This is a genomic window from Rubritalea sp., assembly GCF_051252225.1.
In the GTDB taxonomy this organism is placed as follows: domain Bacteria; phylum Verrucomicrobiota; class Verrucomicrobiia; order Verrucomicrobiales; family Akkermansiaceae; genus Rubritalea.
Genome location: NZ_JBPOGE010000007.1, coordinates 171,525 through 229,195, shown reverse-complemented (window position 1 = coordinate 229,195; position 57,671 = coordinate 171,525). Strand labels below are relative to the sequence as shown.

Genomic DNA, 57,671 nt, shown 5'->3' with positions numbered 1-57,671 from the left:
GAGCAGGAGATACCCCAATATTCTGGCTCCCCTATTTAAAGCAGTCCCTAGACACGGGATTAGGCTACCAGTTCAAACCAGGGGTGAAATCCAACTGGGGGCCCTTTCTATTAAACCAATATAACATCATGTTGGGCGGCACTGAAAATCCAGTCACTGGCCGCAAAGAAGATCAGTGGTTACTCTCCGAGTGGAAATTCGACATCCGAAGCAAACGAGGTCTCGCAGCAGGTTTAGACCTCAGCGACACTCGCTTAGGCGACAACAGCAACTTAGGCTGGTTGAGAACGTACTACGCCAACGACCTGGACCCCACCATTTCACGCAATGGAATTCCGAGAGAGTCAATCAGCGACAATCGCTATAAAATTGAATTTAAAAATAGGTATGACTGGTCGAACTCACCTGATAGCGAAAATATCATTGATGCTAATTTCACCTATCTTAGCGACCAGTATTACTTACAGGATTTTGACCCAAACCAATACACCCTAAACCCAAGACCAGACAACATCCTCGGCTATCAGCACAGAAGGGATTATCTACAAGCTGGGGTTTTTGCACGTGTTCAACTCAATGATTTTTACCAAGCAGACTCTCGCCTACCAGAGATTTACTTAGACCAAGTAAAAAGGCCCATCTTCGGGACAAATATACTGCATGAAGGCTCTAGCTCTATCGGGATCTATCGTGAAGACCTAGGAGATGTAGTGGAAGATGATTTAAAAAGTGAACTGGCTAGTACAAACATTAGCTCCACAGACGGCAGCGAAATTTACGATAACTTAGCAGATAAAAAATTTAGCAGACTCCACACCTATCAGGAACTATCACGCCCTATCGAAATAGCCGATGGATTCACCGTGACCCCACGCGCAGGTGCAGGATACACCTATTACTGGGATGAAGGAGATCAAGACCAATCATACAGCGCCCCCCTGGGACACATAGGCCTAGATGCAGCCCTAAAAATAAGCCGTAAATACTCATCAATCAAAAGCAACCGCTGGGGATTAGATGAATTACTCCACGTCATCCAGCCCTACACCAACATCTCCATTCTCGCCACCGATGAACTAGACGACGATCAGCCGAAAATAGATCGACTCACGGCCACTGAGCGCCCTCGCCCACTAGATGTCTCCAGGTACACTGCTATTGATGACTATAAGAACTGGTCAATTGCTAGACTAGGCACGAGAAACACTCTACTCACGAAGCGTAATGGAGGCACACACAGATGGCTCACTCTTGATTCCTACATCGATGCATTTCTAAACGACCCTGAGTTTGATCGTCAATTTTCCAATTTTTACAATGACCTTAGATGGAGCCCTGTCCCTTGGACTTATTTAAGTTTAAACACACAATTCCCTGTATCAGGTCAAGGGTTCACTGAGCTCTCCACTTTTCTAAGTATCCTCCCTACAGAAAATCTAGAACTTGGACTTGGTCATAGTTATTTGAGCAACCATCCAGAAATCGCTGATAGCAATCAGGTCAACAGCAGAATATTTTTCAGGCTAAATCATAAGTGGAGCTTCGCGACTTATCACCAGTACCAACTCGACGACAATGTACTCGAGCGCCAAGAGTACTCCATCTACCGAAATTTTCAAAGTTGGACAATGGGCTTAGGGATGTTCCAGCGAGACAATCGTCTCAAGAAAGAATATGGCGCCCTAATAAACATCTCACTTAACGCCCTTCCTACCGTCAACCTCCCATTCTCACTGGATGCCGGCACAAGCCAATAAACTACTCATGAAACCATCCGAACTACTCGACACCCTACAATGGCGCTATGCCACGAAAGCCTTCGACCCTGAAAAAAAGATTTCGGCTGAGACTTGGGCAGCTATCGAGGCCAGCCTCGTACTCACCCCTTCCTCATTTGGACTCCAGCCATGGAAATTCCTTGTCATCACTGACCCCGATATCAAAGCGCAGCTTCTACCTCATTCATGGAATCAACAACAAGTGGTAGACTGCTCTCACTTGATAGTTCTCACCGCTCAAGCTCCAGTCACGGGCTCAGAACTCGATGCATTCATAGACCGCACGCATGAAGTACGTGGCGGCGAAAAAAGTGACCTCCAATTCTATCGCGACATGATGGGCGGGTTCGTAGCAAAAATGAGTGATGAACAACTTCTTACATGGGCAAAAAACCAAGTCTACATCGCTCTGGGGCAGCTTATGGCTAGCGCAGCCGTGCTCGGTATCGACGCCTGCCCAATGGAAGGAATCAGCCCTGCCGAGTATGACAAAATCCTTGGGCTAGAAGGCACTGGCTATTTCACCACAGTGGCATGCCCGCTTGGCTATCGCTCGGTGGACGACAAATACGCCAGCCTACCAAAAGTTCGTTACAACAAAGAGCAAGTCATCCAGCACATCTAGTAGCTCACTCTGATCTATTCACCTAAAAAAGCTCCGTGGGAAACCTCGGAGCTTTTTGCTTTTCATCTTAATAGGTGGAAAAGAACCTTCTCTATTTCTGCACTTGGTCAGCCCGACTAATACCTTCCACCAAATCAGCAAATTCTTGCAGTTGCTCGTCACGCAAAATATTTCTCGTAAGCAACCCTACGAGTATCGGGCCTCGCGCAGTCTCCACGCCAATAAACTGAAGATAATTCGCAGCGCTCACCTTCATGCGAACACTCATCGACCTGCCAGATTCGAGTCGTTGACCAGTAGTGGCTGCCGAAACAGAAAGCTGGGTCCATTCTTCATTTGGCATCGCCGAATGAAGGATATCCCCATCACGGTCAATCACACAGAGACCCTCGCATCGAGCATTTTCGTTCAACCATTTTGCTAGTTCCGGTAACTCTGCCTGACGTGGCCCAGCGCTTTCCACTACCCCTGCTTTTTGAGCCAGCACACTCGCTTTAGCTAGAGCCAGGCTAGCCTTACTACGGACTACATTTTTTTCAGCTGTAGCTACTGGTTTCATCAGCGCGTGCGCCAAGCGATTTAACTCCTCTGTATCGAGCCATGGTTTAATAGAATCCATTTTAATCAATTATGTTAGGCGTTATCGCGTTTCAATCCAAGCTTAGATTCAATCTCTAATCGAAGCCCATTGAAGTTAGCTAAAAACTCATCAGCCCCCTGGAGTACACCTACCGGGACCCCCTTACCACTAGCTTTCAAGAATAAATCATTCCGGGCGATCTCCTCCTTCATCACTAAAGCCTCAGGCAAGAGTTCCTTCAATGCATCTGCGGCTTCCGCAGACTCGGCTAAATTCCGCTGAACCATTGTGAGCAAGACTCCTAGAATCTTAAGCTTAGGATTCAATTTACGTAAATCGGTGAGCCCCTGAAGCATTTTAGGTACTGAGCGAATCCCCAGCGGCTCAGCCTGCTGAGGCACGAGAGCGGCATCTGCACAGACCAAAACATCTCGAGTGATACCGAAAAGACCTGCTGCACTATCAAAAATAACCAAGTCAAACCCAGCCTGTTCTGCATCATCGATAAAACTCTGCACCTTTGCCGCTACGCTCTCGCTATAGCCGCCACCGAGCTCATATCCCTCGCCCTGTCCGGATGGGATCATCGAAAATGTCTCCATTCGCGTCGGCACGACTAAGGATTTCAGACTACATTCGTCGTCACTCAAGTAATCAAAAAAGCCTAATAGCTTTCGCGACTGACGAGTGAGCGATAGCCCTACAGATCCCTGAGGATCAGCGTCTACCAATAAAACTTTCCAACCTGCTCTGGCAAAAGCAAAGGCTAAATTGATCGAGACAGTCGTCTTTCCTACGCCGCCTTTTTGACTAGATATTACAATACTTGTCATTTGAGAGTTCCCTAAAATTTCAACAGCTAGCGGTAACTACCCCTAACGCTTTGTTAACAAGATACCTAAACTGCCACCGCTAGCAGAGAAAGGATTTTCTTCCGCTCATAAGTATTAACTGTCCTCATCCACAATCCACTTGACCAACTGCCTACTTGGTCAAATATTCACCTGCAGCATCGGGGGCTTCTGCCCTACCTCCCCGATGAAGCGAACAGAACACTCTGCAAGCTCTCTCGACTTAACGTCGTACACTTTCTAATCGACAACTTTCACAACATTCATGTTTTCTAAACTTTTTAGCTGGGGCTCCAAAGATATTGGTATCGACCTCGGCACCGCCAACACCCTTGTTATCGTTAAGGACCAAGGTATTGTACTCCGCGAGCCATCGGTAGTTGCAGTCAAAGCGGGCACTAATATCGTACTCGCTGTAGGAGATGACGCTAAGCGCATGCTTGGTCGTACACCTGGTGACATCGTCGCTATCCGCCCACTCCGTGATGGAGTGATTGCTGACTTTGAAGTCACTGAAGCCATGCTTCGTCACTTTATCAACAAGGCTAACAACAAACGCCGCTCGAATCCACGCGTGGTAATTGCCATTCCTTCTGGAATCACAGAAGTGGAACGTCGTGCCGTAAGAGAATCTGCCGAACAAGCTGGAGCTCGCGAAGTTTTCCTCATCGAAGAGCCAATGGCTGCAGCGATCGGTGTGGGACTTCCTGTCCAAGACGCCTCTGGTAACATGATCGTCGACATTGGTGGCGGAACTACTGAAGTCGCACTCATCTCACTAGGCGGCATCGTCTACAGTCGCTCCGAACGTACGGCTGGTGATAAGCTTGATGCTGAAATCATTTCCTACATGAAGCGCGCCTACAATCTCATGATCGGTGAGCGCACAGCAGAAGAGATCAAGATTCGTCTCGGCTCAGCAGTCCCACTCCCAAAAGAAATCACCATGGAAGTAAAAGGCCGCGACCTTGTAGCAGGCCTTCCGAAAACCATCAAAATTTCTTCAGAAGAGATTCGCGGCGCTATGGAAGACCCACTCGCCCGCATCGTAGAAGCAGTACGCACCACTCTCGAGCGATGCCCGCCAGAACTCGCCGCTGACCTTGTGGACAGAGGTCTTGTACTCGCAGGCGGAGGAGCTCTTCTTAAGGGGCTCGATAAACGTCTCAAGCAAGAAACGGGCCTCCCCGTGCACATTGCTGACGACCCACTTTCCGCTGTTGCCGAAGGCACTGGTAAAGCACTCCAGGAAATCAACTTCCTGCGCCGAGTTACAAATATGGAGTAAGCTTTTTTGACAAAGCCTCTATACTTTGCCAACTTGTCGCTCGGTCTCCTGACCACCGATACTTCGAGAACCATCAACATCTCATTGTAACCAGTGTATAAAGACTGTGTCTGCTTTCTATAAATCAGCATGAAGCCTCTGAATCTCATCACCCTTCTTTTATTCCTTGCGGGAGTCGCCTGGGCGCTCACTCGCAGTGAAGAAGGCGTGCGCCAGATTCAGAACACCTACTACGCCGCTATCGGCCCATTTTTAAAAAGTGGCTCCTCATTGGAAACGAAAGCCCGTGCTTTCACTGATGAGGTAGAACACTCTAAAACCATCGCTGCTAAACTTGATATGGCAGAGGCGGAACTCGTAAAACTTCGTACCGAGGCCTCGCATTTGCGTAAACTCGAAGAAGAAAATATTCAACTGCGTGCTGCACTCAAGTTCCAGCAACGCTCCCCTTTCAGCGTTATCGCTGCAAAACTCATACGCCGCAAGCCTGCGACATGGTGGGAAACCATCACTATTGATCGTGGGCAAGAGCATCAAGTGAGCGTCCAGCTCCCGGTGCTCGCTGCAGAAGGACTCGTCGGAAAGGTAGACCGACCTGACGACGAGACCTCCACCGTGATTTTGCTGACTGATGAGAAATGCCAAGTATCTGCGAAGATAAAAGGCACTCAAGAAGTCGGCATCCTCAGCGGCCAGCGTGCGCAACACGGAGAAGAACCCATGCTCCGCCTGCGCTACCTGTCCAAAGAGGCGAAGATCAAACCCGGCTCAAAAGTGATTACCACTGGCCGTGGCGGACTCTTCCCAGCTAACATCAACCTTGGTACCGTCGTCTCTTCTGAAGTCGGTGCTGTTGATGCAGAAGCACTGGTGAAACCTGCGGTAGACTTTGCGGCCCTCGACACCGTATTCGTCCTGTTAGGGCATCAGTAACTAGTGATCAGATACCACATTAGCCTCTTCATCCTCATGCTCGCTGCCTGCATTTTGCAGCAGTTCATGCCTGCGGTGACTGGTCTCTTCGATGCACGCATACTCCTGCTTCACTTAGTCTTTCTCTGCGCATCAGTCACGGTAGGGTTCTCGCCCATGCTGATGCTCGCTTTTGTTGGCGGATTCCTGTGGGACGCCAACAACACCCTCGGACCGCAAGGCGGTGACCCTAGTATCTACATTTACCAGACAGACTCGTTACGCTTCGGCTACTCGATCCTGCTGTTTGGTCTTATGGGAGTCATCATGCAAGGGGTTCAACCACTCTTCCGCAAGGGCATCTGGCAGATTTCTGCCATCATCTCAGGCATCGCTATTTTTCTCTATTTACTCATCGAGTACCTACTCATCAATTTCGTCCGCGGTGAATGGAGCTTTCCGAGCAAGGTATTCTACCAAATTTGGATCACTGCCACACTCACCATGTTTTGCTCACCAGTCATCTTCTGGATACTTTTCAAGCTAGCCAAATGCTTCGACTACACAATCCGCTACGATGGGCTCAATCGCCGTTACTTCACCCCTGAAGCCTACAAACTAGAAAATTAATGGCAGGCACACGCTACAGATTCCGAATTTACATCCTCACCGGCATTGTGCTGGCTGGGGCTGGAGTGCTATTGACAGCTCTCTATGATTTTCAGATCGAGCGGCAGGATGAATTCAGAAAACTCGTCCCCACCAACTATGAGGTGAAAATCCGCGAACCAGGCGTGCGTGGCGAGATCACTGACCGCAATGGGCTAGTCCTGGCGAAAAACAACAGGAACTACCAGTTAGTTTTCAACATTAAGGAAATCCACAAAGACTTCCTTAGTCGGTGGTATGAACAGCACAAAGGAGAAAAAGACGCTGAACCACCCGGCATCGTTGACATTATCAATGACTGGGTTCGTCCGAGCCTCGCCAAGCAGCGCCTTGATACGACATACAGCGCGCGCGCACTTGAATCGCACTACAGGACCCACGGTGGACTAGTCCCCTTCGTCTTTCGAGACGACCTTAGCTATGATCAGTTTGCCCATTTTGCTGAGCATTCCTTAGAACTTCCCGGAGTCTACGTCACCGTCTCACCACGCCGTGAATACCCATACGGCTCACTCGCTTCCCACGTGATGGGATACCTCAAGCAATGGGCAAAAGGTGACGTCCCTCCTGACTTCAAGCACTACACTGGAGACCCAAAAGGCATTTCTGGCATTGAAGCCACGATGGATCAGTACCTCGTAGGAACCGAAGGCATTCGCACCGTCCTTAAAAACGAAAAGGGCAAGAACCTTCGCGTGGTCGACTACGTGAAACCAGCCCAAGGCTCCCAAGTGGAACTCACCCTCGACTCTAAAATCCAATACCTCACCGAGACCGTACTTCGCCGAGCTGGCCGCGCCGCAGCGGTAGTCATGGATCCCAGAACTGGAGAAGTCTTAGCCATGGCGTCTGTGCCGGACTTTAATCCAAACGACTTCATCCCTAACATTACTTCTAGCAAATACGCGGAGTACCGTGAGAACCAGTCAGCCCCCTTCCTTAACCGAGCCATTAGCAACTTCCCTCCTGGCTCGACCTTTAAAATCCCCGCCGCCATTGCTGGCTCTAAGCATGGGCTAAACGGCATGCACTGTGATTGCATTGGCCATACTCCCTACGGCAACGCGAAAATCCGTTGTTGGAAAACATGGGGCCACGGCGTGTTAGGTCTAGAAGAAGCTATTCAGCGATCCTGCAACCCCTATTTCATGAAGATAGCCAACAACCTCGGCACCGAAAAAATGGTCGAAGCATACGCAGACTTAGGTATCGGCCAGCCGACAGGGGTTCGCCTGCCGAATGAAGCCCCTGGAATTCTCCCCGGGTCTGTCGACTGGCAACGCCGCTACAGAAGTAAAGTCATGACACCAGCCCTCACTGGGATGCTCTCCATCGGCCAAGGTGATTCAGAAGCCACCCCGCTGCAGATGGCTTGCATAGTGAGTGCCGTGGCAAATGGCGGTAAACTCTACCAACCGCGAGTTGTTAAGGAAGTCAGCCATCCAGACCTCGGCATTCAAATCTCGAACCGCCCTAAACTCAGATCAGACCTTATTCTAGAAGGCCTGAACCCAGTGCATCTCCAATCTATCCGTGAAGGCATGCGCCGCGCCGCGCACAAATCTGGAGGCACTGCCAGCCGCGCCGTACCTGAGGGTATAATAATTGGTGCAAAAACCGGCACAGCCCAGACGTATGACCTAGGTATCAAGACTCACGTAGCATGGACCGTAGCCTTCGCACCCTATGACAACCCACGCTACGTCGTAGTCGTGGCGGTTAAACGTGGTGGCAGCGGCGGAAAAGTCGCAGGCCCCTTAGTCAAACTCATCTTAACTGGGCTCTTTTCACAAGAAGAAGGCACCCCGCTTCCGTTCAAAAAACAAACACCTTACAAGGGGAACACCGACTTAATTTCCGAAATATCTCTACCAGAAGATAACCCTCTCGAGGCTGCATTTACAGCAAATGGAGAAACCGGTGACGAGGCTTCTTCCATTGTCATCATTCATCCTGAACCCGAAGAAACAGAACAATTACCAGCCCCTACCATACGAGCGGAAGCAGATCTACGAGGCTCCGCTCCGCCTAGGGCTATTTTAATTCCAGAATAATTTCATCTCGAACTATGAAGAAACATAAACTTTGGGCTACTCAGTCCCTAAAAAACAACTAGAACCATCTCAATCCAAATCCCTACACCATTTTCCAAACACCCCAATTTCCAGAATTTCTAACTATTTATTATGATTAAAAAAATCAAACAAGCTCTTGGGCTCGGTGAGCCCAACCCCCGTGAAGGTATTTCACTCGTCATCAATGCTGAAAAGCTTGAGCGCCGTGTCGCCCTGATCGAAAACGGCAGCCTCGAAGAATACGAGGTCGAACGTACTGAAGACGCCAACATCGTTGGTGGCATTTTCAAAGGTACTGTCAAAAATATCGAACCAGGCCTCAAGGCTATGTTTGTCGATATTGGCATGGAAAAGAACGCATTCCTCCACTTTTGGGATGCTATTCCTGCTGCTCTCGACGGCGGCCTAGAAGAAATCGAACGCGAAGGCCGTCCGAAAAAGAAGCAGAAGAAAATCACTTCTAAGGACATCCCGAGCATCTACCCGATCGGATCTGAAATCATGATCCAGGTCTCTAAAGGACCTATCGGAAACAAAGGCCCACGTGTCACAACAAACGTCTCACTCGCTGGCCGCTACCTCGTCCTCATGCCATTTTCTGAGCAATTCGGAATCTCGCGTAAAGTCGACGATCCCAAGGAACGCCAACGCCTGCGCCGTATCATGCAGAAGCTCAAAGTACCAGAAGGCATGGGCATCATCATGCGTACTGTCGCTCAGGGCCAACGTGCTCGCCACTTTGTACGTGACCTCGCCATGCTGCTCGAGCAATGGGATGAAGTAGAGCGCAAACGCGACTCTAAGAAAGCTCCAGTCTGTACATTCCAAGAGCCCGGCCTCATCGAACGTACAGCACGTGACTTCCTCACGGATGAAGTAGACCAAGTGATCTGTGATGATCTAGAGACTACTGAGTTCATGCGCGAAGTCGCAGGAAAGATCTCACGCCGCGCGAAGCGCCGTATCCACCACTATCCATCACGCCGCTCTATCTTCAACAAAATCGGTGTTCAGAAGCAGATCGATGAAGCCTTCCACCGCCAAGTCTGGCTCCCATGTGGCGGCTACCTTGTGATCGATGAGACAGAAGCTCTCATCGCGGTCGACGTCAACACTGGCCGAAATAAAGGCTCTAAGGATGTCGAAAAAATGATCCTTCAGACCAATACCGAAGCGGCTGAAGAAGTGGCTCGCCAGCTACGTCTCCGTAACATCGGAGGACTCGTGGTAGTTGACTTTATTGACATGCGTCACCGCCGTGACCAGATGGCTGTGTACCGCGCCATGAAAGAGCGTCTCAAGCGTGATAAGGCGAAAACACAAGTCATGCAGATCTCGCCGATCGGCCTGATGGAAATGACACGTCAGCGTCTCAATGAGTCACTCCGTGACACCATGTATGAGCCATGCCCATACTGCCAAGGCCGTGGCCGCGTAAAAACTACGCTCACCATGTCTGTAGAGATTCAGCGCCGCCTCAACACCGTGGTCCAGCGCAATGAGTCTGAGCAGCTAGGCGACCTCATCGTCATGGTTAACCCAGACGTGCTAAACCGCTTCAAGAAGGAAGACTCTAAGCTTCTCATGGAACTCGAGCGCAGCCACAGCGGCCGCCTTATTTTCCGTACAGACGCTACTATGCACCGTGAGCGCTTCACAGTGGTCGATGCCGTAACTGAAAAAACTGTATTCCAGTCGTAAAGCATGGCCGTTGATAGAAAAGTCGTAGAGGCCAAAATCGACGAAGTCCTCAACGCAAACAGTAAGAAGTCTAGAGAAACCGCTGCCGCTAAAAAGGAACAAACTCCTTTCGCCGGTGGCGGCATGCCAAACATGGGCGCAGATAATCCCTTTGCTGCATTTGGAGCAATGGGAGGAGGCATGCCAGATATGGCCGGCATGCAGGGTGGTAAGCTACCACTCAAAATGCGCCTCATGACAAAAGTGGCTCAGCTAGCCATGAACCCTAAGTTTTCCCGTTTCCTTCAAAAGAAATGGTGGCCGCTCTGGGTTGTTGTCGGCATCCTACTCTCAGGCTTCATCGTCATTGGCGCCGTACTCTTCCTCATCTATAAAATGGTGATGGGAATAGTTGGCGCCTACACCGAGCTCTTTAAAAAAAAGTGAGAATATAGGTAGGGACGTCGCTCCGCGGCGTCCAGCTTCTCGCAAAACTTCTAATCCATAACAGACCTCACATTAAGCAACTTCACCTGACTCATTAGCTAATTAGGATTCAAGACACCGCCACCGCTGGACACCGGCGGAGCGGCGTCCCTACCATAGAATCATATGCTGAGCGTCCACCTCGTAAGGTCTGTATTAGAAAACACCCCATCATTCATGCGATCTACCCTTCTCATCTTTAGCTTCTGGCTCATCGCTTGCGCACTTTCCCAAGCGCAAGCATTGCTCTCCCCTCCCTTCGGTTTGAAGTGGGGGGATTCTCCTCAAAAGCTTTTTGATTGGGCTGAAAACCAGAAGCTCGATGTGACTCTCAGTCTCCCTGGACACCAGCGAGACGAGCGCCACGTCATCATCAAGAACTCAACAGGGAACTTACCTAGCCACGAAGCCAGCTCACTCGAAGCACGCTTTAACAAAGGGAAACTCTACGAAGTCACCCTGAATTTCGCCGATCCCAAGTGGAGCCTCTCCACCGCGAAAATGAAGTGGAACGAAGCGCGTAGCACCCTCACCTCTCAGCACGGTCCATTCAAACTCAGCGGAAAGAAGCGTGACACCAGTAAAGACAAGTTCGTCACAGATGCAGTGAGCTACCACATCGAACCCGTTTCAGGACTGTTTCTCATGATGTCCTACACCGAGACCCGAGACAGCCTCCGCAATACCAGCAAAGCACGCTTCTCTCTCATCTACCACAATGACAATGTGGTGGAACGCTAGCCTCCACACAGATGGCCCTACCCTAATCCCTCGGTCACCACTCATGAGTACTACTATGTTAATAGGTCGTGTTTCTGAATTAACAGGAGCAACTCGTAAAGCGATTCGGCACTATGAATCAATCGGCCTCATCACGCAACCTGACAGAAAAGGTAGCTACCGTATCTATACTGAACATGACGTCATTGTTATAAGTATGATTTGTCGTGCTAAAGCACTGGGATTTAGCCTCTCTGAAATCAAAGAAATAGTAGCTAAAAAAGCGGAGGAAAAGAAACTACCCCTAGATTTAGTGTATCTACTGATAGATAAAAAAATATCAGCCCTAGAAAAAGAAGCAGCAGATATTTTATTAAAAAAGGAAAGTTTGCGTCAATTCAAACTCGATTTAGCTAAAAATTTCCCTTGACCTTGCCCTTTAGGGGAAGGGTTACAGTTCACTAGAAATTAAGTAATAATTTATAGTGAACAAACTAAACTTTAAAAACACAACGGTATTAATAACTGGCGCATCTTCTGGGATTGGAAAAGAATTCGCGACACAGCTCGCTAACAAAGGTGCTAATTTAATCCTAATTGCAAGAACTCAAAGTGACCTAACAAAGTTAGAAGAAGAGCTAGAGTGTCAATGTACTGACATTTGGATTAAAACTATTGCTACTGACCTAACCCGACCAAATAGCTCTAGAAATTTAGTTGCTCAAATAAACGGTTTAGGCCTTTCGGTTGATTACTTGATAAATAATGCAGGCTTTGGAAGATTTTGTGAATTTTCTGAAGAATGTTTTGAAATTTATCATAACATGTTAATGTTAAATATTAACGCCTTAGTGGAACTCACTCATCTATGTTTACCTAGAATGAGAGCTAAAAACACTGGCGGGATTATTAACGTAGCTTCTATTGGCTCTTTCCAGCCGCTTCCCTATCAGGCTGTTTATGGCGCATCTAAAGCTTTTGTACTAAGCTTTTCAGAAGCTCTCACTGGGGAGCTAATGGATACGAATGTCCATGTCATGGCCTTGTGTCCTGGAACTACAGAGTCTCGCTTTATGGAAAAGGCAAATGCCGACACGTCCAAAATGAGATTAGCTCCAGCGTGCGATGTCGTTAATTCTGCACTAGTGGCTTACGAAGCAAATAGAATGTATACAGTATCAGGTACAATGAATTACTTAATGTCATTAATACCTAGATTCGTATCACGAAAGAGAACAGTCAAAATAGTCGCCAACATGTTTAAGCCTAAAACATAGGGGCTCTCACATAATTTATTAATGGCCCATTCACCGAAAAATCGAGCTGCAACTCGACTAGCTAATGTTGAAAGCGAAATGAACCGTACTGAGCAAAGTCGTCAATACGATCAACACCTCGACAAGGTTGCGCGAGATGCAACTGGAGGGCGACCTCCATCGGTGGGCATCTGAAAACACCTCAAATGAAGCCATTTCAGAGATCTTCGATGATAATCGCAGACTGCTTCTGGGCGGTGAACATCCAACTTGGTCATTTCGGGAGATGATCGAGAACATAGCGACAGGCGCAATCCCTCCAAGCTGGCCGGGATACGTCGGTCTGCTCACGGGTGTGATTGGACTGTTCACATGGCGAAAACCGCAGAACGAAAATCAGTAAAAAGATAGATCTCTGGCTATCTCACAACGTCACTCAATATTTTCCGACTTATTAGGCTCTAATTCTTAAGAGAATTATCTACTCTCTAAAAAACTCGTATATATGCTTGAGGCAGATCCATCTAAAATAAAAGCGTTCCAGTCGCCCACGGATCTCCACGCTTGGTTAGAAGTACACCATGCGTCCGAGACTGAACTGTGGGTCCAGATCTTCAAAAAAGGGTCGAAGATTACCAGTGTGACCTGGAACGAAGTCGTCATCGAATGTCTTTGTTGGGGCTGGATAGATGGCATTAAGAAATCGCTTGATGAGCAAGCCTACCTCCAGCGCATCACTCCTAGAAAGCGCGCAAGCAATTGGTCAAAACGCAATACCGAACATGTCGAGCGCCTGATCCGCGAAGGTAGAATGCATGAAGCTGGTCTCGTGCATGTCCGTGCAGCAAAGGAAGACAGTCGCTGGAAGAACGCCTACAAAGTAAGTGAAATAAAAGTCCCTACTGACTTTCTAGCAGCTCTAGAAAAGCATCCAGCCGCAAAAGAGTTCTACGACTCCCTCACGAAATCGAATCATTACGTCATTGCCAATGGCCTAGAGAGTGCCAAGAAACCAGAAACGAGACTGCGCAGGTTCCAAAAATTCATGGACATGCTCAGCCGTGGAGAGAAACCGTCCTAATACAAAGATCGCAAATGGAAAAGTACTCACTCATACTGGATCTAACACGATATTTTACTCCGTGATCTGGATTGCTCCAGAGCGTGGTTTCGCTGCTTTTGCCATGTGTAACTATGGAGGAGAAGAAGGTTTCAATAAGTGCGATGAAGCAATCGGCTACCTTGTAAAAAAGCACCTCAAATGAAACGCCAACAAGTGAGAAGAGGGAAAAGCCAACATCGCGCCTAACTATAAAATCCTGTAAAACAATGAAACTCGTCCCAGATAAATTAGAAGCGTTCCTGCAGTTTGATGAAATAGTTTCTGTGAATCATGCAATTCGGGAGAAGACTGAAGAAATAGTTCAAGGTATCGAAAGTGATGCTAGTAAAGCTAGAGCTATCTTTAAATGGGTTCGCGACACCATTCCACACACCAAGGATATCGAAGGAGATATTGTGACTTGTTCCGCAATTGATGTGTTTGAACAAGGCACTGGAATTTGTTTCGCTAAATCCCATTTGGTCGCAGTGATGATGCGATTAGAAGGAATACCTTGTGGCTTTTGCTACCAACTTTTTGAGAATGATCTCTCTTCCACACCTAACTCCATGGCGTTGCACGGCTTGAATGCTGTCTTTCTTGAAAGCACCTCGCAATGGCACAAGATCGACCCGCGGGGGAATCGTGATGACATTCGAGGAGAATTTTCCACTGGTGATGAGATATTAGCTTTTCCTGCCATGCTATTTATGGACGACTGTGTTTACGCGAAACCACTGCAAAGTGTAGTTGATGGCCTCCGTGAGGCTTCAGATATAGCATCGTTGTGGCCTCATTTACCTTCCATACCTAATGCATAGTACATCCAGCGATTCAAAAATACTTTTAGCACTCAATAAGCCTAAAGGCTATGTGGTCACACGCTCTGACGAACTTGGGCGAAAAACAGTCTACAATCTACTGCCAGATTGGGTTTTCAAAGACGGATGGATGCCCGTCGGGCGTCTTGATCTAGATTCAAGGGGGCTTCTCTTATTCACTACCGACGGAAAAACTGGCGACGCTCTAACCAATCCAGGGAATTGCATTAAAGCATACGAGATCTGGGTCAGAGGTCACGTCACGGACGAACACATTGCCATGGCTCTGAAGGGAGTGAATAGCTCGGAAGGTCTACTGAAATTGCTAAGCGTCGAAAAGAAAGGCTTCGGAGGTGCGAAAACAAAACTCCTAGTCAAAATTGACGAAGGAAAGAACCGTCATATCCGCCGGCTTTTCGGAGCGCTGAAAGACCCCAAATTTGGGACCCCCTTAAAGGTCTTGAAACTGAATCGAGTCAGCATTGGAAGTTTCAAGCTCGACCTCGAACTCGGAGAGTGGCGCTTCCTTTCATTGGAAGAAGAGCACGCGCTACTCATGCGCTCCTGAGAGGACAATGGAGCGTGATGCCAACAAGGCGCTGTCTTCCACCGTTGACCGTTCCGCAACCAGCCTTTGAGAGCTAATGCAGTCTCTAACATCTCGACCTTGTCACCTCCGAGATTGAGCGATACGCTAGCTTAAATGACCACAGAACGCCCGACCTCCAAACCTCCTGTTACCTTCCTCATCGTATGTGGTGTCGCACTCCTCTACGGGCTCTTCGCCCGCCTTCTCTTTGCTTCAAACGCATTCGCAAACTACGGTACCATCGTATCATGGTCCTTCATCTGTATCCTCCCTTTCGCATTCGGAGCTCTCGTCACTTTCCTCGGCTTCAAATTCGTCGGACCATCCACTTTCTGGAAAATTTGGGCGCCGCTCATCGTCATCACGCTCGCCTTTTTCGTCTCAATCATCACTGACCTCGAAGCCGTCCTCTGCGTCATCGTCGCTGTACCCATCATGGCGCCCTCAGCTATGATCGGAGGGATCATCATGGCTTTCTTGCTAAAAAAGTCATCAGGGAACCTCCAGATCAGCTTCATCGCCCTGCTACCCTTCTTCTCCGCCCCACTCGAAAATTTTTGGCATAAACCCCACCAACAAGTTGCCATCACAGATACCATCGAAATTAATTCTCCCCCCGAACAAGTCTGGGCAGAAATTGTCTCCGTCCCCGCCATCCGATCCGATGAACTCCCCTCACAATGGATCTACCTCCTCGACTTCCCCAAACCTATCGCCGCTGAAATCGACCACCACCGCGTCGGCGGCAAACGCCTCGCCACCTTCGAACGTGACGTCTCATTCTTCGAAGTCGTCACCGAGTTCAGCCCCAACAAAAAACTCTCATTCACTATCGAAGCTGACCCCGAATTTATCCCACACACTGCATTCGACCAACACATCATCGTCGGCGGAAGATTCTATGATGTCCTCGACGGCTCCTACACCATCGAGCCCACCAAAAACGGCTGTAAACTCATCCTCACCAGCAACCACCGACTCTCTACCCCCTTCAACGGGTACGCTGGCATCTGGTCAAAATGGACCATGAACCAAATTCAAAACTCCATCCTCACCGTCATCAAAAACAGAGCCGAGTCTTCGACCTCCACCACCTTTCGAAGCTCTAATAGGTGACTTGAAGGGAGCTTACTCCATAAGGATCGATATTCAGCAGAAACTAGTTTATGAAGTTCTTGAAGAAGAACATACAGTGAAGGTGCTTCGACTCTGGACACATTACGCTTAAAATTAACATTGCCTCACAAGACGAGGCTCCAAATCACCAAGGCAGGCGCGTGCCATCGTAGTACCAGAAGCCACCTGATTGCTTTTTGTTGAGCGTTTCTATGACGTTCTTGAGCTTCTCCATGGAGAGCGCCGGATCTAACTTCCCGCGCTCAGTGCCCATATCGGTCTTGTTGTGACCTGGTGCTAGGGAAACAACGATGAAGCCCTGCTTTTTTAGACCCGAGTGCATGATGTTTGTCACCATATTGAGCGCTTGTTTACTCACTTGATAGCCCACAGCTCTGGCTCCTCCTCCATTAGTGATGATACTTGCTCTGGTGGACATATTGATGATTTTTTTCTGTGTTGAAGCTTTAAGGTTGGGCAACAGCGCCTGAGTCACAAAGACCGGCCCCGTGGTATTCACTTCATAGCAAAGACTCATTTCATCCCGCGTGACAGTCTCTATGGTATCCGGCTTCTCGGTCATCAACTTCGGTCCAAAATAGCCAGCGTTGTTAATCAAAATATCGATCGGAGCTCCGTCGAGCGAAGCTGCCATCGCATCAATGCTTTCCTGCGAAGTGACATCAAGCTGCAGAACATTCGCACCCGTTTCCTTGAGTTCCACCGCCTTCTCTGGCGAGCGAGCAGTCCCATAGACGGTATAGCCGTCTTTGAGGAATTGCTTAACCAGCTCGAGACCCAATCCGCGGTTCGCACCCGTAATCAGAACTGTGGAGCTCTTTTCTTCCTCTGTTACCGTCTGCGCTCCTGCCATAAAACTGCTAGTAAATAAAAGCAGAAGGACTTTTGAGAGTTGTATCATTCGCATCATATACGACCAATTCTCCGCATTGGCATCACCTTAACAAGAACAGGTTTCACGAATACCCCACATGCAGATGGCCGAAATCCACATTATAAGGAAATCGGCCATTGTTGAAGTTTTGTGAGAGTGACTCTCTAATCGACAATCATTTTGCCCTGCATCACTTGCCAGTGGCCTGGGAAAGTACAGATGAATGGGTATTCGCCCTTCTGCTCGGGAGCATTGAAGTAAGTCGTGTGTGAGCCTTTCGGGTCAACCACGAAGGTGAAGGTCACTACGTCTGACTTATCATCTGGCACATAGCTCTTCTTCAGAGCTTCTGGGTCACTGAGCATTTTGAAGGCGGCTTCACCCACGGCCTGCTTCTTACCCGGTTTCACAATCACCAAGTTGTGCGGCATGACGTCTCCATTTTTGAGAACCAGCGCGACGGACTCGCCGGCTTTCACCTTGAAGCTCGTCTTGTCGAACTTGAGGCCCGGAGTCGTGGTTATCACCACTTTCTTCGCGTGATCGTCTGATTCTCCAGACTGGGTGTCTAATTCTTCCACTTCACCTGCCACCCGGTCACTGCGCAGAACGAACTCTCGGTTTTTATCCTGCTTCGGTGCGGCTCCAGCAAATTTCTTGAACTCGCCTAGGTTGGCAAGTGTTGGGAAAAGGTCGGTCTTAAACTCAGTGCCATCGGCATACTTGAGGTGCATGCGAAGATGCATCTGCATTGCCGGCTGAAGATCTGGGATCTCTACGAATAGAGACTTTTTATCTGCCAACAAGTGTACGCTCTTCACTGTGAGTGGATCGTGTCCGAGCGACTTTGGCTTCTTGAGAGAGAACTCAGGAGAACCGTATTGCTTGGAGTGGTTATAATCCCACATTTGCGCAAAGTAGTGCTTCGAGTCTTTCACGAATGAAGCATCGAGCTCATTATCAAATTGCACTGTAATTCCATTGTCCGAGGTCGCAAAGCCTACTGGCTCATACATCGGCTTTCCAGTGTAGCGAATACGGTGCAAGCAACCATCAGCAAGCGAATAGTCGCCCCAGCCGTCGAGACCCACAGTGTAGACCTGCCCATCAATAGGATTCACTGCAGCACGCAAGACTCCACTCGCGAACTCTCCCTGCATAGGAACAGTCGCAATCTGGCGGGTTTGCCCCTTACTAAAACTCTTATCGAAGAGAATCTGGTACCAAGACCCGTAGCCATAACAGACACTGATGAGCCCCTGCTTACCGAGTGGACCCCAGCGCTTATCTTCTACTTCTAGGAATCCACCTGTGGAGTTATCAATACCACGCGGCACATAGCCTAGAGGAGTAGTGAGTGAGTCCCTATTTTTAAAGCCGTGGTTATCTCCTTCTTTGAGTTCCAGTATAGCTGAGGCAGGTGTCGAAGTTCCCTCCTGAGGGCCAGCCAGCATCGTGCCGTCTGACATTGAGCCGAAGCCCATACCATTACGAATGCCAGTACTGAGCGTAGTGTATTCCTTACCATCAGGTGAGAGGCGGTAGCCTGTGATTCCGGAGACAAAGTAAACGTTCCCATCAGCATCGCGCTCAAGCCCATAGGTATGGGTGTGACTTCCCATTTGAGTAGGGAAGGTGTTTGAGAAATTACGGTAAAAGTCAGTCTCTCCGTCCCCATCAAGATCTTGGAGCTCAGTGATCTGCTCGCGCTCTAACACATAGACTTTTTCATCCCACACTTGGAGACCTAGTGGCTGATTCAAGCCCGTGGCAATCTTTTGCCATTTAGTCTGAGAACCAGTCAGGCCAGTGACCTTGTAGACTTCCCCCATCAAGGTGGAAACGAAAGCTGCCCCCTCTTTATTGAAGTCGATTCCAGAAAGGAACAGCATCGAATTGTTCTTATTCTTAAGCGGAATTTCAAAATCATCGACCACATAGGCGGCATCATCTTTTGCTTTGGTGACAGCTAAGGAGTGCATGTCATCTGTCCAACGAGACGCTGGTTTCTTGATGGTATCTGAAAGCCTTTCCCTTATCGCGCCCTTTTCCGCTGTAGCGAGATCATCACTCAGAGCCTTCTGATCGACACTCATGAAGATGTTCATTCCACTGCCCGCAGACTGTTTTGCAACACTGAGAACGAGAGAACTCCCCTTAGCCTTAAAGGTATTGTTACCGGCAGCTTGCACGCGCACGACGAACTTGGTCTTGCCGTCAGCAAGCTGACCACTCGCTACTCCATCAGAAACCTTGAGAGATTTTGCTTTGATATCGAAAAGCGCCACATCAGCTCCTTTGAAGCCAGAGACGAATTCCAAAGTACGTTGATAGACTCCATCCGGCAGTCCTTGCATAGCATCGAGTATTTCAGAACCATCGATTTTATAGGCGAACACGGAGATTCCCTGGGTGTCGTACATTCCGAGGTATTCTTGCTTGGCTCTATCGACAAGCCAACCAACACTCGCAGTACTCGGCTTACTTCTGTCGTATGCAGATTTAACATTCTTGGCATTCGTATTGAAGGCCACCTTCCCTTTCACTGTCACACCACGCCCGATCCCCCAACGAGATGGATTCAACTGCGGCTGGTTACCACTCCATAAGCGGTAGAAACTCAGGTTTGTTTTTGGTGAAAATGCGGCGTAGAGCTTCTGCTTAGGATCAATCTGAACACTGACGGAATCCGTGACTACATTATCCATTTCCTGACCCCAAAACTGGGACTGCCCCATTTTATTCCAACGCGGATCCTTGTAGTTGTTTTGGTTATTCTTCCCCCAATGACCGTGCTTTCCACCATCTAGACCTGGATAGGCGGGAATGATTTCCGGCACCTCATTGGCTGGATCCATGTAGAAATCTGCCTGCCTCTGATAGAAGTCATAGAGCCGGACCTCATTGGTTTTTTCACCAGCGAAACGGTATCCCTCGCGCCCTTGCTTCACATCAGCATAAGGGTGGTCAGGGGACTTGGCTACATTGAGCTCCGCTGCATGAAGCAACGGGACAGCAGCGAGAAAGAGTAGGGTCGATTTATACATCGTCTTTAGCTAATAATCGGTATTCTAAAAAGTATCGCTTACTCGCCTTTTTCTAAGGTGATCAAATCACTTGGTGTGCGTCCCTTAACATAAGGAACACGTGGATCGTTCGGAATCGCCGGGAATGTCTTCGTGCCGAACATTGTAGGATTATAGGCAGTTACAAAGGAGACATCTGCCTTTTCTGGCACAGGAAGCTCAAGCCCCCAGAAGACACCATTGACAACTAGACGTCTTAGGTTGTCATCTAGAAGATCATCAGCGGAGCCCATAGTAGTAGTGACGATCTTACTCTCATTACCATTTTCATGCTTATAGTTCCTAGTCCAAGCGACTGGCTGCAGGGTGGCTCCTTTACCTTCGGTCACAATTGCTGAGTCTGACTCTAAGCTCTCAGTGATCTGACCACGCAGAAGAATAGTCGATGGATCTAAAGGCTTTGCCTCATAGATGTCTGACTTACAAAAGATAGACTCTACACCATTTAGCACAGGATGCTGTTTATTCGCTTCCTCCGCAATCGTGCGGGTTCCCTGAAAAGCATGCTTCCCCCAATGAGAAACCCAAGTTTCTCCAAGTACTTGCTTACCAAAGCCTCCACGCATTTTTTTCGACTTACTGTTAAAGTTTAAAAATGCATAGTCCGAGCCGCCTTTGATTTTAAAACCATGCGTAGTTGTACGTAAGCCTAAAACGGGCACTCCGCGCTCGAAGGTTGCCATGAATTTTTCATTTGTCGCATCTGGCCAGTTTCGGAACCGGATCCCCAAGACCAAAGCATCAGCAGAATCTAATGCCTCTGGATAGGACAAGCTCTTGTGATTTAATGGATCCACAAACTTGTTCTCCTTATCCATGGAAAACAACACAGTGCATTGGAAACCTTGCTTAGCGAGAATCTGAGCCAGCATCGGCATTGCTTCTTCCGAACGATACTCTTCGTCGCCAGCAATCAAGACGACATGCTTATTTTGACCAGGCAGTGATGGGTCGCCTTTAAATACGAGATGGTCTGCTGGTTGTTCCGCAGAAAGCGACGATGCCGCTACCGCGAGAGTGAGTGTGGTGAGTGAAAAGCTTTTCATAATAGATGTTAGGAAGGTTCGTATTTCTTATTCCTCATATCAAACACAAACAGGATTTGAGATAAAATAGAGTCAAGACATGTACCCATACGGAACCAACCAAATTACTCTCTCAGACTAAATGAGAAAAAATAACTTTCGGCACTCTATGGTGAAAACCCTTACAGCAGATCACCCTTGGGGCATGATCCATGGCTCCCAAGGGCCAGTGGGCACTTCCTCAGCCTCGACAAACCTCCAAGAGACACGCTGCCCACTTTTCACACCAAGAAAATCCCGTACTGCAGGACTGATATCTATACCAGCATTACCGTTGCGATTCGGCTTTGGTTGTCGCCCCTGAAACACATAGGCGTAGTCATCTGTGTAAAATGGACCGCAATCCTCCCACTGCGCATAACAGACTTTATGTCCTACATGGATCGCTAACCAACGACCCTTACACACTGACCTTCCTGGTGCATTTGCCGCTCGCCAAAACCATTTTATGATTTTTGACGCCTCTGGCTTAAATCTTCCACCGCCACGCGCCACATCATTATAGGGCAAAGCGATGTAAAATGGATTCATCTTAGGACGAAACTTCGCGGGAAAAAAACCGTTCCGATCGTTCGGATCATCCACTCCGCCATAACTATCGCGCCACTTAGGGTCCCAAGAGCTCGCGTGATTGTGTGTTGGATTATTCTGACTTGAATCCTCACCCACCCAGAAAATAGTTACGGGAATATCACGCTGCCATGAATATTGGTGCCGCTCACTGGAGCCATCATATTGTTCCACTATCACCTTCACTTTCTGAGGAATCCGATACGGATCGCGAAGTGACTTAAAGCGAGAGCGCATCTGCTCTAACTGCTTAGTATGCTCAATCTCAAGCCGTTCATCCAAACTGTTTGCGCTCACAGATCCTACCAGCATCATTGCTAGCAATATCTGAAAAATGCGTTGAGTGCGTGGATGAGACATCGCGCATTGCTAGCATTTCTTGATCACCCCAGCAACCCAACAATTAAGGCCGCCAAACATCTACAAAAAAACCTGCACAGCGAAGGCGCCATGCAGGTTTAAAATGTTACTTAGAAAGAAATGCTTATTCTTCAGATACTTCTGGCTCTGTGCCGGAATCTTCTGAAACCTCAGCACCTTCATTTTCTTCAAGTGCCTCTTCTCCTTCTTCGAGTTCATCGTCCTCATCATCTGGGACAACACGCGCAATATCGAGCAGCTTCACACTATCCTTCATGCTAACAAGTTTCACACCAGAGGTGTTACGACCTGCTTCACGGATATCTGCGCAGCGGATGCGGATTGATTGACCATCAGAAGTCATGAGCATCAACTCGTCTTCAGGAAGCACCATGGTTGCGCCGACTACTTTACCGGTCTTCTCATTGCATTTCATAGTGATAATCCCCTTACCAGCACGAGTCTGAGCGCGGTAGTCAGCAAACGGAGAACGCTTACCAATACCATTTTCAGAAGCCACAAGGAGAGTTCCCTCTTCATTCACAATCGCCATACCGATCACATAGTCATCGCCAACTGGCTTGATACCACCAACACCGGCAGTTGCACGGCCTTGAGCACGTGCCTGGTCTTCAGTGAAGCGAAGTGAGAGACCGTTGCGAGTCACTAGGATTACTTCGTCATCACCAGAAGTGAGTCGGACATCGATTAGGGTATTCCCTTCATCGAGCTTGATCGCGATGATACCGTCCTTACGGTAGTTCTTGAAGTCAGCCAGTGCTGTCTTCTTCACCTTACCTGAACGTGTCGCGAACATGAGGAACTTATCTTGCGCTGTGAGCGTGATATCATTTCCTTCTTCATCCAGCTGACGTTCGAGTCGTTGAGTTGCCGCGATCGCTTCATCAGGGCCTAGATTGAGCACGCTCTTAATACTGCGTCCTTTGGAAGAACGAGAGCCTTCAGGAAGACCGTAGACTCGCTCGACAAAGACGCGTCCTGTATTGGTAAAGAACATCAAGTAATCATGCGCTTGAGCAGAGAAGAGTAGTTCAACGAAGTCTTTCTCATCACTCTTATTGCGAGTCTCCATCCCTTTCACACCTTTACCGCCACGCGCTTGCACGCGGTATTCGGCACTCGGTGTGCGCTTGATGTAGCCTTTATTTGAAAGGGTCACAATCATGCCATCATTGGCAATAAGGTCTTCGATCGCGATCTCACCTTCGTCAGGAAGGATTGGGCAACGACGTGGAGTCGCATGCTTGTCTTTGATCACGATAAGCTCTTCTTTAATGATAGTAAGTACACGTTGCTCGGAACCAATGATGTCCATGAAATCAGTGATTTCTTCGAGAAGCTTGTCGTACTCGCCCTTCACTTTATCACGCTCCATACCAGTGAGCTGGTAGAGGCGGAGTTCAAGAATGGCATTCACCTGACGGTCCGTAAAGACGTAGCGACCATCGATAACACTGGCTTGATCACGGAGTAAAATACCGAGGCTCTCAGCAGTCTTCTCAGGGAAGTCGTAGCCTTTGAGGCGCACACGCGCTTCGTCGCGATTTCTAGAGTCACGGATGATCTTGATGAAATCATCAAGGTGTCCGAGCGCTAACAAGAATGCTTCGAGGTTTTCAGCGCGCGCTTCAGCCTTCTTAAGAAGGTAACGTGTACGGCGAATCACCACCTCGCGGCGATGCTCAATAAAGGCGTCGAGACAGTCGATGACTGACATCTGCTTTGGACGACGCTCGTGAATAGCGAGCATGTTCACACCGAAGGATGTTTCCATCGAAGTGAGCTTGAAGATCTGATTCATCACCACCTGTGGGCGGGCATCGCGCTTGAGGGTGATCTCAATGCGGGTCTGGTCATCAGAAAGATCACGCATGCCTGAGATATCCAGAAGGATTTTCTCACGCACAAGTTCAGCAATACGCTGCTGTAGCACAGCACGGTTCACACCATGCGGAACCTCAGTGATAGTAATGACAGAAACACCTGAAGCTTTTTCATCAATCTCCATCGTGCCACGCATTTTCACGCTGCCACGGCCTGTACGAAAGTAACTGTCGATCCCTTTGAATCCACGAATCTCACAAGCACCAGCAAAGTCAGGTCCCTTGATGATCTTCTGCATGTCTTCCACGCAGATTTGTGGATCATCGATACGCGCACAGACACCATCAATTACCTCACCCATGTTGTGGGCTGGGATATTAGTAGCCATACCAACTGCAATACCAGTACCACCATTTACCAATAAGTTTGGAATAGCTGCGGGAAGAACCACTGGCTCGTCGCGCGTTTCATCATAGGTTGGTCTCAGGTCAACGGTCTCTTTATCGAGATCGTTCATCATCGCAGCACCCATATGCGTGAGGCGGGCCTCAGTGTATCGCATAGCAGCTGCTGCATCACCTTCCACAGAACCGAAGTTACCCTGACCGTCGACTAGCGTTTCACGCATCGTCCACGGCTGAGCCATGTTCACCAAAGTGGTGTAGATTGAGCTATCACCGTGCGGGTGATATTTACCCATCGTATCACCGACAATACGGGCACACTTAAGGTGCGCCTTGCCTGGAGAAAGCGATAGGTCGTTTAGCATTGCATAAAGGATGCGTCGCTGTGACGGCTTTAGGCCATCACGCGCATCTGGCAATGCACGGGAAATAATCACTGACATGGAATACTCCAAGAAGGAGTTGGACATCTCGTCCGCCACGTTAATCAGCTTAATTGAGTCAAATGACATAATAGTTTTTCTCTAAAGTGTTAGTAGCGTGGTTTAAACATCTAGGTTGCGGACATTGAGCGCATTGTCTTCGATGAAGCGCTTGCGTGGTTCAACGATGTCTCCCATCAGAACATCGAACATTTTATCAGCTTCGATCGCATTCTCTTCATCGAGACGCACACGAAGGAGTTGGCGAGAGTTCGGATCCATAGTAGTGTTATAAAGCTCTTTCGCATTCATCTCACCAAGACCCTTGAATCGCTGGATACGCATACCGCGACGACCAATTTCAAGGACTGTAGCGAGTAGTTCGAACAAGTTGAATACAGGCACTGCAACAGCATCATCACCATTGCCTTCGACCAACTCAAACAGAGGCTTGTCTTCTGAGAAGAATGGCTCAGTAGGAACTCCAAGCTCTTGGATTCGCTCGAGGATTTTCTGGATTGCGTGTGCTTCGTGAAGCTCGTGCTTCATCCCGCGACGCTGAACTCCGTCAAATCGCTCTTTAAATTCAGCTTCCTCTTCTTCCGTGATTTCTTCACCGAAGAGGCGAAGATCGCGGTTTTCAGCGGCAAACTTCAGCAGGTCACTCTCGGTGTGAATGTAGTGAATAAATTCCTCGTTACCGTGGCGCACGCGCACCATGAACTCAGCCAAATGACCATCAACGCGTGCATCGAGAACATCACGGAAGCTTCCGCCATGGCCTTCGAGAGCCGATGTGAACCCCTTGAGTTGAGCTAGTGAATCTAACACACTACGTAATACGTCAGCGTCAGTCACAGCATCTATGCCATCCTTAACTAGACGCACATCTTCAGAGCCGAGCTCGATAAGAATTTTATTCAGCGCCGCATCATCCGCGATGTACTCTTCACGCTTTTTACGTGTGATTTTGTACAACGGAGGCTGAGCAATGTAGAGATAACCAGCCTTAACTAGGTCTGCCATATGGCGACAGAAGAAAGTAAGAAGCAATGTTCGGATGTGAGATCCATCGACATCCGCATCCGTCATGATGATCACTTTATGATAACGGACTTTTTCAATATTGAACGCGCCCTCTTGATCACCTTCACCGATGCCTGCACCGATCGCGGTGATCATTGCTTGGATTTCTCGGTTCTGCAGCGCTCTGTGAAGTCGCGCTTTCTCGACATTGATCACCTTACCGCGCAGCGGAAGGATAGCTTGATTAATACGATTTCTACCAGATTTAGCAGAACCACCAGCGGAGTCACCTTCCACAATATAGATTTCAGACTTCGCAGGGTCGCGCTCTGAGCAATCCGCCAGTTTACCTGGAAGACCGCCACCAGACATGACTGATTTACGTACCGTTTCACGCGCCTTACGAGCGGCTTCACGTGCACGCGAGGCGTTGACAGCCTTGTCGATAATCTGCTTTGCGAGATTCGGATTCTCCTCGAAATATTCCTGCAGTCCTTCGTAAACGATAGAACCAACCACACCTTCGATCTCAGCATTGACCAATTTATCTTTGGTTTGTGAGCTGAAGCGCGGGTTCGGCATTTTCACACTGATCACGCAGATAATACCCTCACGAACATCATCACCAGAAAGAGCCGGATCCTTATCCTTAAGTAGTTTATGCGCTTTTGCGTATTGGTTAATTGAACGTGTCAATGCACCACGAAAACCTGTAAGGTGCGCGCCGCCATCCGCATTGGGAATGGAGTTCGCGTAACACAGAATGTTATCTTGATAGCTATCATTGTACTGAAAAACGACATCTGCGAAAACGTCATCTTCCACGACTTTTCCGTCGTAATCGATCTCTACCTTACGCTTGCCACGGAGAATCACTGGTGCCTCATGCACTGTAGTCTTATTCTCACCAAGCTGAGTCACGAATTCCTCGATGCCTTTAGCGTAAAAGAATGTTTCCTTCTTACGGCTCTCTGGGCGCTCGTCCTCAAGGACAATAGTGAGTCCAGGGTTGAGGAAAGTAAGCTCGCGAAGTCGTGTCGCTAAGCGATCAAATTCGAAAAGAATCGTATCAACAAAGATTGTCGCATCTGGATAGAACGTCACTTTCGTGCCAGTTTTCCCGGATGGAGCCTCTCCGATTACTTTCAGTTGCTGGACAGTCTTGCCGCGCTCGAACGTAATCTGATGCACTTTATTCTCACGTGTGACTTCCGCCTTAAACCAATCGGAAAGAGCATTCACACATTTCGCGCCTACTCCGTGTAGACCACCAGAGTATTTATAGGCACCTTGCCCAAACTTACCACCTGCATGGAGGCTCGTAAGTACAAGTTCGATGGCTGGAATGCCAAATTTAGGGTGAATATCTACTGGGATGCCTCGACCATCGTCTTCGATAGAAATGGAGCCGTCCACATGGATAGCTACATCGATCACCTTACAGTAACCTGCTAGGTGTTCATCAATTGAGTTATCTAGAACTTCAAATACACAGTGATGCAGGCCACGTATATCGGGATCTCCGATGTACATTCCAGGGCGCTTACGGACGGCTTCTAAACCCTCCAACTTGTCAATTTGAGAAGCGCCATATTCCTGTTCACCGGAAACATTTGTATCAGCCTCTTCGGGCTCAATAGGTGTGTCAGACATGAGTCTGACAAAGGTATGATTTTCACCCTGCAAGACAAGGAATAAGCACCCGCTTTTGATACTTTTTTTATCGTCGAGTTAGAGACCAAAAAGACTCTCTAGCGAACACGCCAAAGAGCCTTCTAAATCAATGAAAATCAACTAGATCCCGAGCAACTCACATTGCCATTTCATCAGCACTTCTGCGGCAGTAACTTCATTCGCAGAAATAGCTTCGATAGCAGCTTTGGAAATAATCAGCGAGCTGTCGATATCAAGCTCCTCGGCGACTTGGTCACGCTTCGCAGCGAGCGCGGCACAGGCTTCGTCAAAAGCCTCGTCTTTCACTCTACGCTTTGCCGCAGTTACTCGCTGCGGCCAGAGATTCTCAGGCACCTGTTGCGCCTCCTCGATCGCAGAATAGAAACTCTTCCTGCGTGTAGCACGAAAATGTTTCGGCAGCTCGATCGGCTTGCTCGACTGGATATCCGCTACCCACGCCATAAGCTGCTTATTCCCACAGACCATGAAAGGCGGCTTATTCCACTCTGATGCTTCGCCATCACGCCAATACCAAAGAGCTCTAAGGTAGAGCAAACCATTAGGATTAAGGCGACCCGCGCCTTGAATACGCCACGGATCCTCTTTGGACTGAGGACGATCCAGCACCTTTGTGCGCGCTTGAGCGCAGCTTTCTACGAACCATTCATAGCGCCCCTTCTCTTTCAATTGTGCCAGCAGCATATCAACCATAGGCTTAAGATAGAGAACATCGTTAATAGCATACTCAGCCATCTTCTCAGTGAGAGGACGCTTTGACCAATCCGCTTTTTGTGACGCCTTCTCAAGCTCAACACCTAAGTAATGCTCCACTAAATTCCCATAGCCAAACTTACGAACACCTAACAAACGTGCCGCAATTTGAGTATCCCATACTACAGGCGGTATAGAATCAAGATCACGACGCATGAGCACGATATCGTAGTCAGCACCATGCATCCATAACTCAGATTCATTAATCATGTCCTTTAAAGGACTGAGATCATCAATAGCTAACGGATCAATAAGTGCATGGCGCTCACCGTCACTAAACTGCAATAAGCAAAGCTTCTCATGGTAACAGTGCAGACTATCGGCCTCAGTATCCAACGCCTTAAAGTCCCCTTTGCACCCTGCTAGGAATTCAGTAAGTTCTTGGGTGGTTTGAATCATAATTTTACGAAATTTGTTAGATAAAGGGAGGTTAGCGAGTTATACCCTTCAATAATAGTTCAGTATTCGTCTGCGTCTGGCCCAATGCCTTCAACAAAGTCATAATGGCGTCCCCAACAGGAAGTGCTGCAACAACCTTGCGGACCTCTAACACAGCACGCATCTCATCCGGATGGTAAAGTCTATCGTCATTACGCGTTCCACTTTGTGGAATATGGATTGCTGGGTAAATACGGCGTTCTGCAAGGTCCTGATCAAGACGGATTTCCATGTTACCAGTTCCTTTGAACTCTTCAAAAATGACTTCGTCCATTCGGCTTTCGGTTTCAATAAGAGCAGATGCTAAAATTGTAAGCGAGCCACCCTCTTGAACATTTCGAGCAGCTCCGAAGAACTTGCGAGATTTCTGGAGTGCTGCAGGGTTCACACCACCACTCCCAATAGGACCACTACTCTGGGCATTGTTATGACCACGGGCAAGACGAGTGAGTGAATCAAGTAAGAGCACAACATCTTTACCCATCTCCACCATTCGCTTAGCTCGCTCGAGTACGAGATCTGCTACTTGAGCATGGCGTCGAGCAGGCTCGTCAAATGTAGAACTAAAGATATGTGCATCGACGGTCTCTTCAAAATCAGTCACCTCCTCAGGACGCTCATCCAACAAAAGAATAATGAGCTCCACTTCAGGATGATTGTGACGAATAGATTTGGCTACCTGCTTCAGTAAAATAGTCTTACCTCCACGTGGTGGTGCAACAATAAGACCACGCTGACCTTTGCCGAGTGGTGCAATAAGATCAATCAGGCGCACACCGATGCCACCTTCTTTACCATTCTCGAGGATGATCCGCTCATTGGGAAACATCGGAGTCAGCTTATCAAAATCTTTTGGCTTCACATACTCTGCTACCGGTAACCCCTCGACCTCTAGCACCTCCATCGCTGAGAGATACTTGTCTCTTCCGCGTGGAGCACGCATGCGAACCTTCACTTTTTGTCCCACTAAGAGACCATGGTTACGAATCAAGTCACCACCGACATACAAATCATCGGGTGAAGTCTTAAATGAACGCATCGGGTCACGTAGCATCGCGTAATTATCTTTCGCCTGCTCCATGTATCCCTCGCCCTCGAGTACTGTTCCATTCTTGGCATAAAAAGAAAGGACATCAAAAACGAGCTGACTCTTGGTAGCCGTCGCTTGCGAACGGATTGGCAGAGACTCTACAAGTTCATGAAGCTCAGCTAAGGGCTTTTCTCGAAATTCGTTCACACAGATAAATTCCGGCACTTCGATTTTCGCCTCTTCCTTTTTTTCAATTACTGGCTCGGCAGGTGAACTTACGATTTCGGATTCGTTTTCTGGTGATGCATTTTCCTCACTCATTGGTACTTATTTTCTATAAATCTTTGAATTTGTGCTTCTAACACGCTTACAGGCCCTTCATTCCAAAACACAACGTCGGCACACCTCTCCTTATGAGAAATGGGAAGTTGTGCCGCAAGAATGGCCTGAACAGTCGCGCCATCGAATCCGTTCCTCATTATTAGCCTCTGGATTTGCGTTTCACGCGATACAGTGACCACCAGATTTGCATCCTGACCGAAGTCAAAGGCCCCTTCAAACAAAAGTGGCACGTCTGCAATGAACGATGACGTTAAAGTATTTCTACGTGATTTCTCCAGACTTTCAAGACAATCTTTTCTCACCAAAGGATGGATGTAATCCTGGATTTTTTGCTTAAGAGAAACATCTGAAAACAATCTTTCGCGCAACCAAGTACGGTTTAGTACACCTCCCTCAAGGACTGAGTCCTCTCCTGAAATCTCTCGAATGACCTCCAAAACCTCAGTTTGAGAATAGAGTTTCGCAACTGATTCATCAGCACAAAACACACAAACGCTCCTATCTAACTTTTGGAAATATGTCACCGCTGTCGACTTTCCAGTCGCTATCCCCCCAGTTAGACCCAGCACTCTCATAACAATAAAACGGGGTAGCCACATCGTGCTACCCCGTTAAAATCAATCAATGGATAATCGTTAGATTATTTAATCGTAGGAAGTAAGCCGTCGCCACCTCCGAGAGATGGAGCACCTGATGCATCAAGCTCACCCATGCTGTTACGCACAGACTTACCGGTCGCATCAATGATGTTCACTGTCGTGAAGATAATAAGATTACTCTTCGTGTGGTTCTCTGCATTAGATTGGAACAGACGTCCAATAAGCGGAAGGTCACCAAGTATTGGCACTTTATCTTCAACCTTTTGTACATCTTCATTCATCAGTCCACCAACAGCCACGGTATGACCGTCATAGATAGTGAGACCTGTAGTCACACGACGTGTGGAGAATACTGGCATCTCGATACGGTTATCAGTGAGAGTCACGGTAACTGGGTTACCTAGTGCATCAGTACCTGAAGTCTGAATCGGAGAACCATAGTTGATGAATCCTTCAAACTCTACAATTTCAGGAGCGAAACGAAGGTCGATGGTATAACCATCATCACCAAGAGTTGGCTCAACCTCAAGTATCACACCTGTATTGCGAGTCTCAAATGCTGTCGGAGTCGCAGGAGTTACAGGGAAGGAGTTTGTTGAGGAGCTAGTAGTTCCTAAGAGTCCAGTAGTCCCAGTATTATTACTGCCTACACTATTTGGAAGCTCTGGTGGCTCGTACTCAGTAGGATAAATGAACTCACGAATAATCTCAATAGTCGCCTTCTCACCTGAACGAGCAACAATGCTCGGAGCCGTCATAATATCTGCTCCTTTTTTCTGTGAAAGACCACGCATGATCATTTGAACCTGTCCGTCACCATATACCCCTGAAAGAGATAAAATACCTGGAGCTGCAGTGTTACCTGAAGCTAGGCGGTTTGGATTATTCAAAAATGCATCAATCGCATTTCGACTGATAGCATAAGAACCCGTGCGATTACCAGCAGTCACGATATTCGATACATCAGCATTCGGATTACTCGGAATACCAGGTATTTGAGGTGAGGTGAAATCTGAACCAATTCGTGCAGAGCCACTACCGATAGTACCACCACTTAGGAACGCTGTAGCTGAACCGTTAAGTGTCGCAGGTGAAAGAATCCAGTCGAAGCTTAGCTCCTCAGTATTCTCTTGAGTAACTTCTACAAATTTCGTCGCGATGCGAATCTGCTTAGGTTTCTGATTCTTTATGTCGTTTACAAGCTGCTCGACGATATCGAGATTGTTCGCTGTATTACGTACAGTAAGAGCAGAACGTGCACGAGAGAAACTAGCTGTAGTGCCTTCTGGGAATACTACACCGCTCTTCTCGAGAAGATCTCTAACAGGAGGAGTCGCTGCGATACCGCCACCGCCTCCACTTTCTACAGGGTCAGCAAATGGATCGGAGCTAGCTGTACTACCTCCACCACTTGTATCGCCGATAAGTGTCATGAAATCAGGTGGAACACTGAATGAGCGAGTGTAAAGCTCTGTATCTTCAAACTCAGATAAAGGAAGAAGCTTAACAGCGTAATCTTCTACTTTATAGCGAAGGCCTGCTTTATCACATACCTGTTGAAGCGCTACCTCGAGAGGAACATTGCGCATTTGAAGGTTATCGATAGTACCTGAGCCAGCTGAAGAACTAGCGCCGAACTCGGAAGCTCCGGCATCATCTGCGGAGCTACTAGACTTAGCACTAATAACTACAAAGTTAACGCCCTTTTTAGTTGGATCTAACTCAAGTGTATCTAGCTCACGAGCACGTTGACGTAATTGGTCAATAGCATCTGTAACTGATACATCTTGGAAGTCGACGAGAGGAAGAGTGATATTCTGCAACTTACGGCGAATGTACAGAGCACCTGTAACATCCTGCTGTGAAGCACCAGTAAGGTCATTATCGAACTGTACACGAGGTGCAACAGTGAGTTCCCAGGCTGCATCAACTTCTTTTAGAAGCTCTGCACGGGTCTGATCATACGCCGCTCGATAGTAATCAGCTTTCGTATCCGCGATTTTCTCGAGTCCACGTCTAGCTGCCTTATTGTAGCGATCGATACGTAAAATTTCTTTATACTCATCTTCAGCTTTATCGTACTGCCCTAGATTAAAATAACCTTCGGAACGATAAAGGTGCTTACGTACTTTTTCGGTATCTTGAGTGTGTTCGTATGTCAGAACTGGGTTCGTACGAATAGGGTCGTCTAGATACTCAAGCTGCTGCTTTGCAGCCATATTGAGCGGATCTTTATTAAGAACTTCTGTGAGTAGCTCACGTGCTTCTTGATAACGACCGAGTCTACGGTACTGCTGGGTAAGAGCAATTGAGCCATCTACTAGATGACCAGTGTATGCGTGACGACGATCAGCGACAGCTGGACCAGAAGGAAGAAGGCTGAGTGCTGTTTTGTATTCAGCTACTGCTTCTTCATATCTGGATTCAGCATAAAGCTTACGACCTTCAAGCAATGCGGCATCCGCTTCTTGTACTTGTGCGGCACGGCGGGCAACCTCTTGTTGGACAAGAGAGTCAGCGTGTGCTACATGGGAAGAAAGCGGCATAACAGCAGCCGCCGCCATAAGAACGGCAGCAGTGCGACTGGAACGATGCGTAGGTATTTTTTCCATGATTGGTGGGTAGGTTCTTCTAATGATGGGGGGCTTGTGAAGTACTTTTTTTAGAATTCTACAATTTTTAGAATTCTAGTTAGTCTGGATTAGCGTAATTTATATGATTTTAACTAATAAAAACTAACATTATTTATTAACGATAAAATCTTTAGAGGTCTTCACTCCCCCTTCAGAATAACTAATCGTTACAGCATATTGATCTCCTTGAGGATCGATAGATTCGACACGGTATGGGCGCTTTTTGGTATCACTATCGTAAGGCAACGAAAATGTCTCGAGCTCAGAAACAGTGAATCTTTCACCTTCTTTTCCAAGAGCGTTCAAACGAAATTCGACGGAACGATCCTGAATCTCTGTAAAGCCACCGGGTTGATTACCGCGACGCCATATTACAAATTTAGCTCGGGGCTCACCCTTGAAGCGCGGAGTATTATCCTGCACCTCATAGCCATCCTGAACTCGACCGTTAGGTCCCTCTTGTCCTTCAACTTTGCCTAACAGCTTAAAACGGTTCTGAAGGCCGTCATCTTGATGAGCGAAAAATGCATCTCCAACAGAGACTCTCTCGTTAAAACGGCGCTTCAGGTTATCCTGATAATACATAGTTATCTGATCTGCATTGAAAACACTCCAGCGCATTTGCATTTTAAATATGCTTACCCCCTCCGGTTCAAGCTTAGTGATCAGATTGGGATATGCATTAACGTCAGCAGGATTCGTCTTTGCTTCAAATTCTTCTCTATTCGTAAAACCATCTTTATCGAAGTCACGATCAGCTGAGTTGGCGAAGCCTGGGTCAATACCATACTTACGCCACCAATCGTTAGCTATCCCTTGGTGGACATTTTCACTATCGTAAAGATCGACAGCATCTGACTGCCCCTCCTTCACATAGAGTGGTTGTCCAGCAAAGAGACCAACTTCACGACCTCCAACAATTTTCTCCCTGATTTGCGCTGGCGCACTACGGCCCTCAAGCACACTCGTAGCATCAGCTAGAGCTGCAACACTCGGGTCATCATTACGATCAAAGCTTAAAGCTTTCGCATTAACATCATCGCCACCGATGAGACTTAGTGCCGCTACTCCTACGAGAACAACTACAGCTCCACCGAGAGCTGCCTTTTCATAATTTTCCTGTATCCAAGACATACTGATATTTTGTTATACTTCTTCGTCTGACACCTTTGGCAACTTAATGCCTTCTTGCTTAAGAACAATGAGATCCAACTTCAGATACACATTGATTTGTTCATCACCTAAAATTTGCATCAACAGGCGCTTATCATCCGTATCTGAGGCTACTGCGACTTTCATCTCTTCTGGTGCCTCAACAACTTCTTCCACTACCTCATCCTCTGTGGTTTCTGTTTCAAAATCTCCGAACGAATCAAAACTATCGAAAGTCGACTCCTGCACAGCCGCGACAGGGAACTTCGCATCTGTCGTATTCGGTGGCGTCTGGCGCTCATTTTGAATACGCATTGCATTCACTGCAAAATAGTACTCTTTCGAGCTAGCGACATTCTCTAAGAATCGCTTAAAACTATTCTCGGAGCACCGGAAAGACAGCTCCAAAGGATAGACATCATAAACTTTCTCATCAGCCTGCCCTTTTCTTGGATTTCTCTCTCCTTTCCTCGGTTTAGCCTCCACCTCGATGGCTGGCCGCACGACATTTATAAGAGCCTCTGGCTTATGCTTAGCTAAATCACCTAATAACCACTCTAGGGCTTTCATCTGATAATTAAGCTCACCCGTGGCTGCTTGACGAGGGAAGGTACTGGAGTATGCCTCAAAGCCATAATAGCAGCCTTCTGGAAGCTCCACACCATTGGACTGAAACTCCTTGTTCAGACGATTACGATAACCACTTACCTTTTTACTAAACTGGTCTGGCGCAAAATCCTGCACCTCCTCAGCTTTAGGTTTATAGCGATTATAGTCACGCTGAAGAGAATGTGTAACTTTCGCGTAGTCCATCACATTCTGCCTATATGCCTCTGCATTACTTGGGTCCGGATATGGCACCCCCTCTTGAAGACTTTGCTCTTCTTTTAGAGACTTGCTTAACGCATTTTGCGCTTCTTCAAAATCTCCGCTTTCCCCACTAGCTAGGACGATTAAAGCAATCGCCCCTACAAGGGTCACCCCTGCTAATGTGGCTGTAAATTTATTTTCTTGGATCCAGCTCATTATGTTAATCGAGTTCAATTGGTTGCTTAAGTGGAATAATTAGTGAATAGCTTGCTGCGTACTCTCCATCTTTGAGCATACTTGAGTTCTCTAAATATTCGTCTGTGTTCAACTCGCGTACTTCTGTTTTCCTTCCATCCTTAAGCTCTATTTCTAGAGTGAAGAATTTTGAATCTGTTGTGAGTTTTTTAACCAAATCATTCACTGTCGATGCCCCTCCAGCGCCACGCCAAAAACCTTTCACCCGGACAGCATTTACTGTCGGTGCTACGTAGCGGGAATTTACTCTACCTCCAGGAAGGAACTTAGGTTGCTCTAATTTTAGATCGGTCAAACCACCAGCTCCATATGTCTGCTTTGCAAAATCGCCTCTCACGAGCTCAGTAACATTCGCGTTACCTGGAACAAAATCCACTATTGGCGTGAAATCCGTCACCCATACATGGGTATCGCCGAAGCGTTGCTTAAAATCATCAACCATCTCTAGCCAATAACGCTGGCCGTCATGTGCCGCGACTAACTGGTCACTGAAGTCTTGAAGCCACTCTGCGCGTTTTGCTTGCTTTTCAATAGGATCAGCAGACTGCCTGAGCTCCTCAATACGGTCCTCCACTTCAAGCACTTTAGCTTGAGCATCGCTCGCCTTCATTGAATTAGTAACGTACATCAAACTAAAAGCACCGAGAACAATAGCTGCTGCACCGATTAGATACGGCCGACGACGCTTCTCGTTACGCTCCGACTGCACCACTTCTGGCACCAGATCAATAGAAATGGGAGCCTTACCAACAGAGCGAAGTGCCAAGCCAACAAGCTCACCAATCTGATGCGCTTGGGAAGACACCCTATCAACGTCTACGCCCTGGCCTACAGACACTCGCTTCAACGGATTAAAATACTCCACAGGAAGCCTTAACTTCTCTTGGAAAAACTCGCCGATATTCACCAAATTAGCTCCTCCGCCAGCAATAAACACACGCTTAGGTGCGCTACCGCCGTGTTGACTACGGAAAAAGTTCGTAGTCCGCGCAATCTCTGCCGGCATACGATTAAGAGCAGTCCTTATGCAAGTCGCTAGAGCACCGGTAAGCTCATCCATACGTGAGGTATGCCTTGTATCCAAAGCCACCATACCATTAGAAAGCTTCTGAGACTCAGCCTCGGAATACGACACATTATACTCTTTGGAAATCGCACTAGTCACAGCAGCACCACCAATGGCAATACTACGTGTGAAAATACGCTTACCTTCAATGTAGATCAAGTTACTGGTGCGCGCACCAATATCGATAAGCAAGCAGGACTCTTCTAAGTCCGCATAGTTGAAGCGAAACGCATTCGCAAGTGCCATTGGCGACGTATCGACAGAATTTGTAGTCAGCCCGGATTCGCGCACACAATTGTTAAGATCATCCAGCGCATCACCTTTGATAGCAACAAGCACCACTTCTTTTTCAGCGCCGCTAGACTCAAGTAATTGCCAATCCCAGACCACCTCATTGATCGGGAACGGTACATGTTGCTGAGCTTCGAATGCAACTAACTGCTCGAGATCATCATCTCCGAGCATCGGCAGCTTCACGAAGCGTGTAAAAACCGATTGACCAGAAATAGCATAATCAATCGAAACCTTAGACACCCCTAACTTAGAGGATAACTCACTCACGGCCATCTTGACCTGTGACAAACGAGTCATCTCTGCTGCGGGATCAGCTAAGATCGCAGTTGTTTCGTATTTTTTAAGAATTAACCCTCCATCTTTGGAGCGGGAAAACATCCCCATACTCACGGTCTGTGAGCCTATATTTAATGTAATTAGCGACTGTGAGTCAGCCATAATATTGTGCAGTTTTTTATGAAAATTGAATAAGTTAGAGTATTAAACTAACAGTTTAACACATTGATCTAACTAGCGGCGTTCTGGCTTAATCTCAGCATATCGATCCCACCACAAGAACTTGAACGGTGTCTCATCCTTACTGAGAAGCGGAACTCGATCATAGCGAGAAAGTGAACCAGAAGTCCACCAGCCCATTTTTTCACCATCACTAAAGTAACGTCCCTTATCATCTGGAAGGGACGTACCATTTACTAACACTTCACCACCGATAGCCTTAATGATACCTTTATTCGCTCGGTCTGAGCCACTGAGGCGAAGAATAGCCGCTGGTGATAAATACACTGATGAGTAAACATCTTCACCTACAGGAAAGTTTACATACTCCACTTCCTTCTCTAACAGTAAGACGCCTTTGCCATCTGGATTATCAATAGCCACAAACCATTTAACAGTCACCGAATCCACAAACTTATGTGGGTAAGACCTCGGCATTTCAACTTTAACATTTACCTCTGCCTCTAGCCAATCTTTCGGTTTCCAGTTCTTGCGCATGGTATTGCCACCGACTTCTGGAGACTGGAGGACATCATACTTAGGGTCAGAAGTTGTCACTTTCCCGGCTTGAGCATGGACATTACTAACCATTGTTAGAGCCGCCAGTGCCGCAGCGGACAGGAACGCCTTGAGTTTATATTGCTTCATAGTGAATAGGTTTCATAGTGTGATAACGAAGCGCAGCTGCTTTTGGCGAGGATAAACATTCGAAAAACACAAAATAAGTGACAGAAGCGACTCGAGCGTACGTAATCCATGCCTTTTTACAAATATCCCACGCAATACATCCTTAGCATTCACCATTTCCACTCTTGCGCAAACTATGATGTAGGGCTAAATCTCCGTCTATATGGCAAAGCAAGCGAAAACAGCGATCCAACCAACACGCTCTGAAGACTTTCCAGAATGGTACCAACAAGTCATCAAAGCTGCTGATCTAGCAGAAAACTCTGAAACTCGCGGCTGCATGGTCATCAAGCCGTGGGGCTACGCCATTTGGGAAAACATCCAGCAACAGTTAGATAAATACTTCAAAGCTACCGGCCACCAAAACGCCTACTTCCCACTCCTCATCCCACTCTCTTATTTCGAAAAAGAAGCGGAATGCGCAGAAGGCTTCGCTACCGAGTGCGCAGTCGTCACCCATCACCGACTTGAAGCAACAAAACAAGAAGACGGCTCCACGAAAATGGAACCCGCAGGCAAGCTCAATGAGCCCTATGTCATTCGTCCTACTTCTGAAACAATCATCGGCGCTGCATTCTCGCGTTGGACAGAATCCTACCGAGACCTTCCCCTCCTGATCAACCAGTGGGCTAATGTCATGCGTTGGGAAATGCGCACACGCATGTTTCTTCGCACAGCTGAATTCCTCTGGCAAGAAGGCCACACCGCGCACGAAACTAAAGAAGAGGCACTTGAGGAAACTCGGCAAATGCATTCCATTTACGAAAAATTCCTTCGCGAGCACCTCGCCATCCCTACTATTCCTGGTGAAAAATCCGAAGCCGAGCGCTTCCCTGGCGCAGACATGACCCTAACAGTCGAAGCTATGGTACAGGATAAAAAAGCAATCCAAGCGGGCACATCTCACTTCCTCGGCCAAAACTTTTCCAAAGCTCAAGACATCTCCTTCACCGCACGTGACGGATCAGTCCAGCACGCGTGGACCACCTCATGGGGAGTATCAACCCGCATGATCGGCACGCTCATCATGGCGCATTCTGATGACGACGGCCTAGTGCTACCTCCACGCATAGCCTCCCAACAAATCATCATCATCCCTGTAACGCCAAAGGAAGACACTCGTGATGCCATCATCGATGCCTGTGAAGCTCTCGCCAAAACTCTCCGAGCAAAATCCTTCCACGGCGAACCACTCCGCGTCCTAGTTGACAAACGCGACCTCCGTGGTGGCGAAAAGAAATGGGAGTGGGTCAAAAAAGGAGCACCTCTCCGCATCGAAATCGGCCCTCGCGACCTCGAATCTCGCAAAGTCTGCCTACAGCGTCGCGACCAAGCTTCTAACGAAAAATCCTTCCTCGAAAAAGAAACCTTCCTCCGCAACGTAGAGGAAACTCTCCAAGAAGTCCAAGACACTCTGTTAGATCGCGCCACGGAATTCCGCGACTCTAACATCACTGAGTGCTCTGACATAGCAACCTTTGAAAAGTACTGGAGCGAAGAACAGCCTGGCTGGCTCATCACACCATGGGCTGGGAGCACAGAAGAAGAGGAAACTCTTAGCAAAAAACACAAAATCACAATCCGCTGCCTTCCCCTCGACAAACAAGCTGGCGATGAAGCTCCATGTATCCTCACTGGCAAGCCCACTATGGCGCGCGCCATCTGGGGTCGTAGTTATTAATCCATTTGAACGCTGAGCGATGGCTCGGCAATGCGCACCTATGCTCGAACTCCAAGACGTAAAAACCCACTTCCCTGTCAACAAAGGCCTAATTTTCTCAAAACTGGTCGACACGGTGAAAGCGGTAAACGGTGTCACCCTCAATATCAAAGAGGGTGAGATCCTTGGGCTCGTGGGTGAGTCAGGCTGTGGCAAGTCCACACTCTCACGCACCATCATGCAGCTCATCCCTGCCACCGGAGGCACCATCACCCTCGAAGGCACCGAGCTCACTAGCCTCCCAAAAAAGGAGGTTCGCGCCCGCCGCCTCGACTTTCAAATGATCTTCCAAGACCCCTATGCGTCTCTGAACCCACGCATGACCGTCTTCACTACTCTTGCGGAAGCCATAACCCAGCGCCACCCCTCACTTAAAAAAAGTAAACCGAAGCTCACAGATTCAGTGGTCAAGCTCATGGAGAGATGCGGACTCAACCCATCATTCATGCAGAAATACCCACACGAGTTTTCTGGTGGCCAGCGTCAGCGTATTGCAATTGCCCGAGCTCTTGCTCCAGAACCTAAACTCATCATAGCTGACGAACCCGTCTCAGCTCTCGATGTTTCCATCCAATCACAAATCCTCAATCTCCTCCTAGACCTTCGCAGCGAGCTAAACCTCACCATGATTTTCATCTCACACGACCTCTCCGTCGTACGCTACATTGCTGACAATATCGCAGTGATGTATAAGGGCGAAATTGTGGAGTATGGCAAAGCCGAAGAGCTATTTAACTCGCCGAAGCACCCATATACAAAGCGACTACTAGATGCTATTCCCAGCCTTGAGAGCCCAGTCTAAACAAGCTCCGCTACCCTCCTGTGTCATTTAAGACAGGAAAGTTAGACTAATAGGGCTTTTCTTGTCGCTCCATTCACGGTAAACCGCCACTTCCTAGCTCATTCATGCTTATGAAATTTTTACTCCACATCGCCCTAGGCATAGGCCTAGCTCTCTCTGCTACAGCTGCAGTTGAGCTCAACGGTATCGCCGCGAAGGTAAATGGTCGCGTTGTCACCAAAAACGAAGTTGCTTTCTCCCTGGCCCCGCTCAGAGCCTATCTTGCCAGCAAATACCCCCGCAAGACACCTAGCTACTACAAGGAAATTGAAGAAGCTAAGGATAAAATTGTCGAGGAACTCGTCGAACGCGAACTCGTACTTTACGAATTCAAATCCATGGGCGCCCAGATACCAGAGCATATCGTCGATTCAGAAATTCGCCGCAAGGTCCGCAGCGACTATAATAACAACGTCGGACTCTTCCGTGAAGAGCTCCAGTCCAAAGGCATTTCTTTTAAGAAATACCGCGAGCTCATCCATCGCCAATTGATCGTCCAAGCTATGCGCTCCCAGCAGTTCTCAGACACACCACCTGCGACTCCTGAAGAGATGCGTGCTGAATACGCTAAGATCAAGCCTGAGCTACGTGACACCTCTAAAGACCGTTGCGACTTCCAGAAAATCTACATACCTAAACTTGATGACGAAGACCTAACTGCGACTCCTGAATCTCAGCTCGTACTTACAGAAAACATCGTCGAAAAACTCAAAGCTGGCGATGACTTTGCTGAACTCGCCAAGCAACACTCAAAAGATGCTTGGGCTGATGACGGCGGCCTCCAAGAAGACGTTGCACGTATCGACCTCTCTCCAGCCATCGCAACAATGATCTTCGAAGAGCCAACCGGCTCAGTGATTGGACCTCTCGAAGATGCAGGTGGCTACCACATCATTGTCGTGACGAAAAAATACCTCGGACCAGCTCCACCGCTTTCTGACCCTGAAGTTCGTAAAATGGTTAGCCGCAACGTGGAACGCGAAAAATCCTCAGCCAAGTACAAGCGCTGGATAAACGGACTAAAGCGTAAGGCTATGATCACGCGCAATATGTAACACCCTAGATCTCTAAATTAAAAAAGGCCAAGCTTATACGCTTGGCCTTTTTTATGAATATATGGACTTTAGGTCAGTAAGTCTCTGAGTTTCTCCTGAAACTTAATAAGATCTTCTTCATCGGGCTGGTAACCAGCGGTATCCGCATCCAGTGAAAGACGCCCCATTTCATCTATCATCCATAGTGCCTTCTCTCCATCACTAAAGCTGACTGAACCAGACTTCAGCGCACCTGCTCGCACGATTTCATCCACCGTAGCCTCCACCGCACCAGTAGGAACCTTTACATCCTCTGCCGCTGGTTCTTCCGCCTTCACCTCTTCCTTCACTAACTCAATCCCCAGATCTAACACCATGAAACGCGTGTCCATATAGGTTACCTGAATATCTAAATCCTCCTGGATTTTCTTCTGTAAATCCGGAAGCTGAGCCCCCTCTGCAGCCCAAGCTGCAATCTGTTCCTTCTGCTCATTACTAAGTTGTGATACGCTAAACATAATTTGTGAGTACCTTCTAACGAAAAAGCAATTTATAGGGAAGCAAAACCCACCTCACCTGCTCCCACCTAAATCACTTTTTATTTTCCTTTATTCTACGTAGTTCTCTAACTACTAATCAATAATTCACCTATCTTAGATTTTATGGAGAAACATCTCTATCCCAGCCTTTTAGCTCTCACCCTCGGTCTCGCGTCCTGCACAGTAGGCCCCACTTATGAAGTCACGGTCCCGACGACTCCTGACTACTGGAACACAAACCTACAAACCGACCTTAAGAAAGGGACTCCTAACATCGAAGGATGGTGGAGGAAATTTAACGATCCCACGCTAGATAAACTCATCGAAATAGCGAAAGAGGAGAACAAAGACCTCGAGATCGCCGCCGAGCGTATTATAGAAGCACAAGCTCGGTTCGGCGTAGCATACGCATCTCTGGCTCCAGGTGTAGCCGGTTCAGGAGCCTACGATTACGCGCGGTCTAGCGAATCAATCCCCTTCTCTACTCCAAATCCATCTGACAACTACGGGACCGGTCTAGATGCTTCATGGGAAGTGGACTTCTTTGGCGGGCTACGTCGATCTATCCAATCAGCAGGAGCAAGTGTGGAAGCTACTGGCGAAATCTACCATGACACCATGGTGATACTCTACTCAGACGTAGCCATACGCTATGTCGAATATCGCACACTGCAGAAGCGCATCCAACTAGCCAAAGGTAATATTGTAAGCCAAGGTCAATCAGTTGGAATTACTAAAGACCGTAAAGAAGCAGGGCTCGCTCCACAGACAGATGTCTCACAAGCGCAAGCAAACCTCTCGACCTCGAAAGCTCTTATCCCGCAGCTCCAACTCCAGCTGGCTGCGACTCGCAATCAACTCGCATTTTTATTAGGCCGCTACCCTGGAAATCTTCAATCGCTGTTAGGTAGCAGCACAAATATCCCCAAACCACCCAAAAATATACGCGTTGGGCTCCCTGCAGATATCCTTCGCGCAAGACCTGACGTCCGAGCTGCAGAACGTCAACTAGCGGCTCAAACTGCTCAAGTAGGCGTCGCCACTGCTGAACTCTATCCAAAATTCTATATCAATGGCACATTGGGCTTAAGCTCCCAAAGCTCAGCAGACCTCTTCGATTCAAGCTCCCGCATCTACAGTCTTGGGCCGTCATTCCAGTGGCGTATTTTCGAGGGTGACCGTCTTCGCCAAGGTATCAAAGTTGAAGAATCAAAGACACGCCAAGCCCTTCTTTCTTATGAGAAAACAGTGCTCAATGCTGTTTCAGAGGTAGAAACTTCACTCTCTAACATAAGTTTTGAATACAACCGCCGCAGTCACCTCAACGACTCCGTACGCTCTGCCCGTGAAACTGTATCCCTCATAGTAGAAAACTATAAAGAGGGAGTCGCAGATTTCCAAAGTGTACTCGATGCCGAACGCACCATCTTCACCCAAGAAGACGCAGCGGCTTCCAGTGAAGGAATTTACACAGCCTATCACATCCAACTTTATCGTGCGCTTGGTGGTGGAACCCAAATGCGCAACATCTCTCAAAACCAAGCAAAATAATGAACCTGCTCAGATCTCTCAGCCTCACCGCGTGTACCGCGCTCCTCTCCATTTCCTGTGGGAAGAAAAATGAATTTTCTCCACCTCCACCTGCAAAAGTTGAAGTACAGCTACCCATAGTTAGAAACCAGCAGACTTTTTCCGAATACTCTGGACGCATCGAAGCCATGCAACGAGTGGAAATCCACGCGCGTGTGCAAGGTATTTTGAAAGAAGTCACCTCTGATTTTGAACCTGGGAAAGTAATACCAAAAGGTACGCTACTCTTCAAAATTGATGATGTCCCATATCAAGCTGCTGTTAGAAATGCAAAAGCAGAACTAGCAAAGGCGGAATCCTCGCTGAGCCTAGCCAAGATCACTTTGGAGCGCCGGAAGCGCGCAGGTCAAGGAGTCTCCCAGCTCGAAGTTGAAATTGCGGAAGCTGATGTCCAAGCTGCAGCTGCCGCCGTTCAGTCAGCTCAAGCTGCAGTTACTACAGCAGAAGAAGACCTAAGCTACTGTGAAATCCATGCACCTATAACTGGCCGCATCTCTGAACTCTATGTTGATCAGTTCAACCTCGTTGGTCCAGGTGCAGATTCCATTCTCTGTACTATAGTTAATGACGATACAATGCGCGTCTACTTCGAAGCCGACGAACGCCGAGCACTCAAGTACCTGCGCCGTCGTCAAGAAATCGAATCTCAACATATGCAGCCACCAGTTGTCAGTCTCACACTCGCAGATGGGAAGCCATACAGTCACCCAGCCCAAGTAGATATCGCTGACAACACTATCGACAGTGATACCGGCACACTACGAGTGCGAGCTGTCGCTCCAAACCCTGAGGGAATCCTAGCAGATGGACTTTTTGTTGAAGTCAAAGTCCCCAGACAGGTCACACCTACGGAAGCCGTCCTCGTACCTACCATTGCCATTCAAAAAGACCTCGGTGGTGATTTCGTACTCACTATTGATGATCAGAATGTAGTGATCCGTAAAAACATCACTTTGGGCGATGCTGTAGGTCGTCTGAAAATCATCACAGAAGGCCTGAAAGGTGATGAAAAAATCATCGTTAATGGCATGCAGCGAGCACGTGAAGGCTCTCCCGTCACTCCCACTTTGGTCAAAAACGAAAATGAAGTTGATCCGAGCGTCGAACTTAAGAGTACACCTGTCTCAAAGTAATCACTTTAGATTTAACTTAATCTAACCAAGCTCTTCTGAGTCCTTCATCATGTTTAGTGAATTTTTCATCCGCCGCCCCATCTTCGCCACTGTCATTTCGATAGTGACGATCATCTTGGGCCTCGTAGCCCTAATGGCGCTTCCTATTGCGCGCTATCCAGACATCGCGCCTCCTACCATTACAGTCTCCGCTACCTATCCAGGCGCCGACGCTCAAACTGTAGCTGACACCGTCGCCACTCCTATCGAGACAGAGGTGAACGGGGTGGAAAACATGATCTACATGAGCTCGGTCTGTGGTAATGACGGCTCGATGACGCTCACCGTGACCTTCGAGCCTGGTTCAGATCTCGATATTGCAAACGTCTTAGTACAAAACCGCGTTTCTATCGCCGAGTCTCGGCTCCCAGAAGAAGTCCGCCGCCGTGGTATCATTGTAAAGAAAAAGTCTGCCGACATCAGCCTCTTCGCCGCGATAACCTCTGATACTGATCCCGATACAGGAAAACCGTACTATGACGACGCCTTCCTCTCTAACTACGCAACTTTACAGATGCGAGACGAGCTCTCGCGTGTCGATGGCGTAGGTGATGTCACCATCTTCGGTGTAGGCCAGCTATCAATGCGTATTTGGTTAGATGTAGATCAACTCGCTATCCGTAATCTTACCCCATCAGATGTCGTCAACGCCATCGCTGAGCAAAATGTCCAAGTAGCGGCTGGTCGAATCGGTGCCCAGCCTGCGGCATCAGATATTGACCTCGAATACATCGTTACCACACCCGGCCGTCTCGTTGATGTTAATCAGTTCGAAAATATTGTCATTCGCACTACAGACGATGGACGCCTAATCAGAGTCAAAGACGTCGCCCGCGTCGAAGAAGGCTCAGAAAGTTATAATTTTAATTCTACCCTCAATGGCAAGACCGCTGCTGCTATGGGTATCTACCAGATTCCAGGTTCTAATCTAATGGACGTAGCTGATGGCCTTAAAAAGAAATTCGCAGAACTCGAAAAAAACTTTCCGAAGGGGGTCAAATACACCATCGCCTACGATTCTACAGATGTTGTAAACGCATCTATAAAAGAAGTGGTCATTACTCTAGCAGCCACACTTCTCCTAGTAATTCTCACGGTATATATATTCCTCCAAAATGGACGCGCGACACTTATTCCGACAATAACTATTCCAGTTTCTCTCATCGGAACTTTCGCCGTTCTTTTGGCATTAGGCTATTCGATCAATACTCTGACCTTATTTGGCCTCGTTCTCGTCATTGGAATCGTGGTCGATGACGCCATCGTTGTTGTAGAAAATGTAGTCAGGCATATTCAAGAAGGGAAGCCACCACAAGAAGCAGCGATTCTTTCTATGAAAGAAGTCTCAGGTCCAGTAGTGGCAACCACTCTCGTGCTACTCGTGGTATTCATCCCTACCATTTTCATCCCTGGTATCACTGGCACATTGTTCAAACAATTTGCCGTCACGATCTCCATTGCGACTTTCTTCTCCTCGATCAATGCCCTCACACTCTCCCCTGCTCTTTGTGCTCTCATTCTTAAAAAGAATGAAAAAGAACCTGGAGGACTCTTTAAGGTATTTAACAACACCCTCCAGCGTGCCACCAATGGAACCACTTGGGCGGTCCAACTAGCGATCAGAAGATCCATCATCGGCATCATTCTCTTTATCGGTATCGTGGCACTCGCTGTATTTGGCTTTGGCAAACTCCCTTCTGGCTTCGTCCCTCAAGAAGATGAAGGCTATAGTATGGTCAACGTTCAACTTCCGGACGGCTCCTCGCTCAACCGCACTAGAAAAGTTATGGCTGAAGCGACTCAAGCAGCTCAACAAATCGATGGTATTAGAGATGTTCTAGCCATTGGAGGCTACTCTATCATCGATGGTGCTTCCTCCCCAAATGCTGGTATGATGTTTGTCACATTTGAAAACTGGGACGAACGTGAAGAGCCTGAGCTGCAACAAGCCGGTCTTCTCATGAAGCTCAACATGGCATTCTCTCAGATAAATGAAGCCGTCATCATGGCATTTCCAGTCCCATCCCTCCCTGGTCTTGGTGCCTCCTCTGGTTTTTCATACATGCTCCAAGACAAAGGCGGCGTCGGGCTTAATCAACTCCAACAAGCAGGCCAGCAGCTCATCGCTGACGGCAATTCCCAGACCGGCCTCAGCCGCCTCAGCACAACATTCCGTGCCACAGCTCCTCAGCTCCGCGTCGATATCGACCGCGAACAAGTCAAAAAACGCGGTATCTCCATGACCGAAGTCTACAACACACTTTCCATAGCCCTCGGTTCCGCATATGTGAACGATTACACCAAGTTTGGGCGAGTTTTCCGAGTCACCGCGCAAGCTGATATACCCTACCGCATGAGACCTGAAGACATCACTCAACTCAAGGTGCGCACACCTTCCGGAAAAATGATCCCATTCGGCACCATTGCGAAAGTAGAAGAAGTGCTCGGGCCACAAACAGTAACTCGCTTTAATCTCTACCCATCGATCAAAATCTTGGGCTCCGCAGCCCCAGGGTTCTCCTCAGGTGAATCACTCCAAATCATGGAAGACATGTCAGAAAAAAGTCTCCCTAACAGCATGGGATACGCTTGGACCGACATGTCCTACCAAGAACGCAGCATTAACCCTATGGCGATGGCTGCCATTTTTGGATTCTCCATTCTAATGGTCTACCTCGTCCTCTCCGCTCAGTATGAAAGCTGGTCTATCCCTGTCTCCGTCTGCCTCTCCGTCCCCACTGCACTCCTAGGAGCTGTAGCTGGACTCATGCTGCGTGATATGTCTAACAATATCTATACCCAGATCGGCATCGTACTCCTCATCGGCATGGCTACTAAATCCGCCATCCTCATCGTTGAATTCGCAATGATGGAGCATCAAGAAGGTAAATCTGTGCTCGAGGCTGCCACTAACGCCGTCAGACTCCGTTTCCGCGCCGTTCTTATGACAGCCTTCTCCTTCGTACTAGGTGTCATACCACTCCTAATTGCATCAGGAGCTGGAGCCGAATCCCGTAAAGTTTTAGGCACCACCGTAGGCTTCGGCATGATTGCAGCCACAGTTCTCTCACTGGTAGCAGTCCCTATGCTCTACTCTGTCGTTCAAAATATTAGCGACAAAATGGGTTCTAAAAAACCAACAAAATAACACAGATCATCCTACCTAGATTCATGCAACTCGAAGCAAGAGCTGTCACAATTTAGTATCGTGACGAAGCTGATTGCTCGAGGGGCTGAATAGGAAAAGTTATTGAGAATCTTTCTCTACAAAAATGGCTGTGCTATTTATGATCATATTCTCAGCATTAGAGCCCTCAGCAACTGTACCAAGCACAGTCACTGTACTGAGCTCTTGAATGCCTCCTAGACCACGAAATCCTTCTTTCAATGGACTTCCACTGGCATCAACGGCCTGCACTGTTACAATATTCTGTTTGATCGCATCGTTATCGTCACAGCAAACATCCCAAGGTGTCTGACAGTGATCGTCTTCCCCCATGAGATCACACGAAGTGAGTTTTGCCGGATCACCAAGAGTCATGATCGCACGATTTTCAATCAGTACTGGATCGCCACCAATTAGCTTCCCTTTGAAAGCAACAGCATCTCCCAACTTTGCGGAAGAGCGTAGTTCATTGATCGTAACAGCCCCTTCTGGAGCCGATTCTAACAAAAGACCTTGCATGCCACTCGTCACTTCAGCAGTGGAGTCATTAGAGACTTCATCTGTTGGTTTTTCTGAACAAGAAACAAGACCTGCTAATAGGCCACATGCGAGTATGGATTTTAATTTCATAATAGTATAATATTGATTGAGTTTAAGAAGAACGTAAGGCACTCGGCAAGCTCGGAGCTAAGCAACGTATCGCAGGAGGCAGTGTCCCGACCGTCCCTAGCAGAACACCTGTGATTAATCCTACCGCAATAACGGAAGGGCTTAAAGTGAGAGTAAAAGTTCCGATCGAAAACGGAACAGCCAAACCATCAAGTAAGAAATAGGCTACAATAAAGGCCACCAGCGTACCCGTGAGCGTCGCAAGTATCGACTCCTGTATTAATGAGACAAAAAGCGCCTTACGGGTGAACCCGATCGACTGCAATGTCGCCATTTCTTGGATGCGTGCCGCGAACGCTGCGTAGAGCGTATTAAGCCCGCCGAACACCGCACCTGCCGCCACCAGAGCTGCGGTCACCCACGTCATCACTTTGATCGGTTGGTAAAAAGTGCTGAGCTTATCGTAGTAGCTATCTTCACGGATCGCAGCCAGCTCCAGATCATTTCGTTGCAGAGTAAAAACCTCAACATCTTCGAACTCTGCAGTGTCCATTCGCACTGTTACCGATGAGAGAGAATCGCGCTGAGTCAGCACTGCTAGATCGTTGCGATCAAACCATATTTCGGATTCTAACACGGTCGCTGGAGCGATGAATGTCCCTGAGATTTTGAGTTCGGAATCGCCAAAGAAAAGCGACTTCCCAACAGCCACGTCATCTTCTGAAACACCAAGTTTACGGTGTGCCAAATGCCCCACCATGACTTCGCCAGACTGAGGAAACCGCCCGTCGATCAATTGCACCGAGCGATGCACCAAAAGCGCACCTTCTAATACTCCGCGCAATAAGGCCTGACTTTCTTTGCCTGCCGACGTGCGTAGTGGTGCTTGATAAAAAATCTCACCTGAAACAGCACTTACACCGAGCACCTCTTTCAGCCCCCTTACGGAAGTCGCCACTGAAGACTCCGCAGAGAGAGGAACCTCGGAGCGCTCAATGGATTCCTCTGAGCCCTTACCCATGAGAATTACATTTTTAGTAGAACCAGAATTCGAGAGTACCGAGTCCATTCCCTCGTTCAAAGCCACTGCCGCGATCAATAGCAACACCACCAGAGCCGCACCGCCAACAGTCTGCAATAGACGCGCGGGATCGCGGAATAAATTTCTTAACGCATAACTAAATGGTAACATTATTTTAGGAGTTGAGAGATTGAACTAAAGGACGAGATGTCGCCTTCCACGCTGGGTAGAGCGATGCTAGTAAACCGAGTGCTAGCGCGACCAACAAGCCGCTCACTACCACACTGAGCGATGGAGAGAGCGCTAAAGTTAGGCCTTCATTCCCTAAGGTGAATGCTTTCATTTTAAAGAACAGAGCAGCACCGAGCACTCCTAACAAACCTCCCACTAAGCCTAGCAGAGCACCTTCGTTCACCACCATGAAGCCGATGTCTTTACGCGTGAAACCTAGTGTTTGGAGAATTGCAGTTTCTTTCACGCGACCACGGACGATCAATAGCACCGCATTTGCCACCAGACCTAACACAGCGACTACAGCCCCAATTCCGAGCCAACGCGTGAAGCCGATCAACTCAATCATCTGCTTCGCTGTTTCAGCAAAAAATGCCTTCTCTGGTCGCGTATTCGTAGGCTGCTGGTCAGACGCAAAGGTCTTATCAATTTCAGCAGCCACAGAGTCTAACATCTCCGCCGACTCTACTTTCACATTAAATTGTGTCACGACTCCGAGCCCCACACGTGAAGCTTGTTGTAAAAATGGCAAGTGAACGTATGCCACGTTTTTATCCTGCGGTTGATCAGAATTGATAATACCAGCCACTGAGACATTGATGCCCACAGCTTCAAAATTATCGCCGGCCTTAAGTCCACGTCGTGCTGCGAAATGTTCACCGACCAATGCGGCATCGCTGCGTTTGCTAAATTCCTCAAAGCTCCCACTGATCACATTTAAATCAGGACTGTATTGCCTCAAGGTTTCTGGCGGCACCCCACGAAAAGTAATCACATCGAGCGACGCACCACAGTTGTTCACGGTAATTTGAATCGGGATCACTTCACGCACTCCATCTATCCTTTTGATGGTCGAAGCGTAATGCTCCGGCAAGCGTGAGGTCATCGGGCAGAATCTATTTTCCCTATACACCACCAGTGTGGTGTCGTCAGCGTTGACCTTCGTCGCCACTGAAAGCGAGTGCTGCATAGTCTGCACCGCAGTATAGAGAAACATCCCCGCAGCGACTCCTAAGATAGTAAGCAAGGACCGCAGACGGTGCCTCACCAAGTTCTTCCAAGCTAATGCTAACAACTTCATCTAATCCGTTAGCAAGTGCCCCTCGGTTACAAATTTACCCTTCTCTAATTGCAGTGCGCGATGCGCTGCCGCAGATGCCTTCGGGTCGTGCGTGACCATCACAATCGTTTTGGAATATTGCTCCGCTAGGCTATTGAGTAAATTTAAAATGGAATCCGCAGACTCGCGGTCTAGATCACCTGTCGGCTCATCCGCTACCAGTAACTCGGGATCGTGAACAATAGCTCGAGCGATCGCTACCCGTTGTTCTTGCCCTCCGGAGAGCTCGGACGGTCTGTGTTGAGCACGGTCAGCGAGCCCAACTAAGTCGAGAGCAGCCATGATCTTTTCCTTGCGCTCAGCCTTGCTCCACTTACCTAACAGAAGTGGGAGTTCCACATTTTCGTAAGCAGATAAAATAGGTACTAGATGATAAAGCTGGAAAATATAACCCACATGCTTCGCCCTCCAGTTAGTCAGCTGATTACGTGACAGCTTAGCTATATCCTCCCCGTTGATTGCGACAGTTCCAGCAGTAGGGGAATCGATCCCCGCAATGATATTTAGCAAGGTTGTTTTACCTGAACCTGAAGGACCCATCAATGAGAGGAATTCACCGCGTTCCACCTCCAATGAGAGGTCTTCTAGTGGGGTGATTACTTCCTTATTTTTATGGAAGGACTTCGTGAGATTTTGAATAGAAATAAACATCGTTTTAATTAGTTTTTACACGGTTGCCCTCGGCTAGATTCGTGTATGGCGGCAAGATCACTTGCTCGCCTGATTTTAATCCAGAAATGACCAACTGGTGATCATCGCGTTGACTGTTTCCCAGCTCTATAGTGCGTAGCTCAGCGCGTCCCTCGGGACTCATCACCCAAACTTCAGTATCGTTTAAAATAGCAGCCTTCGGAACGTAAAGAGAAAGACGTCCGCCAGACGAACGCTGTTGCTGCGTGGCGTCAGAACCTCCTATTAGGGAATAGAATTTAGCGCGCATCAGCATGTCTGGACGCAGACGAATGTCTGGGTCTTTAATCGCGACTTTTGCCTGTAATGTATTTCGTTGGAGATCAGCCTGACCACTGATTCGTGTCACTGTTCCTTTAAATATCTTGTTAGCTAGGATATCACTGACCATTTCCACCTCTTGCCCGACTGCCAATCCAGCAGCTTCCGTGAGAGGAACATCGATGCGTGCCTGCAGTTTTTCAGGATCGTAAAGCTCAACGATTACAGCAGATGTTGGCGAATCCATATTGAGCATCCGTTTCTTACCGGGAGCTGCATGTAAATGAAGTACAACACCATCCATCGGCGCGTAGACCTTTGTACGGTCCAGCGCTAGCTTCGCCTCAGCCATATTGACCTGATACTCCACCAAAGTCGCTTCCATAGAACCGCGCTCGGCATGCACTTGATCGATCATAGCACGGAGCTCTGGAAGCTCAGCTTCGATCTGAGCCACCACAGCCTCGTTGCGAGCCACAGTGAAACGCGCTGCTACGATGCTTTGTGCAGAAACGGCATTGCCGCCAAGATTTGTGAGCCGTTCCAAGTTATCTCGTTCGCCCGAAAGCAGAGCTTCCCCTGCTTCGATCTTCTTCTCAGCAGCGGCGATTTTTGCTTCGATAATTGGAATCGACTGGCAGTGTGCGTCGATTTTTTTCTGCATACTCACGCACTTTTGTTGGGCAGATTGAAAGGCTAGCTCTTGTTCATCTGAAATAAGCTCAGCTAAGAGTTGGCCTTTTTTCACCGAGTCACCTTCGAGCACGTGAACTGTATCAATGATTCCATTAATCAAAGCCGGCACGTAGGTGATGTAGGGATCTGGCTCAACCCATCCCGAGGCTTGGAAAAGCATTTCACCTTTACCAGCTGAGGTCACTGCAGTCTGATTCGAAGAAGCGTCCTCCGATCTTAAAGTTTCGACAGGCAAAGTCTGCACAGTAATCGCTGGCAACAGACGATCGCCGAAGAGTAAGGCTAGGATCAGAAGAAAGCCCAGCAGCAAGCCCAGTGGAAGAAGCCACGCGTACGAGCGCTTTGCTTTGCTCGCTGGAGCATCTCTATTATTTTTCAGAATATCTAAAGACATGTATTTTTTGAGTAAGTCGCAGCGCGACATTTTAAAGATTTAAATGTGTATGAACACATGAACTGGACGTCTAGAAATGCCCACAAAAGGGCGCGGTCCAAGGCAATCAAACCGCAAGCTCATCCAAAGGAGAGAACTAGCGGAAACTCAAAAAACTAAAGAAGGTAAACAGAATGCCTCACATAAAGAGGCTCTGCATAAAGTGGATGTGTATCTGGGCTTCCACGTATCGGAGCTAAGCTCTCTAACTCGTAGCCATCCACTAAAAGAAACTCTACCGGAGCCAGCTCAGCCAACTCACATGCATCAGAATATTGGAACGTTTCTGTCTGCACAAACTCGCCAGCATCAAACATCAAGCTCACGAAGCAATCATCTGATTCGCCATCCGTTTTGCAGCTCCGCTCTTGCTCCATCGGGCAACAGGTACCGCATTCAGACTCAACCACCTGCTCCTCATAGCATTCACAATCGGCAAGCTTAAAGGATTCTAAGCAAAGACAATAATTGAAGGCAGGATGCTTCAATGTGATTAGCAGAGCCATCACACCAAGCAGAAAAATTCCTGTCAGTTTCTTCACCATTCTGTCTATTAGAAGTTCATAGACTCCCATGTATTCCGAAATTTGTCAATTTCGACCACCCTGCTGCAATAACTAGTAGTAAAATCAGGTGCTGCTCACGTACTTGCGAAAGTAGAACTCTTCACCACGACCAATGGCCACATGCTCGAAACGATAGATTCCTATATAATATTAAAGATAGTAAACCGCTCTTGTCAGTCGGTATGAGCGATGAATAGTCCAGATTTGAGATAGGCTTGCACTCGTTAATTTTCGCTCGTATAAGTCGCGAAGTCACAAACTAAATTCTCATGCAGCCATATATATACAGCATCATTCACATCGTAGGCATCATCCTCACCTTCATGGGCTTCGCCTATGGAATGAAACAATGGGGTAAGGGCGCAGCCGTCGCCCACGGCGTAGGCCTCACACTCTTGCTCGTTTCAGGCTTTGGATTAATTTCTAAAAAATACAATAACGAGCTACAGCCTTGGATGTTTGTGAAGCTCGCTATCTGGCTCGCTCTCGGTGGCGCCCTCGTTCTCGTAAAACGCCGTATCGTAACAGGTATCGCAGCTTGGGCCATTCTAGTAGCTCTCGGAGCAGGTGCTGCGTGGACAGTCTACCACGGCATCGGACTCATTGGCTAAAGCTCAAACTTTCAAAAGTACAAAGCGCAGATCTCTCAAGAGACTGCGCTTTTTTTTGCGTCCATGAGCAACTTCCAGATAAATTCCCACCTATGGCGCCCTTCCTACATATGAGGCCATTCATATGTAATCATTTAGCGTTGTATCAATGTTTTACCGTCCATGCTAATAATCGCAGCTGCATCCAAGTCAGGCACAGAAGCCGAGACAGGAATAGAACCCGAGACAGACTCCACATTCACATGCATTACTAGCGCCCTTGGCCTTATAGCGACAGCAGCTTTAAGCGTACCTGTACTATTATCAAATTCTATGCCAGGATCGCTATTCTCCGTATAGGAGTCTACCATGTGCTCAGTAAAAGTAATATCACCGACGCGGAACCCAGTGGTCACATTTTTAGCCTGCCCCACGCTGTAAGTGATCGTTTCTCCTGGTTCTAAGAGCTTTTTGTTACCTGACGCGATCACAAAACCTCTCATCTTCCCTCCATCTGTCCGAAAATTACCTCCCGTTGAGGTCAGGGTTAAATCAAATGAAAAACTAAGCTTGGTTCCTCCAACTGTAAGGTCATTCACATCCATAATAAACGTGATAGGGCCAGCCACTCCATTCGGAGTATTGAGACCCTCGATCTGAGTTTTAGATGTAATTTTTGCAGTATTCCCCCCTGCCATTGCTACTCCATCAACAGCTCTCCCCGGAGCAAAATCTCCCCACCCTGTGGGCTCTACTTTTAACGAAACGACATCTGCCGAGGCTATACAACTAAGTACCAAGAAGGAAAATATGCTGATTAATTGGGTTTTCATTAGTTTATCATTTATACTTTATCCACCACCTATGACCAGTTTTTAGGGCGACTAAGCTGATGCATATTAAGAAATGGTCTTCGACCGGAGGCTCATACTATGAGTACCATTATGGATCTAACACACTAGGTAGAATTTTAATAAATGCGATATAAAAAGAAGGTAATTCTGACAAGCTTTCCCCAGAGTCTTTATAGCAGACTCTAAGCTACTTGGCTTCATTACTTCTGGGAGTCAGAGTTGACTAATCACTGCTGTAGGGCTATGCGGAGACAAGCACATGCCGATTAAAATTCCAGACACACTTCCAGCGCGGGAGACATTACACGCCGAAGGGATTGACTTGATCGATAGCTCTACGGCACTTCATCAGGACATCCGCCCAATGCGCGTATTGCTGCTGAACCTCATGCCCAAGAAAGTGCAGACAGAGGTACAGTTTGCCAGACTTCTCGGAGCCTCCCCACTTCAAGTCGAGCTCACACTGATGACTACTGCTAGTTATCTTCCGCGCAATACAGGACAAGAGCATCTACTCGAATTTTACAAAACGCTCGAAGAAATAAAAGACGAGCATTTCGACGCTCTCATCATCACTGGAGCCCCCATCGAAACACTACCCTTCACAGAAGTTAATTACTGGGACGAACTCAGCGAAATTATTGAATGGTCGCGTACCCACGTATTCCGTCGGCTCGGCATCTGCTGGGGTGCCCAAGCTCTTCTTAAAGTACTCCATGGTGTGGAAAAACATACGATGGAACAAAAACTCTTCGGCATCTATGACCATAACCTAGAACCTGATTGTGCTTCTAGACTACTCCAGGGCTTCACTGCACGCTTCCCAATGCCCGTGTCTCGCTACACAGCAAACAACGCAGCAGAAATAGAAGCTGTAGGCCTTCAAATTCTAGCACGCTCCGAAGAATCCGGCGTTGCAATGGCGCGCTGTAAACAAACTGGTGACCTTTTCATACTCAACCACCTTGAGTACGACTACGACACTCTCGGGCAAGAATACTGGCGTGACAAAGAAGCGGGCGCCGACACTCAGCTCCCTGCGCACTATTTCCCAGAGGATGATGACTCGAACGAGCCGATTAACCGCTGGCGCCCTTATGCTTTCTTACTCTTTAACAACTGGCTCAATGAGCTGTACCAGGACACCCCATTCGATTTAACGCACATCAAAAACACATAATCCGCAGAATTTGTGGAAATGACATAGTTAGATGATGAAATCCTCTATGTCCATATCCATATTAAGCGTATATATAGACCATCCATTATGAAAGATTTCTTCGATTCACGCTTCCCCTCAGTAGAAGCTCTGCGCGCTCAGGCTAAAAAGCGCATGCCTGGCTTCGCTTTTGATTATCTCGATGGCGGTTGCTTCTCCGAGATCAACCTCAGTCGTAACACTGACGAAATTCGCGACGTCCAGCTCCAGCCATACTATCTTCGTAATTACCCAGGTGCGTCACAAGAAGTAGAACTCTTCGGCGAAAGCTATGATGCCCCCTTCGGGATGGCTCCAGTAGGTCTGCAAGGCCTCATGTGGCCTAATTGCTGCGAAATCCTCGCACAGGCAGCAAAGGATCACAACATCCCGTTCGTCCTTTCCACAGTCGGCACTGCGAGTATTGAGAAAGTCGCTGAAATCACTGAAGGAAAATTTTGGTTCCAGCTCTACCACCCTGCGGAAGACGATCTCCGCGACAAGCTCCTTGAGCGAGCATGGGCTGCCGGCTGCCGCACCCTCGTCATCCTGGCTGACACTCCAACCTTTGCCTACCGCCCGAAAGAAATTAAGAATGGTCTCTCCATTCCTCCCCGTATGACTGCGCGGAACGTTTTCCAAATGTGCACGCACCCGACATGGTCATTCAGCCAGTTATTCGCTGGAGCTCCTGAGTTCCAAACTATGAAGGCTTATATCCCGAAAGGTCTCAACATGAAGCACCTCGGTCTATTCATGAATAAGACATTTTCCGGACGCCTCAGTGAAGATAAAATCCAAGCACTCCGCGACAAGTGGAAGGGCAACATCGTCATCAAGGGGATTGTAAACC

Annotated in this window: 50 protein-coding genes and 1 pseudogene (2 of these 51 cut by a window edge); 27 read left to right on the top strand and 24 right to left on the bottom strand. The window is 48.0% G+C overall.

Annotation, left to right across the window (positions count from 1 at the left end; genetic code table 11):
* A protein-coding gene (gene lptD / locus ACSHX2_RS09325; protein WP_435692664.1) for an LPS assembly protein LptD crosses the window boundary here: on the top strand, positions 1–1,757 show its 3' portion. 553 nt of this gene lie to the left of the window's left edge; the window shows 1,757 of its 2,310 coding nt (coding positions 554–2,310); the start codon falls outside the window, past its left edge; its stop codon occupies positions 1,755–1,757.
* A 7-nt stretch (positions 1,758–1,764) separates the two neighbouring features.
* Entirely contained in the window at positions 1,765–2,403 is a 639-nt protein-coding gene (locus tag ACSHX2_RS09320) for an NAD(P)H-dependent oxidoreductase (RefSeq protein WP_435692663.1), read from the top strand.
* A 91-nt stretch (positions 2,404–2,494) separates the two neighbouring features.
* On the opposite strand, the gene ACSHX2_RS09315 is transcribed toward ACSHX2_RS09320, so the two are convergent.
* The gene (locus tag ACSHX2_RS09315) at positions 2,495–3,022 is read right to left on the bottom strand and encodes a hypothetical protein (protein WP_435692662.1); all 528 of its coding nucleotides are present in this window, start codon (positions 3,020–3,022) and stop codon (positions 2,495–2,497) included.
* A gap of 14 nt (positions 3,023–3,036) precedes the next feature.
* The gene (locus ACSHX2_RS09310; RefSeq protein ID WP_435692661.1) at positions 3,037–3,816 is read right to left on the bottom strand and encodes a ParA family protein; all 780 of its coding nucleotides are present in this window, start codon (positions 3,814–3,816) and stop codon (positions 3,037–3,039) included.
* 283 nt (positions 3,817–4,099) lie between these two features.
* Between ACSHX2_RS09310 and ACSHX2_RS09305 the strand changes: the two genes are divergently transcribed.
* From ACSHX2_RS09305 to ACSHX2_RS09230, 16 genes and pseudogenes are all read left to right on the top strand, one after another.
* Positions 4,100–5,122 carry a rod shape-determining protein gene (locus tag ACSHX2_RS09305; RefSeq protein WP_435692660.1) on the top strand — a complete coding sequence of 341 codons (1,023 nt, stop codon included), beginning with the start codon at positions 4,100–4,102 and terminating at the stop codon, positions 5,120–5,122.
* A 129-nt stretch (positions 5,123–5,251) separates the two neighbouring features.
* The gene (gene mreC, locus ACSHX2_RS09300; protein WP_435692659.1) at positions 5,252–6,055 is read left to right on the top strand and encodes a rod shape-determining protein MreC; all 804 of its coding nucleotides are present in this window, start codon (positions 5,252–5,254) and stop codon (positions 6,053–6,055) included.
* A gap of 3 nt (positions 6,056–6,058) precedes the next feature.
* Positions 6,059–6,664 carry a hypothetical protein gene (locus ACSHX2_RS09295; protein ID WP_435692658.1) on the top strand — a complete coding sequence of 202 codons (606 nt, stop codon included), beginning with the start codon at positions 6,059–6,061 and terminating at the stop codon, positions 6,662–6,664.
* The gene (gene mrdA, locus ACSHX2_RS09290) at positions 6,664–8,757 is read left to right on the top strand and encodes a penicillin-binding protein 2 (protein WP_435692657.1); all 2,094 of its coding nucleotides are present in this window, start codon (positions 6,664–6,666) and stop codon (positions 8,755–8,757) included. The genes ACSHX2_RS09295 and mrdA overlap by 1 nt, the downstream gene beginning before the upstream one ends.
* A 132-nt stretch (positions 8,758–8,889) precedes the next feature.
* On the top strand, positions 8,890–10,479 hold the full coding sequence (locus ACSHX2_RS09285; RefSeq protein WP_435692656.1) for an Rne/Rng family ribonuclease: 1,590 nt from the start codon (positions 8,890–8,892) through the stop codon (positions 10,477–10,479).
* 3 nt (positions 10,480–10,482) lie between these two features.
* A complete protein-coding gene (locus ACSHX2_RS09280) occupies positions 10,483–10,905 on the top strand; it encodes a hypothetical protein (protein WP_435692655.1) in 423 nt (140 codons plus the stop codon).
* Positions 10,906–11,121: 216 nt separating this feature from the next.
* Positions 11,122–11,685 (top strand): hypothetical protein, encoded by a 564-nt coding sequence (locus ACSHX2_RS09275; protein WP_435692654.1) that lies wholly within the window; start codon positions 11,122–11,124, stop codon positions 11,683–11,685.
* Between the two features lie 43 nt (positions 11,686–11,728).
* The gene (locus ACSHX2_RS09270; RefSeq protein WP_435692653.1) at positions 11,729–12,094 is read left to right on the top strand and encodes a MerR family transcriptional regulator; all 366 of its coding nucleotides are present in this window, start codon (positions 11,729–11,731) and stop codon (positions 12,092–12,094) included.
* Between the two features lie 55 nt (positions 12,095–12,149).
* Entirely contained in the window at positions 12,150–12,941 is a 792-nt protein-coding gene (locus tag ACSHX2_RS09265) for an SDR family NAD(P)-dependent oxidoreductase (protein WP_435692652.1), read from the top strand.
* A gap of 136 nt (positions 12,942–13,077) precedes the next feature.
* Entirely contained in the window at positions 13,078–13,323 is a 246-nt protein-coding gene (locus tag ACSHX2_RS09260) for a hypothetical protein (protein ID WP_435692651.1), read from the top strand.
* 102 nt (positions 13,324–13,425) lie between these two features.
* On the top strand, positions 13,426–14,001 hold the full coding sequence (locus tag ACSHX2_RS09255; RefSeq protein WP_435692650.1) for a YdeI/OmpD-associated family protein: 576 nt from the start codon (positions 13,426–13,428) through the stop codon (positions 13,999–14,001).
* Positions 13,982–14,185: a hypothetical protein gene (locus tag ACSHX2_RS09250; RefSeq protein WP_435692649.1), complete on the top strand. Its 204-nt coding sequence runs from the start codon at positions 13,982–13,984 to the stop codon at positions 14,183–14,185. The genes ACSHX2_RS09255 and ACSHX2_RS09250 overlap by 20 nt, the downstream gene beginning before the upstream one ends.
* Before the next feature lie 64 nt (positions 14,186–14,249).
* Positions 14,250–14,843, top strand: coding sequence for a transglutaminase-like domain-containing protein (locus ACSHX2_RS09245; protein WP_435692648.1), 594 nt, complete (start codon positions 14,250–14,252; stop codon positions 14,841–14,843).
* Positions 14,836–15,411: a pseudouridine synthase gene (locus ACSHX2_RS09240; RefSeq protein WP_435692647.1), complete on the top strand. Its 576-nt coding sequence runs from the start codon at positions 14,836–14,838 to the stop codon at positions 15,409–15,411. The genes ACSHX2_RS09245 and ACSHX2_RS09240 overlap by 8 nt, the downstream gene beginning before the upstream one ends.
* Positions 15,412–15,546: 135 nt before the next feature.
* Positions 15,547–16,548, top strand: coding sequence for an SRPBCC family protein (locus ACSHX2_RS09235; protein ID WP_435692646.1), 1,002 nt, complete (start codon positions 15,547–15,549; stop codon positions 16,546–16,548).
* Positions 16,517–16,660 (top strand): annotated as a pseudogene (locus ACSHX2_RS09230) (Txe/YoeB family addiction module toxin); the annotation flags it as partial. The gene ACSHX2_RS09235 and the pseudogene ACSHX2_RS09230, both read left to right, overlap by 32 nt.
* A gap of 33 nt (positions 16,661–16,693) precedes the next feature.
* Here the strand turns inward: ACSHX2_RS09230 and ACSHX2_RS09225 are convergent.
* The 14 genes from ACSHX2_RS09225 to ACSHX2_RS09160 form a co-directional block, all read right to left on the bottom strand.
* Entirely contained in the window at positions 16,694–17,422 is a 729-nt protein-coding gene (locus tag ACSHX2_RS09225) for an SDR family oxidoreductase (RefSeq protein ID WP_435692645.1), read from the bottom strand.
* 185 nt (positions 17,423–17,607) lie between these two features.
* On the bottom strand, positions 17,608–20,490 hold the full coding sequence (locus ACSHX2_RS09220; RefSeq protein ID WP_435692644.1) for a plastocyanin/azurin family copper-binding protein: 2,883 nt from the start codon (positions 20,488–20,490) through the stop codon (positions 17,608–17,610).
* Between the two features lie 38 nt (positions 20,491–20,528).
* A complete protein-coding gene (locus ACSHX2_RS09215; RefSeq protein ID WP_435692643.1) occupies positions 20,529–21,575 on the bottom strand; it encodes a ThuA domain-containing protein in 1,047 nt (348 codons plus the stop codon).
* A gap of 171 nt (positions 21,576–21,746) precedes the next feature.
* On the bottom strand, positions 21,747–22,544 hold the full coding sequence (locus ACSHX2_RS09210) for a hypothetical protein (protein WP_435692642.1): 798 nt from the start codon (positions 22,542–22,544) through the stop codon (positions 21,747–21,749).
* Between the two features lie 124 nt (positions 22,545–22,668).
* A complete protein-coding gene (gene gyrA, locus ACSHX2_RS09205) occupies positions 22,669–25,305 on the bottom strand; it encodes a DNA gyrase subunit A (protein WP_435692641.1) in 2,637 nt (878 codons plus the stop codon).
* 33 nt (positions 25,306–25,338) lie between these two features.
* Entirely contained in the window at positions 25,339–27,894 is a 2,556-nt protein-coding gene (gyrB, locus tag ACSHX2_RS09200) for a DNA topoisomerase (ATP-hydrolyzing) subunit B (protein ID WP_435692640.1), read from the bottom strand.
* A gap of 141 nt (positions 27,895–28,035) precedes the next feature.
* Positions 28,036–29,085 (bottom strand): ribonuclease D, encoded by a 1,050-nt coding sequence (locus tag ACSHX2_RS09195; RefSeq protein WP_435692639.1) that lies wholly within the window; start codon positions 29,083–29,085, stop codon positions 28,036–28,038.
* A gap of 31 nt (positions 29,086–29,116) precedes the next feature.
* Complete coding sequence (rho, locus tag ACSHX2_RS09190; RefSeq protein ID WP_435692638.1) at positions 29,117–30,475, bottom strand: transcription termination factor Rho; 1,359 nt, start codon at positions 30,473–30,475, stop codon at positions 29,117–29,119.
* Entirely contained in the window at positions 30,472–31,071 is a 600-nt protein-coding gene (gene coaE / locus ACSHX2_RS09185) for a dephospho-CoA kinase (RefSeq protein WP_435692670.1), read from the bottom strand. Before coaE ends, rho begins: the two co-directional genes overlap by 4 nt.
* A 65-nt stretch (positions 31,072–31,136) precedes the next feature.
* Positions 31,137–33,707, bottom strand: coding sequence for an Amuc_1098 family type IV pilus outer membrane protein (locus ACSHX2_RS09180; protein ID WP_435692637.1), 2,571 nt, complete (start codon positions 33,705–33,707; stop codon positions 31,137–31,139).
* Positions 33,708–33,836: 129 nt separating this feature from the next.
* Positions 33,837–34,862 (bottom strand): Amuc_1099 family pilus-like system protein, encoded by a 1,026-nt coding sequence (locus ACSHX2_RS09175; protein ID WP_435692636.1) that lies wholly within the window; start codon positions 34,860–34,862, stop codon positions 33,837–33,839.
* 12 nt (positions 34,863–34,874) lie between these two features.
* Positions 34,875–35,906 (bottom strand): Amuc_1100 family pilus-like protein, encoded by a 1,032-nt coding sequence (locus tag ACSHX2_RS09170; protein WP_435692635.1) that lies wholly within the window; start codon positions 35,904–35,906, stop codon positions 34,875–34,877.
* 4 nt (positions 35,907–35,910) lie between these two features.
* On the bottom strand, positions 35,911–37,743 hold the full coding sequence (locus tag ACSHX2_RS09165; RefSeq protein WP_435692634.1) for an Amuc_1101 family PilM-like pilus complex protein: 1,833 nt from the start codon (positions 37,741–37,743) through the stop codon (positions 35,911–35,913).
* A gap of 72 nt (positions 37,744–37,815) precedes the next feature.
* Complete coding sequence (locus tag ACSHX2_RS09160) at positions 37,816–38,448, bottom strand: Amuc_1102 family pilus-like protein (RefSeq protein ID WP_435692633.1); 633 nt, start codon at positions 38,446–38,448, stop codon at positions 37,816–37,818.
* 202 nt (positions 38,449–38,650) lie between these two features.
* On the opposite strand from ACSHX2_RS09160, the gene proS reads away from it, so the two are divergent.
* The 3 genes from proS (at position 38,651) to ACSHX2_RS09145 (ending at position 42,103) form a co-directional block, all read left to right on the top strand.
* Positions 38,651–40,168 (top strand): proline--tRNA ligase, encoded by a 1,518-nt coding sequence (proS, locus tag ACSHX2_RS09155; protein ID WP_435692632.1) that lies wholly within the window; start codon positions 38,651–38,653, stop codon positions 40,166–40,168.
* 19 nt (positions 40,169–40,187) lie between these two features.
* Positions 40,188–41,009, top strand: a complete 822-nt coding sequence (locus ACSHX2_RS09150) for an ABC transporter ATP-binding protein (protein ID WP_435692631.1) — start codon at positions 40,188–40,190, stop codon at positions 41,007–41,009.
* A gap of 110 nt (positions 41,010–41,119) precedes the next feature.
* On the top strand, positions 41,120–42,103 hold the full coding sequence (locus ACSHX2_RS09145; protein ID WP_435692630.1) for a peptidylprolyl isomerase: 984 nt from the start codon (positions 41,120–41,122) through the stop codon (positions 42,101–42,103).
* Positions 42,104–42,171: 68 nt separating this feature from the next.
* On the opposite strand, the gene ACSHX2_RS09140 is transcribed toward ACSHX2_RS09145, so the two are convergent.
* On the bottom strand, positions 42,172–42,600 hold the full coding sequence (locus ACSHX2_RS09140) for a hypothetical protein (protein WP_435692629.1): 429 nt from the start codon (positions 42,598–42,600) through the stop codon (positions 42,172–42,174).
* A 144-nt stretch (positions 42,601–42,744) separates the two neighbouring features.
* On the opposite strand from ACSHX2_RS09140, the gene ACSHX2_RS09135 reads away from it, so the two are divergent.
* Genes ACSHX2_RS09135 through ACSHX2_RS09125 form a run of 3 tightly spaced genes read left to right on the top strand, consistent with a single transcriptional unit; the run spans position 42,745 to position 48,531 of the window.
* Entirely contained in the window at positions 42,745–44,172 is a 1,428-nt protein-coding gene (locus ACSHX2_RS09135) for an efflux transporter outer membrane subunit (protein WP_435692628.1), read from the top strand.
* A complete protein-coding gene (locus ACSHX2_RS09130; protein ID WP_435692627.1) occupies positions 44,172–45,344 on the top strand; it encodes an efflux RND transporter periplasmic adaptor subunit in 1,173 nt (390 codons plus the stop codon). Before ACSHX2_RS09135 ends, ACSHX2_RS09130 begins: the two co-directional genes overlap by 1 nt.
* 49 nt (positions 45,345–45,393) lie before the next feature.
* Positions 45,394–48,531, top strand: coding sequence for an efflux RND transporter permease subunit (locus ACSHX2_RS09125; protein ID WP_435692626.1), 3,138 nt, complete (start codon positions 45,394–45,396; stop codon positions 48,529–48,531).
* Positions 48,532–48,630: 99 nt separating this feature from the next.
* Here the strand turns inward: ACSHX2_RS09125 and ACSHX2_RS09120 are convergent, their stop codons facing one another.
* The 6 genes from ACSHX2_RS09120 to ACSHX2_RS09095 all read right to left on the bottom strand — a co-directional run bounded on the left by ACSHX2_RS09120 (position 48,631) and on the right by ACSHX2_RS09095 (position 54,155).
* Entirely contained in the window at positions 48,631–49,179 is a 549-nt protein-coding gene (locus ACSHX2_RS09120) for a hypothetical protein (protein ID WP_435692625.1), read from the bottom strand.
* A gap of 22 nt (positions 49,180–49,201) precedes the next feature.
* The gene (locus ACSHX2_RS09115; protein WP_435692624.1) at positions 49,202–50,350 is read right to left on the bottom strand and encodes an ABC transporter permease; all 1,149 of its coding nucleotides are present in this window, start codon (positions 50,348–50,350) and stop codon (positions 49,202–49,204) included.
* 4 nt (positions 50,351–50,354) lie between these two features.
* A complete protein-coding gene (locus ACSHX2_RS09110; protein ID WP_435692623.1) occupies positions 50,355–51,491 on the bottom strand; it encodes an ABC transporter permease in 1,137 nt (378 codons plus the stop codon).
* On the bottom strand, positions 51,492–52,181 hold the full coding sequence (locus ACSHX2_RS09105) for an ABC transporter ATP-binding protein (protein ID WP_435692622.1): 690 nt from the start codon (positions 52,179–52,181) through the stop codon (positions 51,492–51,494).
* A gap of 4 nt (positions 52,182–52,185) precedes the next feature.
* The gene (locus ACSHX2_RS09100; protein WP_435692621.1) at positions 52,186–53,571 is read right to left on the bottom strand and encodes an efflux RND transporter periplasmic adaptor subunit; all 1,386 of its coding nucleotides are present in this window, start codon (positions 53,569–53,571) and stop codon (positions 52,186–52,188) included.
* Between the two features lie 155 nt (positions 53,572–53,726).
* On the bottom strand, positions 53,727–54,155 hold the full coding sequence (locus tag ACSHX2_RS09095) for a hypothetical protein (RefSeq protein WP_435692620.1): 429 nt from the start codon (positions 54,153–54,155) through the stop codon (positions 53,727–53,729).
* A 290-nt stretch (positions 54,156–54,445) separates the two neighbouring features.
* Here ACSHX2_RS09095 and ACSHX2_RS09090 point away from each other — a divergent pair, with 290 nt between their 5' ends.
* The gene (locus ACSHX2_RS09090; RefSeq protein WP_435692619.1) at positions 54,446–54,787 is read left to right on the top strand and encodes a hypothetical protein; all 342 of its coding nucleotides are present in this window, start codon (positions 54,446–54,448) and stop codon (positions 54,785–54,787) included.
* A gap of 134 nt (positions 54,788–54,921) precedes the next feature.
* Here ACSHX2_RS09090 and ACSHX2_RS09085 read toward each other — a convergent pair whose 3' ends face one another.
* Positions 54,922–55,599, bottom strand: coding sequence for a hypothetical protein (locus tag ACSHX2_RS09085; RefSeq protein ID WP_435692618.1), 678 nt, complete (start codon positions 55,597–55,599; stop codon positions 54,922–54,924).
* A gap of 280 nt (positions 55,600–55,879) precedes the next feature.
* Here ACSHX2_RS09085 and ACSHX2_RS09080 point away from each other — a divergent pair, with 280 nt between their 5' ends.
* Together ACSHX2_RS09080 and ACSHX2_RS09075 are read left to right on the top strand one after the other, a co-directional pair.
* Positions 55,880–56,800, top strand: a complete 921-nt coding sequence (locus tag ACSHX2_RS09080) for a homoserine O-succinyltransferase (RefSeq protein WP_435692617.1) — start codon at positions 55,880–55,882, stop codon at positions 56,798–56,800.
* Positions 56,801–56,887: 87 nt separating this feature from the next.
* Positions 56,888–57,671, top strand: partial view of an alpha-hydroxy acid oxidase gene (locus ACSHX2_RS09075; protein WP_435692616.1) — the 5' portion only. The gene runs 368 nt beyond the window's last position; the window shows 784 of its 1,152 coding nt (coding positions 1–784); its start codon is at positions 56,888–56,890; its stop codon lies off the right edge, out of view.

Coding starts and splice junctions, on each gene's coding strand:
- ACSHX2_RS09320 (WP_435692663.1), top strand. CDS start 1,765: ATGAAACCATCCGAACTACTCGACACCCTACAATGGCGCTATGCCACG.
- ACSHX2_RS09315 (WP_435692662.1), bottom strand. CDS start 3,022: ATGGATTCTATTAAACCATGGCTCGATACAGAGGAGTTAAATCGCTTG.
- ACSHX2_RS09310 (WP_435692661.1), bottom strand. CDS start 3,816: ATGACAAGTATTGTAATATCTAGTCAAAAAGGCGGCGTAGGAAAGACG.
- ACSHX2_RS09305 (WP_435692660.1), top strand. CDS start 4,100: ATGTTTTCTAAACTTTTTAGCTGGGGCTCCAAAGATATTGGTATCGAC.
- mreC (WP_435692659.1), top strand. CDS start 5,252: ATGAAGCCTCTGAATCTCATCACCCTTCTTTTATTCCTTGCGGGAGTC.
- mrdA (WP_435692657.1), top strand. CDS start 6,664: ATGGCAGGCACACGCTACAGATTCCGAATTTACATCCTCACCGGCATT.
- ACSHX2_RS09285 (WP_435692656.1), top strand. CDS start 8,890: ATGATTAAAAAAATCAAACAAGCTCTTGGGCTCGGTGAGCCCAACCCC.
- ACSHX2_RS09280 (WP_435692655.1), top strand. CDS start 10,483: ATGGCCGTTGATAGAAAAGTCGTAGAGGCCAAAATCGACGAAGTCCTC.
- ACSHX2_RS09275 (WP_435692654.1), top strand. CDS start 11,122: ATGCGATCTACCCTTCTCATCTTTAGCTTCTGGCTCATCGCTTGCGCA.
- ACSHX2_RS09270 (WP_435692653.1), top strand. CDS start 11,729: ATGAGTACTACTATGTTAATAGGTCGTGTTTCTGAATTAACAGGAGCA.
- ACSHX2_RS09260 (WP_435692651.1), top strand. CDS start 13,078: ATGCAACTGGAGGGCGACCTCCATCGGTGGGCATCTGAAAACACCTCA.
- ACSHX2_RS09255 (WP_435692650.1), top strand. CDS start 13,426: ATGCTTGAGGCAGATCCATCTAAAATAAAAGCGTTCCAGTCGCCCACG.
- ACSHX2_RS09245 (WP_435692648.1), top strand. CDS start 14,250: ATGAAACTCGTCCCAGATAAATTAGAAGCGTTCCTGCAGTTTGATGAA.
- ACSHX2_RS09240 (WP_435692647.1), top strand. CDS start 14,836: ATGCATAGTACATCCAGCGATTCAAAAATACTTTTAGCACTCAATAAG.
- ACSHX2_RS09235 (WP_435692646.1), top strand. CDS start 15,547: ATGACCACAGAACGCCCGACCTCCAAACCTCCTGTTACCTTCCTCATC.
- ACSHX2_RS09225 (WP_435692645.1), bottom strand. CDS start 17,422: ATGGCAGGAGCGCAGACGGTAACAGAGGAAGAAAAGAGCTCCACAGTT.
- ACSHX2_RS09220 (WP_435692644.1), bottom strand. CDS start 20,490: ATGTATAAATCGACCCTACTCTTTCTCGCTGCTGTCCCGTTGCTTCAT.
- ACSHX2_RS09215 (WP_435692643.1), bottom strand. CDS start 21,575: ATGAAAAGCTTTTCACTCACCACACTCACTCTCGCGGTAGCGGCATCG.
- ACSHX2_RS09210 (WP_435692642.1), bottom strand. CDS start 22,544: ATGTCTCATCCACGCACTCAACGCATTTTTCAGATATTGCTAGCAATG.
- gyrA (WP_435692641.1), bottom strand. CDS start 25,305: ATGTCATTTGACTCAATTAAGCTGATTAACGTGGCGGACGAGATGTCC.
- gyrB (WP_435692640.1), bottom strand. CDS start 27,894: ATGTCTGACACACCTATTGAGCCCGAAGAGGCTGATACAAATGTTTCC.
- ACSHX2_RS09195 (WP_435692639.1), bottom strand. CDS start 29,085: ATGATTCAAACCACCCAAGAACTTACTGAATTCCTAGCAGGGTGCAAA.
- rho (WP_435692638.1), bottom strand. CDS start 30,475: ATGAGTGAGGAAAATGCATCACCAGAAAACGAATCCGAAATCGTAAGT.
- coaE (WP_435692670.1), bottom strand. CDS start 31,071: ATGAGAGTGCTGGGTCTAACTGGGGGGATAGCGACTGGAAAGTCGACA.
- ACSHX2_RS09180 (WP_435692637.1), bottom strand. CDS start 33,707: ATGGAAAAAATACCTACGCATCGTTCCAGTCGCACTGCTGCCGTTCTT.
- ACSHX2_RS09175 (WP_435692636.1), bottom strand. CDS start 34,862: ATGTCTTGGATACAGGAAAATTATGAAAAGGCAGCTCTCGGTGGAGCT.
- ACSHX2_RS09170 (WP_435692635.1), bottom strand. CDS start 35,906: ATGAGCTGGATCCAAGAAAATAAATTTACAGCCACATTAGCAGGGGTG.
- ACSHX2_RS09165 (WP_435692634.1), bottom strand. CDS start 37,743: ATGGCTGACTCACAGTCGCTAATTACATTAAATATAGGCTCACAGACC.
- ACSHX2_RS09160 (WP_435692633.1), bottom strand. CDS start 38,448: ATGAAGCAATATAAACTCAAGGCGTTCCTGTCCGCTGCGGCACTGGCG.
- proS (WP_435692632.1), top strand. CDS start 38,651: ATGGCAAAGCAAGCGAAAACAGCGATCCAACCAACACGCTCTGAAGAC.
- ACSHX2_RS09150 (WP_435692631.1), top strand. CDS start 40,188: ATGGCTCGGCAATGCGCACCTATGCTCGAACTCCAAGACGTAAAAACC.
- ACSHX2_RS09145 (WP_435692630.1), top strand. CDS start 41,120: ATGAAATTTTTACTCCACATCGCCCTAGGCATAGGCCTAGCTCTCTCT.
- ACSHX2_RS09140 (WP_435692629.1), bottom strand. CDS start 42,600: ATGTTTAGCGTATCACAACTTAGTAATGAGCAGAAGGAACAGATTGCA.
- ACSHX2_RS09135 (WP_435692628.1), top strand. CDS start 42,745: ATGGAGAAACATCTCTATCCCAGCCTTTTAGCTCTCACCCTCGGTCTC.
- ACSHX2_RS09130 (WP_435692627.1), top strand. CDS start 44,172: ATGAACCTGCTCAGATCTCTCAGCCTCACCGCGTGTACCGCGCTCCTC.
- ACSHX2_RS09125 (WP_435692626.1), top strand. CDS start 45,394: ATGTTTAGTGAATTTTTCATCCGCCGCCCCATCTTCGCCACTGTCATT.
- ACSHX2_RS09120 (WP_435692625.1), bottom strand. CDS start 49,179: ATGAAATTAAAATCCATACTCGCATGTGGCCTATTAGCAGGTCTTGTT.
- ACSHX2_RS09115 (WP_435692624.1), bottom strand. CDS start 50,350: ATGTTACCATTTAGTTATGCGTTAAGAAATTTATTCCGCGATCCCGCG.
- ACSHX2_RS09110 (WP_435692623.1), bottom strand. CDS start 51,491: ATGAAGTTGTTAGCATTAGCTTGGAAGAACTTGGTGAGGCACCGTCTG.
- ACSHX2_RS09105 (WP_435692622.1), bottom strand. CDS start 52,181: ATGTTTATTTCTATTCAAAATCTCACGAAGTCCTTCCATAAAAATAAG.
- ACSHX2_RS09100 (WP_435692621.1), bottom strand. CDS start 53,571: ATGTCTTTAGATATTCTGAAAAATAATAGAGATGCTCCAGCGAGCAAA.
- ACSHX2_RS09095 (WP_435692620.1), bottom strand. CDS start 54,155: ATGGTGAAGAAACTGACAGGAATTTTTCTGCTTGGTGTGATGGCTCTG.
- ACSHX2_RS09090 (WP_435692619.1), top strand. CDS start 54,446: ATGCAGCCATATATATACAGCATCATTCACATCGTAGGCATCATCCTC.
- ACSHX2_RS09085 (WP_435692618.1), bottom strand. CDS start 55,599: ATGAAAACCCAATTAATCAGCATATTTTCCTTCTTGGTACTTAGTTGT.
- ACSHX2_RS09080 (WP_435692617.1), top strand. CDS start 55,880: ATGCCGATTAAAATTCCAGACACACTTCCAGCGCGGGAGACATTACAC.